The organism is Arthrobacter sp. TJ-265, from assembly GCF_058269135.1.
In genome coordinates this window covers 1-55,068 of record NZ_JBZCND010000006.1, presented here as the reverse complement: position 1 = coordinate 55,068, position 55,068 = coordinate 1, and the positions used below count along the sequence as shown (strand labels likewise).

The 55,068-nt window shown below is 66.5% G+C and carries 62 protein-coding genes (1 of these 62 only partly in view); 39 read left to right on the top strand and 23 right to left on the bottom strand.

Annotated elements, in window-relative coordinates; all coding sequences use genetic code 11:
* Together AC4D2E_RS16225 and AC4D2E_RS16220 are read left to right on the top strand one after the other, a co-directional pair.
* Positions 1-1,072, top strand: the 3' portion of a protein-coding gene (locus AC4D2E_RS16225) for an MATE family efflux transporter (protein ID WP_490953278.1). 296 nt of this gene lie to the left of the window's left edge; the window shows 1,072 of its 1,368 coding nt (coding positions 297-1,368); the start codon falls outside the window, past its left edge; the stop codon is at positions 1,070-1,072.
* Between the two features lie 253 nt (positions 1,073-1,325).
* Positions 1,326-2,195, top strand: a complete 870-nt coding sequence (locus AC4D2E_RS16220) for a GAF domain-containing protein (RefSeq protein ID WP_490910430.1) — start codon at positions 1,326-1,328, stop codon at positions 2,193-2,195.
* Between the two features lie 91 nt (positions 2,196-2,286).
* On the opposite strand, the gene AC4D2E_RS16215 is transcribed toward AC4D2E_RS16220, so the two are convergent.
* Together AC4D2E_RS16215 and AC4D2E_RS16210 are read right to left on the bottom strand one after the other, a co-directional pair.
* On the bottom strand, positions 2,287-3,240 hold the full coding sequence (locus tag AC4D2E_RS16215) for a manganese catalase family protein (RefSeq protein ID WP_490910429.1): 954 nt from the start codon (positions 3,238-3,240) through the stop codon (positions 2,287-2,289).
* 188 nt (positions 3,241-3,428) lie between these two features.
* Positions 3,429-4,103 carry an ANTAR domain-containing protein gene (locus AC4D2E_RS16210; RefSeq protein ID WP_490953277.1) on the bottom strand — a complete coding sequence of 225 codons (675 nt, stop codon included), beginning with the start codon at positions 4,101-4,103 and terminating at the stop codon, positions 3,429-3,431.
* A 459-nt stretch (positions 4,104-4,562) separates the two neighbouring features.
* On the opposite strand from AC4D2E_RS16210, the gene AC4D2E_RS16205 reads away from it, so the two are divergent.
* From AC4D2E_RS16205 to AC4D2E_RS16195, 3 genes are read left to right on the top strand one after another with little or no spacing between them, the layout of a single operon-like run.
* A complete protein-coding gene (locus AC4D2E_RS16205) occupies positions 4,563-5,174 on the top strand; it encodes a hypothetical protein (RefSeq protein WP_490953276.1) in 612 nt (203 codons plus the stop codon).
* A gap of 46 nt (positions 5,175-5,220) precedes the next feature.
* Positions 5,221-5,643 carry a hypothetical protein gene (locus AC4D2E_RS16200; protein ID WP_490910426.1) on the top strand — a complete coding sequence of 141 codons (423 nt, stop codon included), beginning with the start codon at positions 5,221-5,223 and terminating at the stop codon, positions 5,641-5,643.
* A 47-nt stretch (positions 5,644-5,690) separates the two neighbouring features.
* Positions 5,691-7,244: an AAA family ATPase gene (locus AC4D2E_RS16195; protein WP_490953275.1), complete on the top strand. Its 1,554-nt coding sequence runs from the start codon at positions 5,691-5,693 to the stop codon at positions 7,242-7,244.
* A gap of 28 nt (positions 7,245-7,272) precedes the next feature.
* On the opposite strand, the gene AC4D2E_RS16190 is transcribed toward AC4D2E_RS16195, so the two are convergent.
* Entirely contained in the window at positions 7,273-7,818 is a 546-nt protein-coding gene (locus AC4D2E_RS16190; RefSeq protein ID WP_104167649.1) for a CGNR zinc finger domain-containing protein, read from the bottom strand.
* A gap of 88 nt (positions 7,819-7,906) precedes the next feature.
* On the opposite strand from AC4D2E_RS16190, the gene AC4D2E_RS16185 reads away from it, so the two are divergent.
* The 3 genes from AC4D2E_RS16185 to AC4D2E_RS16175 all read left to right on the top strand — a co-directional run bounded on the left by AC4D2E_RS16185 (position 7,907) and on the right by AC4D2E_RS16175 (position 11,320).
* A complete protein-coding gene (locus AC4D2E_RS16185) occupies positions 7,907-8,881 on the top strand; it encodes an EamA family transporter (protein WP_490910425.1) in 975 nt (324 codons plus the stop codon).
* Positions 8,882-8,980: 99 nt separating this feature from the next.
* On the top strand, positions 8,981-9,751 hold the full coding sequence (locus AC4D2E_RS16180; RefSeq protein ID WP_490953274.1) for a VldE C-terminal domain-containing protein: 771 nt from the start codon (positions 8,981-8,983) through the stop codon (positions 9,749-9,751).
* Between the two features lie 120 nt (positions 9,752-9,871).
* Positions 9,872-11,320: an MFS transporter gene (locus AC4D2E_RS16175; RefSeq protein WP_490910423.1), complete on the top strand. Its 1,449-nt coding sequence runs from the start codon at positions 9,872-9,874 to the stop codon at positions 11,318-11,320.
* A 37-nt stretch (positions 11,321-11,357) separates the two neighbouring features.
* On the opposite strand, the gene AC4D2E_RS16170 is transcribed toward AC4D2E_RS16175, so the two are convergent.
* From AC4D2E_RS16170 to AC4D2E_RS16160, 3 genes are all read right to left on the bottom strand, one after another.
* Positions 11,358-13,607: a heavy metal translocating P-type ATPase gene (locus AC4D2E_RS16170; protein WP_490910422.1), complete on the bottom strand. Its 2,250-nt coding sequence runs from the start codon at positions 13,605-13,607 to the stop codon at positions 11,358-11,360.
* Between the two features lies 1 nt (position 13,608).
* A complete protein-coding gene (locus AC4D2E_RS16165; protein ID WP_104167652.1) occupies positions 13,609-13,833 on the bottom strand; it encodes a heavy-metal-associated domain-containing protein in 225 nt (74 codons plus the stop codon).
* A gap of 68 nt (positions 13,834-13,901) precedes the next feature.
* Positions 13,902-14,228: a metal-sensitive transcriptional regulator gene (locus tag AC4D2E_RS16160; RefSeq protein WP_104167653.1), complete on the bottom strand. Its 327-nt coding sequence runs from the start codon at positions 14,226-14,228 to the stop codon at positions 13,902-13,904.
* 139 nt (positions 14,229-14,367) lie between these two features.
* Between AC4D2E_RS16160 and AC4D2E_RS16155 the strand changes: the two genes are divergently transcribed.
* The 8 genes from AC4D2E_RS16155 (at position 14,368) to AC4D2E_RS16120 (ending at position 20,542) form a co-directional block, all read left to right on the top strand.
* Positions 14,368-15,027 (top strand): DUF305 domain-containing protein, encoded by a 660-nt coding sequence (locus AC4D2E_RS16155; RefSeq protein ID WP_490953273.1) that lies wholly within the window; start codon positions 14,368-14,370, stop codon positions 15,025-15,027.
* Between the two features lie 129 nt (positions 15,028-15,156).
* Positions 15,157-15,810: a thioredoxin-like domain-containing protein gene (locus AC4D2E_RS16150; RefSeq protein ID WP_104167655.1), complete on the top strand. Its 654-nt coding sequence runs from the start codon at positions 15,157-15,159 to the stop codon at positions 15,808-15,810.
* Between the two features lie 170 nt (positions 15,811-15,980).
* Positions 15,981-16,721: an ANTAR domain-containing protein gene (locus AC4D2E_RS16145; RefSeq protein ID WP_490953272.1), complete on the top strand. Its 741-nt coding sequence runs from the start codon at positions 15,981-15,983 to the stop codon at positions 16,719-16,721.
* A 218-nt stretch (positions 16,722-16,939) separates the two neighbouring features.
* Positions 16,940-17,785, top strand: coding sequence for a class II glutamine amidotransferase (locus AC4D2E_RS16140; protein WP_490910418.1), 846 nt, complete (start codon positions 16,940-16,942; stop codon positions 17,783-17,785).
* A 149-nt stretch (positions 17,786-17,934) separates the two neighbouring features.
* Positions 17,935-18,411: a DUF6325 family protein gene (locus AC4D2E_RS16135; RefSeq protein WP_104167656.1), complete on the top strand. Its 477-nt coding sequence runs from the start codon at positions 17,935-17,937 to the stop codon at positions 18,409-18,411.
* A gap of 1 nt (position 18,412) precedes the next feature.
* Positions 18,413-18,568 (top strand): hypothetical protein, encoded by a 156-nt coding sequence (locus AC4D2E_RS16130; protein WP_156135027.1) that lies wholly within the window; start codon positions 18,413-18,415, stop codon positions 18,566-18,568.
* 82 nt (positions 18,569-18,650) lie between these two features.
* The gene (locus AC4D2E_RS16125) at positions 18,651-19,670 is read left to right on the top strand and encodes a squalene cyclase (RefSeq protein WP_490953271.1); all 1,020 of its coding nucleotides are present in this window, start codon (positions 18,651-18,653) and stop codon (positions 19,668-19,670) included.
* Entirely contained in the window at positions 19,667-20,542 is an 876-nt protein-coding gene (locus AC4D2E_RS16120) for a TPM domain-containing protein (RefSeq protein ID WP_490910416.1), read from the top strand. The genes AC4D2E_RS16125 and AC4D2E_RS16120 overlap by 4 nt, the downstream gene beginning before the upstream one ends.
* Positions 20,543-20,563: 21 nt before the next feature.
* Here the strand turns inward: AC4D2E_RS16120 and AC4D2E_RS16115 are convergent, their stop codons facing one another.
* Positions 20,564-22,177 (bottom strand): peptide chain release factor 3, encoded by a 1,614-nt coding sequence (locus AC4D2E_RS16115; RefSeq protein ID WP_490953270.1) that lies wholly within the window; start codon positions 22,175-22,177, stop codon positions 20,564-20,566.
* 119 nt (positions 22,178-22,296) lie between these two features.
* Positions 22,297-22,869 carry a GNAT family N-acetyltransferase gene (locus tag AC4D2E_RS16110; RefSeq protein WP_490953269.1) on the bottom strand — a complete coding sequence of 191 codons (573 nt, stop codon included), beginning with the start codon at positions 22,867-22,869 and terminating at the stop codon, positions 22,297-22,299.
* Between the two features lie 190 nt (positions 22,870-23,059).
* Here AC4D2E_RS16110 and AC4D2E_RS16105 point away from each other — a divergent pair, with 190 nt between their 5' ends.
* Complete coding sequence (locus AC4D2E_RS16105) at positions 23,060-23,317, top strand: WGxxGxxG family protein (RefSeq protein WP_104167660.1); 258 nt, start codon at positions 23,060-23,062, stop codon at positions 23,315-23,317.
* 95 nt (positions 23,318-23,412) lie between these two features.
* Here AC4D2E_RS16105 and AC4D2E_RS16100 read toward each other — a convergent pair whose 3' ends face one another.
* Positions 23,413-24,981 (bottom strand): MFS transporter, encoded by a 1,569-nt coding sequence (locus AC4D2E_RS16100; RefSeq protein ID WP_490953324.1) that lies wholly within the window; start codon positions 24,979-24,981, stop codon positions 23,413-23,415.
* 67 nt (positions 24,982-25,048) lie between these two features.
* Here AC4D2E_RS16100 and AC4D2E_RS16095 point away from each other — a divergent pair, with 67 nt between their 5' ends.
* Both AC4D2E_RS16095 and mscL read left to right on the top strand, forming a co-directional pair.
* On the top strand, positions 25,049-25,606 hold the full coding sequence (locus AC4D2E_RS16095) for a TetR/AcrR family transcriptional regulator (protein WP_490953268.1): 558 nt from the start codon (positions 25,049-25,051) through the stop codon (positions 25,604-25,606).
* Positions 25,607-25,728: 122 nt separating this feature from the next.
* A complete protein-coding gene (mscL, locus tag AC4D2E_RS16090) occupies positions 25,729-26,148 on the top strand; it encodes a large conductance mechanosensitive channel protein MscL (RefSeq protein ID WP_490910413.1) in 420 nt (139 codons plus the stop codon).
* 76 nt (positions 26,149-26,224) lie between these two features.
* Here mscL and AC4D2E_RS16085 read toward each other — a convergent pair whose 3' ends face one another.
* Positions 26,225-27,718, bottom strand: coding sequence for an FAD-dependent oxidoreductase (locus AC4D2E_RS16085; protein ID WP_490910412.1), 1,494 nt, complete (start codon positions 27,716-27,718; stop codon positions 26,225-26,227).
* A gap of 94 nt (positions 27,719-27,812) precedes the next feature.
* Between AC4D2E_RS16085 and AC4D2E_RS16080 the strand changes: the two genes are divergently transcribed.
* The 6 genes from AC4D2E_RS16080 to AC4D2E_RS16055 all read left to right on the top strand — a co-directional run bounded on the left by AC4D2E_RS16080 (position 27,813) and on the right by AC4D2E_RS16055 (position 34,057).
* Positions 27,813-29,390, top strand: coding sequence for a cryptochrome/photolyase family protein (locus tag AC4D2E_RS16080; protein ID WP_490910411.1), 1,578 nt, complete (start codon positions 27,813-27,815; stop codon positions 29,388-29,390).
* Positions 29,391-29,398: 8 nt separating this feature from the next.
* Positions 29,399-30,382: an aldo/keto reductase gene (locus tag AC4D2E_RS16075; protein ID WP_490953267.1), complete on the top strand. Its 984-nt coding sequence runs from the start codon at positions 29,399-29,401 to the stop codon at positions 30,380-30,382.
* 133 nt (positions 30,383-30,515) lie between these two features.
* Entirely contained in the window at positions 30,516-30,770 is a 255-nt protein-coding gene (locus AC4D2E_RS16070; RefSeq protein ID WP_490953266.1) for a hypothetical protein, read from the top strand.
* A 15-nt stretch (positions 30,771-30,785) separates the two neighbouring features.
* On the top strand, positions 30,786-31,703 hold the full coding sequence (locus tag AC4D2E_RS16065; protein ID WP_490953265.1) for an FHA domain-containing protein: 918 nt from the start codon (positions 30,786-30,788) through the stop codon (positions 31,701-31,703).
* Positions 31,704-31,733: 30 nt separating this feature from the next.
* Complete coding sequence (locus tag AC4D2E_RS16060) at positions 31,734-32,258, top strand: 2'-5' RNA ligase family protein (protein WP_490953264.1); 525 nt, start codon at positions 31,734-31,736, stop codon at positions 32,256-32,258.
* 614 nt (positions 32,259-32,872) lie between these two features.
* Complete coding sequence (locus AC4D2E_RS16055; protein WP_490953263.1) at positions 32,873-34,057, top strand: epoxide hydrolase family protein; 1,185 nt, start codon at positions 32,873-32,875, stop codon at positions 34,055-34,057.
* Between the two features lie 689 nt (positions 34,058-34,746).
* Here the strand turns inward: AC4D2E_RS16055 and AC4D2E_RS16050 are convergent.
* Complete coding sequence (locus AC4D2E_RS16050) at positions 34,747-35,157, bottom strand: PAS domain-containing protein (RefSeq protein WP_490953262.1); 411 nt, start codon at positions 35,155-35,157, stop codon at positions 34,747-34,749.
* 449 nt (positions 35,158-35,606) lie between these two features.
* Here AC4D2E_RS16050 and AC4D2E_RS16045 point away from each other — a divergent pair, with 449 nt between their 5' ends.
* Complete coding sequence (locus AC4D2E_RS16045; RefSeq protein ID WP_490953261.1) at positions 35,607-35,837, top strand: hypothetical protein; 231 nt, start codon at positions 35,607-35,609, stop codon at positions 35,835-35,837.
* Positions 35,838-35,914: 77 nt separating this feature from the next.
* On the opposite strand, the gene AC4D2E_RS16040 is transcribed toward AC4D2E_RS16045, so the two are convergent.
* The 3 genes from AC4D2E_RS16040 to AC4D2E_RS16030 form a co-directional block, all read right to left on the bottom strand.
* Positions 35,915-36,439 (bottom strand): hypothetical protein, encoded by a 525-nt coding sequence (locus AC4D2E_RS16040; RefSeq protein WP_490953260.1) that lies wholly within the window; start codon positions 36,437-36,439, stop codon positions 35,915-35,917.
* Between the two features lie 138 nt (positions 36,440-36,577).
* The gene (locus AC4D2E_RS16035) at positions 36,578-37,003 is read right to left on the bottom strand and encodes a VOC family protein (RefSeq protein WP_490953259.1); all 426 of its coding nucleotides are present in this window, start codon (positions 37,001-37,003) and stop codon (positions 36,578-36,580) included.
* A 51-nt stretch (positions 37,004-37,054) separates the two neighbouring features.
* Positions 37,055-37,264, bottom strand: a complete 210-nt coding sequence (locus AC4D2E_RS16030; protein ID WP_490953258.1) for a DUF4177 domain-containing protein — start codon at positions 37,262-37,264, stop codon at positions 37,055-37,057.
* Positions 37,265-37,465: 201 nt separating this feature from the next.
* Here AC4D2E_RS16030 and AC4D2E_RS16025 point away from each other — a divergent pair, with 201 nt between their 5' ends.
* Positions 37,466-37,996, top strand: coding sequence for a hypothetical protein (locus AC4D2E_RS16025; RefSeq protein ID WP_490953257.1), 531 nt, complete (start codon positions 37,466-37,468; stop codon positions 37,994-37,996).
* Between the two features lie 77 nt (positions 37,997-38,073).
* Here the strand turns inward: AC4D2E_RS16025 and AC4D2E_RS16020 are convergent, their stop codons facing one another.
* On the bottom strand, positions 38,074-38,436 hold the full coding sequence (locus AC4D2E_RS16020) for a DUF2200 domain-containing protein (protein ID WP_490953256.1): 363 nt from the start codon (positions 38,434-38,436) through the stop codon (positions 38,074-38,076).
* Between the two features lie 259 nt (positions 38,437-38,695).
* Positions 38,696-39,049, bottom strand: a complete 354-nt coding sequence (locus tag AC4D2E_RS16015) for a hypothetical protein (protein ID WP_490953255.1) — start codon at positions 39,047-39,049, stop codon at positions 38,696-38,698.
* Positions 39,050-39,661: 612 nt separating this feature from the next.
* On the opposite strand from AC4D2E_RS16015, the gene AC4D2E_RS16010 reads away from it, so the two are divergent.
* Positions 39,662-40,498, top strand: coding sequence for a hypothetical protein (locus AC4D2E_RS16010; RefSeq protein WP_490953254.1), 837 nt, complete (start codon positions 39,662-39,664; stop codon positions 40,496-40,498).
* An 870-nt stretch (positions 40,499-41,368) separates the two neighbouring features.
* On the top strand, positions 41,369-41,818 hold the full coding sequence (locus AC4D2E_RS16005) for a hypothetical protein (protein WP_490953253.1): 450 nt from the start codon (positions 41,369-41,371) through the stop codon (positions 41,816-41,818).
* 146 nt (positions 41,819-41,964) lie between these two features.
* On the opposite strand, the gene AC4D2E_RS16000 is transcribed toward AC4D2E_RS16005, so the two are convergent.
* Positions 41,965-42,720, bottom strand: coding sequence for a hypothetical protein (locus AC4D2E_RS16000; RefSeq protein ID WP_490953252.1), 756 nt, complete (start codon positions 42,718-42,720; stop codon positions 41,965-41,967).
* Between the two features lie 113 nt (positions 42,721-42,833).
* Between AC4D2E_RS16000 and AC4D2E_RS15995 the strand changes: the two genes are divergently transcribed.
* Both AC4D2E_RS15995 and AC4D2E_RS15990 read left to right on the top strand, forming a co-directional pair.
* Entirely contained in the window at positions 42,834-43,127 is a 294-nt protein-coding gene (locus tag AC4D2E_RS15995) for a hypothetical protein (RefSeq protein WP_490953251.1), read from the top strand.
* Positions 43,128-43,226: 99 nt separating this feature from the next.
* Positions 43,227-43,850 carry a hypothetical protein gene (locus AC4D2E_RS15990; protein WP_490953250.1) on the top strand — a complete coding sequence of 208 codons (624 nt, stop codon included), beginning with the start codon at positions 43,227-43,229 and terminating at the stop codon, positions 43,848-43,850.
* 617 nt (positions 43,851-44,467) lie between these two features.
* On the opposite strand, the gene AC4D2E_RS15985 is transcribed toward AC4D2E_RS15990, so the two are convergent.
* Complete coding sequence (locus AC4D2E_RS15985) at positions 44,468-44,905, bottom strand: DUF805 domain-containing protein (RefSeq protein WP_490953323.1); 438 nt, start codon at positions 44,903-44,905, stop codon at positions 44,468-44,470.
* A 96-nt stretch (positions 44,906-45,001) separates the two neighbouring features.
* Positions 45,002-45,460, bottom strand: coding sequence for a hypothetical protein (locus AC4D2E_RS15980; RefSeq protein ID WP_490953249.1), 459 nt, complete (start codon positions 45,458-45,460; stop codon positions 45,002-45,004).
* A gap of 146 nt (positions 45,461-45,606) precedes the next feature.
* Here AC4D2E_RS15980 and AC4D2E_RS15975 point away from each other — a divergent pair, with 146 nt between their 5' ends.
* Complete coding sequence (locus AC4D2E_RS15975) at positions 45,607-45,939, top strand: hypothetical protein (protein ID WP_490953248.1); 333 nt, start codon at positions 45,607-45,609, stop codon at positions 45,937-45,939.
* 177 nt (positions 45,940-46,116) lie between these two features.
* Positions 46,117-46,545, top strand: coding sequence for a hypothetical protein (locus AC4D2E_RS15970; protein ID WP_490953247.1), 429 nt, complete (start codon positions 46,117-46,119; stop codon positions 46,543-46,545).
* A 69-nt stretch (positions 46,546-46,614) separates the two neighbouring features.
* On the opposite strand, the gene AC4D2E_RS15965 is transcribed toward AC4D2E_RS15970, so the two are convergent.
* Positions 46,615-47,058: a hypothetical protein gene (locus AC4D2E_RS15965; protein ID WP_490953246.1), complete on the bottom strand. Its 444-nt coding sequence runs from the start codon at positions 47,056-47,058 to the stop codon at positions 46,615-46,617.
* 391 nt (positions 47,059-47,449) lie between these two features.
* On the opposite strand from AC4D2E_RS15965, the gene AC4D2E_RS15960 reads away from it, so the two are divergent.
* The gene (locus AC4D2E_RS15960; protein WP_490953245.1) at positions 47,450-47,749 is read left to right on the top strand and encodes a hypothetical protein; all 300 of its coding nucleotides are present in this window, start codon (positions 47,450-47,452) and stop codon (positions 47,747-47,749) included.
* Between the two features lie 438 nt (positions 47,750-48,187).
* Here the strand turns inward: AC4D2E_RS15960 and AC4D2E_RS15955 are convergent, their stop codons facing one another.
* The gene (locus AC4D2E_RS15955) at positions 48,188-49,645 is read right to left on the bottom strand and encodes a peptidase M16 family protein (RefSeq protein WP_490953244.1); all 1,458 of its coding nucleotides are present in this window, start codon (positions 49,643-49,645) and stop codon (positions 48,188-48,190) included.
* Positions 49,646-49,819: 174 nt separating this feature from the next.
* Positions 49,820-50,713, bottom strand: coding sequence for a hypothetical protein (locus tag AC4D2E_RS15950; RefSeq protein WP_490953243.1), 894 nt, complete (start codon positions 50,711-50,713; stop codon positions 49,820-49,822).
* Positions 50,714-50,985: 272 nt separating this feature from the next.
* On the opposite strand from AC4D2E_RS15950, the gene AC4D2E_RS15945 reads away from it, so the two are divergent.
* Positions 50,986-51,120, top strand: coding sequence for a hypothetical protein (locus AC4D2E_RS15945; protein ID WP_490953242.1), 135 nt, complete (start codon positions 50,986-50,988; stop codon positions 51,118-51,120).
* 372 nt (positions 51,121-51,492) lie between these two features.
* Here AC4D2E_RS15945 and AC4D2E_RS15940 read toward each other — a convergent pair whose 3' ends face one another.
* The gene (locus AC4D2E_RS15940) at positions 51,493-52,089 is read right to left on the bottom strand and encodes a CGNR zinc finger domain-containing protein (RefSeq protein ID WP_490953241.1); all 597 of its coding nucleotides are present in this window, start codon (positions 52,087-52,089) and stop codon (positions 51,493-51,495) included.
* A 54-nt stretch (positions 52,090-52,143) separates the two neighbouring features.
* Between AC4D2E_RS15940 and AC4D2E_RS15935 the strand changes: the two genes are divergently transcribed.
* From AC4D2E_RS15935 to AC4D2E_RS15920, 4 genes are all read left to right on the top strand, one after another.
* Positions 52,144-53,262 carry an LLM class flavin-dependent oxidoreductase gene (locus tag AC4D2E_RS15935; RefSeq protein WP_490953240.1) on the top strand — a complete coding sequence of 373 codons (1,119 nt, stop codon included), beginning with the start codon at positions 52,144-52,146 and terminating at the stop codon, positions 53,260-53,262.
* Positions 53,263-53,319: 57 nt separating this feature from the next.
* Complete coding sequence (locus tag AC4D2E_RS15930) at positions 53,320-53,949, top strand: cysteine hydrolase family protein (protein WP_490953239.1); 630 nt, start codon at positions 53,320-53,322, stop codon at positions 53,947-53,949.
* A 202-nt stretch (positions 53,950-54,151) separates the two neighbouring features.
* Entirely contained in the window at positions 54,152-54,505 is a 354-nt protein-coding gene (locus tag AC4D2E_RS15925; RefSeq protein ID WP_490953238.1) for a DMT family transporter, read from the top strand.
* Complete coding sequence (locus AC4D2E_RS15920) at positions 54,505-54,822, top strand: DMT family transporter (RefSeq protein WP_490953237.1); 318 nt, start codon at positions 54,505-54,507, stop codon at positions 54,820-54,822. The genes AC4D2E_RS15925 and AC4D2E_RS15920 overlap by 1 nt, the downstream gene beginning before the upstream one ends.
* The last annotated feature ends 246 nt before the right edge of the window (positions 54,823-55,068 follow it).

The following is a 55,068-nucleotide window of genomic DNA, read 5'->3' as shown; positions in this document are numbered from 1 at the left end:
CGTCGTGCTCGGGGTCCTCCTGTCCGTCCTGGGGTGGGCCACCGCTCCGCAGCTGGCGTCGCTGATGGGTGCCGACGGGGCGGTGCACGCCTTCGCGGTGGACTACCTCCGCTGGTCGATGCCGGGGCTGACCGCGATGCTGGTGGTGCTCGCGGCGACCGGCGTGCTGCGCGGGCTGCAGGACACGCGTACGCCGCTGATCGTCGCGGGTGCGGGGTTCGGTGTCAACATCGTGCTCAACTACCTGCTTGTCTACGGCGCCGGGATGTCCGTGGCCGGATCCGCGCTCGGGACGAGCCTCGCCCAGTGCGGCATGGCGGCCGTCTACCTCGTGATGATCGTCCGCGCGTCCAGGGGCCAGCGGGTTCCCCTGAGGCCGTCCCTGCGCGGCATCCGGCGCACGGCCGGCGTCGGCTCCTGGCTCATGCTGCGCACGCTGTCGCTGCGTGTGGCGATCCTCGCGACCGTCTTCGTCGCGACCGCGCAGGGCCCCCTCAGCCTCGCTTCGCACCAGCTCGTCATGACGGTCTTCACGTTCCTCGCCTTCGCCCTCGACGCCCTCGCCATCGCCGCGCAGGCCCTGATCGGCAAGGAACTCGGGTCCGGGAACCGGCCGCTCGCGGCGGCGCTCACACGGCGCATGATCACCTGGGGCGTGGCGTTCGGTGTAGTCACCGGCTGCGTGCTGGCCGCGGTGGCGCCCTTCGTCGGGTGGATCTTCACCCCGGATCCGACGGTCCAGGCGGCGTTCGCGGCCGGCCTGTGGGTCCTGGCCGCGTTCCAGCCGATCTGCGGTCTCGTCTTCGTGCTCGACGGCGTGCTGATCGGGGCGGGCGATGCGCGCTACCTGGCGATCGCCGGCGTGGTGAACCTGGCTGTGTATCTCCCGCTGCTGGGCCTTGTCGGGATGGCTGACCTGACGGGCGGCGAGGGGATCGTCTGGCTGTGGCTGGCTTTCGGCGGCGGTTACATGCTGGCGCGCGCGGCAACTCTGGGGTGGCGGATCCGGGATGATCGGTGGATGGTGACCGGGGCGACGCGCAACGCGGTGGTGCGGGAGGCAGAGCGGTGAGGCTGGATCAGCGCAGCCGCTACAGGGCCGCCGTGGTGCCCGTGGTGCCCGTGGTTCTGGGACTCCGATTCCCGTGGCTGAGGGGTTGACCGAGGGATTCTCCGTCTGCCCATCCCCGACTCTCCCCATTTGTCCATCCCGGGCTGGAGGACGAGCGTTACACGCGGGGGTTGGTTGCACGAGGTAACGTGATTGGTGGGCTGACATCCGTCGGCCGATTCAGGCATCACACGGGTTTCCAGGAAGCGGCATCATGATCAGTCAGGACGTGCAGCAGTGGATGGCCGTCCAGACTCTTCGGATCACGAACTTCGATGCGTCGTCGGTGTGGGCCACGTATGCGAGTCTCGGTGGCTCGTGCGACGACCGCGAGGTCATCACCTACCTCGAGGGTCGGGGCACTCTGCCTGCCCTGGATCGGGATCTGGTCGCGCACGCGCTGAACGAGATGATCGAGGACAGCGGGCTCCCGGTGGACGGCGCCCACTACAGCACCGATGACGTCGCGGACGGATCCGGTTTCGGGGACAACCTCCGCGTCCTGGTCCTGGACCCCGACGGGCACCGCTTCGACCGGCCCGCCGCGACGGCGCCCTACGGGATCGCCGCTGACGGCCAGGAGATCGATGGTGCCACGGAGCAGGAGGAGGACGCCGAGTACAGGCGCTGCCACGCCCTCTACGAGACCGGACTGCTGGACACGGGAGCGGAGGACCGCTTCGACCGCTACACGAAGCGGGCCCGCGAGCGTTTCGGGGTGAGCTCGTCCTCGATCGCCCTGATCACCGAGGACCGGCAGGTCATCAAGTCGGTGGTGGGCCCGATCGGGCAGGACCTCCCCCGTGACACGGCCCTCTGTTCACGCACGATCGAAGCCTCCCGGGTGCTGGTCATCACGGACGCCAGGACCGACCCCGAGTACAGCGACCACCCCCTCGTCGTCGGTGGCCCTCACATCCGTTTCTATGCCGGCTACCCGATCACGACCGCCGACGGATGGCGGATTGGGACGCTGTGCATCATCGATGACCGTCCGCGTTCCTTCAGTGACGCCGACGCGCTGGACCTCCAGCGCATGGCGCTGGATCTCGAAGTCGAGATCTGGGTCGGCGACACCGACTAGGACCACCCGCCTCCCGGCGTACGCGCCACTGTGAGACAGCAAGGGCGCCCGCAGCAGCGGGCGCCCTTGCTGTGCATCCCGGGTGGGGACGCTACTTCCCGACCGGACCGAACATGGCGTCGATATCCGCCATCTCCATGTCAGCGGTCGCCTGGATCAGTTCGAGCAACTCGGGATCCAGTCCGGGCGCGAACTCCTCCAGGCGTTCCGGCGCGATCACCGACGGCACGCCCTCGGGGGCCTGCTCACTGGCGTCGAGCGTGGTGCCGTCCTTCGACGGCGACAGCCCCTGGTAGATCTTGCCGGCCTCCGACTGGCCCTTGAGGTCGAAGGTGTACTGCTTGCTCTGCAGCCCGAGGTCGAGGAGCTTCTTGACCTCCGGGAACTGCTCGGCATTGGTCTTCGGGATGGGCAGGAGTGACTTCCAGTTCACCCCGAGGGTCTCGAGGGCCTTGGCGTATCCGTTCTCGTGGGCCTGGTCGCGGACGATCAGGTAGGAGATGGTGGAGCGCGCGGTCTTGTTGTCCGTCATCTCGTACATGCGACACTTCTGCAGGCGGCCCGTGGCTTCGAGCATGAGGTTGTACAGCAGGTCCAGTGGGAGGTTGCCGGAGTTGTAGACATAGCTGCCGCTCCACGGGTTGCCGGCCGAATCGACCGGCATGGCTCCTTGCGCGCCCACGAGGTAGTGGTGGATGTTGCCCTCGGACAGGGCGAGATTGAGGGGGATCGAACCACCGGCGCCGGGGGTGTCCAGCGGATCGTCGACCTTGCCCTGGTAGCGGGGCGAGCCGTCGAGGAGCCGGGAGATGGTGGTGCCGATCAGCTCGACGTGGCTGATCTCCTCGGTGCCGATGCCCTGGATCAGGTCACGGTAGGGCTTGGCGGCCGCGCCTCGGAAGTTCATGCTCTGGAACAGGTACTGCATCATGGTGCGCATCTCGCCGAACTGCCCGCCGAGGCCTTCCTGCAGGGCATTGGCCGCAGCCGGATCCGGCTCGTCGGGAATGATCTCGTTGATGAGTTGCTGGACATGGAAGAACATAAAGCCTCCTAAAGGGGCGGCGACAGGCCACCGCCTCTCACACTTCTCCGGAAAAGCCGTCCGTACAACCCTGCTCGCTCTCCGACGGCAGGAGTTGCCAGAAGCGGATGACTGGGTCTAGGGGACTGACGGGCTCCATCGGCTCGGGCGATGAGCGCCGGAGGCGGGTGGGCCGTGACGTGAGCGGGTCAGAGTCCCCGGAAGAGTTCCTGCAGAGCCCGATCGCGGGTCAGGTCCTGATCGTGTTGGTGGTCCTGGCGGGTGGGTGTCAGGGCCCGGTCGATGATCTCCTGGGAGATGACGACGACCTTGCGGTTGACCCGCTGGCTGTGGGAGCTGAGCTGGGCGAAGGCTTCCGTCGCGGTGAGGCCGGCGCGGCCCATGAGGATCCCTTTGGCCTGCTCGATGACGGCCCGGCGGAGGGCGGATGCGGCGACCGCCTCGTTGGCGAGCTGGTGTCGGTCGATGTGGATGGAGCGGGTGAGGTCCACGACCAGCGCCCACACTCCGACGGGCTCGGTGTCCTCGACGATCAGGTCCGCGGAGATGAGGAGTTTGCGGGTGGTGCCGTGGAGGTTGCGCAGGGACGCGTACACCGAGGACGGTCCACCGGTCGTGGTGACTTTCGTCCAGAACGCCTGGACAGCGGCCCGGTCCGCGGGGTCGAAGTGGGACATCCCGAGTTCCAGGGTGGGGACCACGTCGCCGCGTTCGTAGCCGTGGATCCGGTACACCTCGTCCGACCAGTTGTAGGTGTCGTCGGCGAAGTAGTGCTCCACAGTGCCGGTGGGGCAGTCGATGAAGTACTCGACACTGGACACGGCTTCGGGCAAGGGAACAGCGGGATCAAGGGCGGAGGTCATGGAAGAGCCGTTCGACGCGCTCTGATCCGGGCTGGCGTCTTAACCCGGACCTCAAAGGAGCAGAATAACAAGAGGCGCCGAATCGTCGATCACCACGCGGTCTGCCCCCGGGATCGGGTTCGGGACTGGACTGCCGGTGTCCCTCCGGTGGCCGGCTGCTTGACCGCCGGAGGGACTCCCACGTTCGTGCACGAGGCTCGTCGGTGTATCCGGCTGAGTCCGCGGACGAATCCGGGACATCTTCTGGGGTGGTCTCAGTATGGGCCCCCGACGAGCGGCATGGCCCCGTACACCCCGGAAGATCAGCTGTGTCCATCGCCCGGGGAAACTGGTACGGGCGCCGCCCGGGAGCCCGTGCCGGGGCCCGGCCCCCGTGTGGGACGAGGGCCGGCACCGTGCCGGACTAAACTGGACCTGCCGGAGATCGCCCGGCCGCGCACCCTTCCAGAGAGGCCCTTGATGGCTGCCGCATCGTCTGACCCCGGCGCCGGGCCCGACCTCGCCGAGTTCACGGTGTGGAAGCCGTTCCTGCTCCGCGCCGTCGTCAGCGGCGTCTTCGGCCTCGTCACGATCTTCTGGCGCGAGCCCTCCACCCTCGTGCTGTCCATCGTCGGGGGGCTGTACCTCCTGCTGGTCGGTGCCACGTATCTCTGGACGCACCGCATGACGCACTGGAGCGCCGGGGCGAGGGTGGTCACGGATATCGGTGGTGGCCTGCTGCTCGGGGCCGGCGTCGCAGGCCTCGCCGTCGGGACCGATGCCGCGTTCGCGTTCGCCGGTGCCGTCGCGCTCGTCGTCGCGGGAGCCGCCGAACTGATCCGTGGGTTCGCGGCGCGAGGGCACGTGGCGGCGCGGGACCTCGGCGTCGTCGGCGTCGTCGGCATCGCCACGGGGGCCATCCTGCCGTTCGTCGAGCCGCTCGGCGCCCACGCGCTGCTCGGCGTGACGGGCGGCGGCGCGCTGCTCACCGCCGTCGTGCTCGGCATCGCAGCCCTGAGCTATCGGCATGATTCAGCGCTCAGCGCACCCTGGGGGTCCGGCGCTGCGGGCGATCCGGACCCCGTAAACTAGAGGCTCTACGCCTCGTAGAAGATTCGCATCACCGGAAGGAGTGCCCGTGGCCAAGCGCCAGCCGGGGAAACCCACCCAGGGACGGTTCCGCTACGGCATCAAGGCGCCCCTCGTCTTCTCGGCGGTCCTGGCCGTGGTGGCCGGGGTCGCGACGTCGATCTTCGCGACGGGCGGCGGATCCAGGGTGCTGCGCATCGATCTGGGCCTGACCGCGGCGGGGATCGCCTTCATCGTCTCCCTCGTGATCTGCGCGATGCTCATGATGGCGGAGACGCCGAACGCCGAGCACCTCAGCAAGGGATCCGGCATCAACCGGTCCTCGGCGAAGCCGGACCCGAAGGGACCGGCCGCGCAGGGTTCCACCGCATCGGGTCCGACCGCGCAGGGTCCGTCCGCGCCGTCGCCGACCGCTTCCGAGCACGGCGACCAGCCCCGCTACGGGGAGCGACTCCCGGAGCAGGATTCCTGACGGGTATGCGCCCCTCGCCTCCTTGACGGCGCTGTTAGCCTGCCCCCATGGGCGACGAGCTACGGGCATTCATCAGGGACTTCGGCACGATGGTGCGCCTCGCGCAGGAAGCGCAGCCGCACTCCGCCCGCGGCAGGGAACTCGTCGAGACCCTTGCAGCGCACCTCGGTGTGGACCCGGGCAGCCTCCCGGTGGTGGTCGAGGACGTCCCGGCCCACCGCTTCGTGGACGCCGACATCCTCCTCGCATCGCTGACCCGGGAGGGACGGTGCGTGGGGGTCGGCGGTGGCGACCAGCGACACCACATGTCCCTCGGCGACATGATCCAGCAGTCGGAGCTGTACCCGAACTTCCCCCTGTCGCAGCCGGACTACGCGAACCTGCCCGTCGGCCCGGACGAGCAGCGGCAGGCGGTCGCGCTCGGCCTCCACCTGTTCCACCGGGACGGCGTCCCCGTCGCCCTCCTGCAGCGCAGGGCCGAGCCGCGCTACGGACGGCAGGTCGCATCCCTCGAGGTCCTGTGCGCGGATGCCGACGCCGTCGCCGGTCTCCTGGCGGAGTTCCGACGGCGGATGCAGCGCGAGAGCGTGATGAAGGGGCAGGTCCTCTCGCTGACCACCGAGGATTTCGGGCCGAGCGCCGCGGGCGTCACCTTCCATCGGCGGCCCATGCTGGAGGCTGCCGACGTCATCCTCCCCGACGGCCTGCTGGAGCGCGTCAGCGAGCACGCGCTCGGCATCGCATCGCACCGGGAGGCGCTCCAGCGGGCCGGCCAGCACCTCAAGCGCGGCATCCTGCTGTACGGCCCGCCGGGTACCGGCAAGACCCACACGGTCCGATACCTGCTGAGTGCGAGCGAGGGCACCACGGCGATCATCCTGTCCGGCGGCACCCTCGCCCACATCGCGGAGGCGGCTCGGATGGCCCGCGCCCTTCAGCCGTCGATCGTCGTCCTCGAGGACTGCGACCTCATCGCCGAGGACCGCAGCTTCGGCCACGGGCCGCAGCCCCTGCTGTTCGAGGTGCTCGATGCGATGGACGGGCTCGACGACGACGCCGACGTCACGTTCGTCCTGACCACCAACCGCGTGGACATGCTGGAACGGGCTCTCGCGCAGCGTCCCGGTCGCGTGGATCTGGCCGTCGAGGTGCCCCTGCCGGCCGAGCACGAACGCGCCGAACTGCTGCGGCTGTACGCGCGGGGCCTGCCGTTCGGCGCGGACGCCCTCGGGACCGCCGCGGGCAGCACCGCCGGCACCACGGCGTCCTTCACGCGGGAGCTGGTCCGGCGGGCCGTCCTCGCCGCCGCGCTGGAGGGCGTCCCGGTGGCGGACGCCCATCTGCTCAGCGCCGCGGACGAGCTGATGGCCGACGACGCGTCCCTGACCCGGAGCCTGCTCGGCAGCAACGGTCCCGAGCCCGCCGACCTCCCGGCGGTACCCGCGGCATCGTTCGGGTGGGGCCCCGGAGCGGTGGCGTACTCCGCCGGCTACTCACCCGCGCAGGGCCCGGGCCCCGGTTTCGCCGACGGTGGCTACTCGGAGGACGGCTTCCCGGAGGACGGCGTGGAGGGAATCGGCGGCGTCGGGGGCCGGCCGTAGCGACGGGAGGCAACACACCGGGTGCCGGTCAGGCGCTCCGGGCCTTCCGGGCACGGTACGCCTTCACGTGCGTCCGGTTCGCGCAGTTGCCGGTATCGCAGAAGCGCTTCGAGCGGTTGCGGGTGAGGTCGAGCACCACCCCGTCGCAGTCGTCGGCCGCGCAGGAGCGGAGGCGGTCCAGCTCATGTCCACGGATGACGTCGGCGAGGGCCATGGCCGCCTCCGTGGCCATCCGTTCCCCGAGCGGAGCCTCGGGTGCGGTGGCGTGGAAGTGCCAGTCCCACTCGTCATGGCGGACCAGTTGTGGGAGTGCGTTCGCGCGGCGGAGGATCGCATTGACGAGCCCGACGGCGGTGTCCTCCTCCGCGAACCAGATGCACTCCAGTTCGGTGCGTAACGCGCGCACGGATCGTAGCTCGGCGTCGGTGCGGGTGCGGGAGCCGCTGAACCGCTGCTCCTCGAGGAAGCGGTCGAGCCCCTCCGGCGTCGTCAGGGGGTCCAGGTCATCCTTCGCGGTGTTGATCAGCGCTGCCACGGTCGAGAGTGCCACCTCTGTGTCATAGGTGAAAGACATGTTGACTCCTGACATCGCGCCGGTCTAGTGTCACGACCATAACCATTTGTCACCCCTGACACCAAGCATCGATCCGAAGGGAGAGGTCGTGTCCCTGCGCCCCACCGCCGGCCTCTGGATAGCGCTCGTCTCCGCCGCGACGTTCGGCGTCTCCGGCCCGTTCGCGAAGTCCCTGCTCGAGATCGGCTGGAGCCCCGGCGCCGCCGTGGGGCTGCGGATCGGGGGCGCCGCCGTCGTCCTGCTCGTCCCGGCGCTGATCGCCCTCCGCGGCCGCTGGTCCACCCTGCGCGGCAACGCGCTGACCATCGTGATCTACGGGACGACGGCGATCGCGCTCTGCCAGCTCTTCTACTTCAACGCTGTGCAGCGCATGTCCGTGGGGGTGTCGTTGCTGCTCGAATACCTGGCGCCCGTGCTGCTCGTGGGATTCCTCTGGCTGCGCTCGCGCACTGCCCCGCACACGCTGACGATCATCGGGTCCGTCACGGCGATCCTCGGGCTCCTGCTGGTCCTGGACCTGACGGGTGACGCCCGGCTCGATCCCGTCGGCGTGCTGTTCGGTCTCGCGGCCGCCGTCTGCCTCGTGGTCTTCTTCCTCATGTCCGCGCGGGTGGACGAGACCCTGCCGCCGATCGTCATGGCCGGCGGGGGCATGGTGGTGGCGGCGGTGACCATCTCGGTCCTCGGTCTGACGAACATCATGCCGTTCCGGTTCGTGTTCTCGGACGTCCGCCTGGCCGGGGGCACCTACAGCTGGATCGTCCCGGTGGCCGTCCTCGTGCTGGTCGCGACGGTCGCCGCCTACGTGACGGGCATCCTCGCCGCGCAGCGCCTCGGCTCGAAGGTGGCGAGTTTCGTGGCCCTCACCGAGGTGATGTTCGCCGTGCTCGCGGCGTGGCTGATCCTCGGCGAGTTGCCAGGTCCCGTGCAGCTGCTCGGCGGGCTGCTGATCGTGGCCGGCGTGGTGTGCGTCCGGGTGGACGAACTGCGGTCCACGCCCGACGGCGACCTCGAGGCGGCGCTCGACCAGCCCAACCCCGTGGAGCCGCTGCCACGTCCCTGAGGTCGGCGACGGGAACTCCCACCCCGCCGTGATCGGTTGAACCTTCAGCAGCGTCGTCTCTTCCGGGCCCTGCCACCCCGACAGGAAGGCACGCGAACCATGGACAGCATCACCGGGCACTTGCGAGGACGCCCGGGCCGGCGTCGTCGTCTGCTCCTGGGTCTGCTCGTGATCGGCATGCTCGCGTCCGTGCTCGTGCTCCTCGGAGCCGGCCTGCTGAGTAGCTTGCGGACCGCAGGTGGTCCGGTGCTCGGGGGTGCGGAGTGCACCGTCCGGACCTCCGAGGGGGAGATCGGACTCACCCGGAGCGAGGCGAAGCAGGCCACGACGGCGGTGGCGCTCACGGCCCGCGGGGTACCGGCTCCGGACACCGCCGGGATCGACGACGCGGTCCTGCAGCGGCTCGCGGAGGGACCGGCCGATGATGCCGGTCCCGGCCTGGCCTGCCGTGGTTCTGCGGCCGACGGCCTCCCGGTGGAGGACCTGACGGCCACCGGCCTGACCCCGCGCGCCGAGCAGGTCCGCCTGGCGATGGCAGAGGTGTTCGGCGACCAGAGCCTGGGCGGGTTCGCTCCGGGCGGAGTAGGGCAGGGACACGGTGCGGAGTCCACGCACTACGACGGTCGGGGCATCGATGTCTTCTTCCGCCCCGTGACGGAGGAGAACCGACGCGCCGGGTGGCTGGTGGCCCACTGGCTCGTCGCGCACGCCGAGGACCTCGACGTCCAGTACGTCATCTTCGACGACCGTTTCTGGAGCGCCCACTCCTCTAGGGCGCAGTGGGGCGACTACGAGGCGCCCGAGCCGGCCAACGAGATCCTGCGCCACCTCGATCACGTGCACGTCGACGTGCTGCGCGGAGGCACCTGACGGAGTGCGCGGGCGCCCTGCAGTGGTCTGTCAACCCCGTCACGAAGGGTCAGGCAGTCCCGCGGGACGCGGGCCGGCCACCCCTTCAGGCGGGCGCCGACCCCCATTACACTGGTGCGCATGACCGGGCAGGATCCGGCCCCACCCGGGGCCGTCACGGCTCCCCAGGGCGGCGCACTTCCCTCCGGGGACCCGGCCGGCCGCTCGCCGCAGGCAACCTCCTTCCGCACCCCGGCCGAGCGGAACCGCACCTTCCTCGGCATCCTCGTGAACACCGGGCTTGCGAACATCACCACCAGCTACCTCTGGTTCGCCCTGACCTTCTGGGCCTACCTGCAGACGCGCAACGTGATCGCCACCGGCGTGATCGGGGGCGCGTACATGCTGTTGATCGCCCTCTCCAGCATCAGCTTCGGCACGTTCGTGGACCGTTACCGCAAGCTCTCCGTCATGCGCTTCGCGGCCGGTTTCACGCTGGTGATGTTCGTGCTGGCCGGGGTCATGTTCCTGGTGACGCCCGCCGCCGGTCTCCTCGATCTGCAGCAGCCGTGGTTCTGGGTCTTCACCCTGATCATCCTGATCGGTGCCGTCGTGGAGAACATGCGGAACATCGCGCTGTCCACCACCGTGACCATCCTCATCGAGCCGGACCGGAGAGCCAATGCCAACGGGCTGGTCGGCATGGTGCAGGGACTGATGTTCATCATCACGTCGGTGCTCTCCGGGCTGTCGATCGGGTTGATCGGCATGGGCTGGACGATCGTCGTCGCCCTGGTGCTGACGGCGCTCGCCTTCGCGCACCTGCTGACGCTGCGCATGCCCGAGGAGGTGCGCGCAGCGGCAACCGATGCGCAGGGCGGGTTCGACCTGCGCGGTTCCGTCGCCGCGGTCCTCGCGATCTCCGGGCTGTTCGCGCTCATCCTGTTCTCCACGTTCAACAACTTCGTGGGCGGCGTCTACATGGCGCTGATGGACCCCTACGGCCTCGAGCTGTTCCCGGTGGAACTGTGGGGGACCTACTTCGCCCTCGGCGCCAGCGGGTTCATCGTCGGCGGCGCCCTGATCGGCAAATTCGGCCTCGGCCCGAATCCCCTCCGTACCATGCTCATCGCGGTGATCATGATGGGGGTCGTCGGCGCGGCATTCACCCTCCGGGAATGGGGGTGGCTGTACGTCCTCGGTATCTGGCTCTACCTGGTCCTGGTGCCGTTCGTCGAGGCCGCCGAGCAGACCGTCATCCAGCGGGTGGTCCCCTTGCCCCGGCAGGGGCGTGTCTTCGGCTTCGCCATGGCGTTCGAGTCCGCGGCCGCGCCGATCACCGCGTTCCTCATCGCGCCGATCGCGCAGTTCTGGATCATCCCGTACGCGCGCTCGGTGGAGGGCGCGGCCCAGCTGGCCCCGCTGCTGGGGGAGGGCACCTCCCGTGGCATCGCCCTCGTGTTCCTGGTGGCGGGCATCGTCATCATCGTGGCCGCCGTCCTGGCCTTCCTGACGCCCGTCTATCGCCGGGTCTCGGCGTCCTATGCCCGCGCGGCTGCGGAGGAAGCGCCGGCGGCCGAAGCACCGTGACCGGCAGTCCCTGCCGAGCCGCGACCGGCCCGGAGGGTCACCGCCCGAAGCGCCGCAGGCGCAGCGAGTTCGCGACGACGAGCACCGAGCTCGCGGCCATCGCCGCCCCCGCCAGCATCGGGTTGAGCAGGCCCAGCGCGGCGACGGGGATGCCGACGGCGTTGTAGAAGAACGCCCAGAACAGGTTCCCCTTGATGGTGCCGAGCGTGCGGCGGGACAGCTCGATGGCCTGCGCCACCTGCTCCAGGCTGTTGCCCATCACGGTGAGGTCCGCTGCCTCGATGGCGACGTCAGTGCCGGAACCCATGGCGATCCCGAGGTCCGCCTGCGCGAGCGCCGCGGCGTCGTTGACGCCGTCGCCCGCCATGGCGACGGTCGCCCCGGCGGCCTGCAGCTCCCGGATGGCATCCACCTTGCCCTCGGGTGTGACCCCGGCGCGCACATCGGCGGCGTCGATCCCGACGACGGCGGCCACCTGCAGGGCGACGGCCCGGTTGTCGCCGGTGAGCAGGACGGGCCGCAGCCCGAGGCCGCGCAGCCGCCGGACGGCGGCCGCCGAGCCGTCCTTGACGGTGTCGGAGAGCGTGACGAGGCCTGCGACGTCGTCCCCGATCGCCACCCAGATGGCCGTCCGCCCGGCGTCCTCGGCCGCCGTGAACGTGGCCGCCTGTCCGTCGGTCGGCCGGATCCCGTGGCGCTCGAGCCAACCGGCCCGCCCCACGGTGACCACGACGCCGTCGACCTCCCCGCGTACGCCGCCCCCGGGCGCGCTCGAGAAGGCGTGCGCCCCGGGCAGCCGGCCGGCAGCGGCGGCGTGCTGCGCGATGGCCTGCGCTATGGGGTGCTCGCTCGCGGCCTCCACGGCTCCGGCGAGGCGCAGCAGGTCGGGTGCCGGAACGGCGGCGAGCGCGACGACGTCGTCCACGGCCATGGTGCCCGTGGTGACGGTGCCGGTCTTGTCCAGCACGATGGTGTCCACGGTGCGGGTGTCCTCGAGGACCTGGGGGCCGCGGATGAGGATGCCCAGCTGGGCGCCGCGGCCGGTGCCGGTCAGGAGTGCGGTGGGCGTGGCGAGGCCGAGCGCGCACGGGCAGGCGATCACCAGCACCGTCACGGATGCCGTGAAGGCCGCGTCGAGGTCGCCCGTCAGCACGAGCCACAGCACGAACGTCAGGATCGCGAGCACGAGGACCACCGGGACGAAGACGGCGCTGATGCGGTCGGCGAGCCGAGCGATGCGCGCCTTCCCGCTCTGCGCCTGGCTGACGAGGCGGCCCATCTGGGACAGTACGGTGTCCGACCCGACGCGGGTGGCCTGCACCACGAGGCGGCCCGACGTGTTGATGGTCGCACCCGTCACGGTGTCGCCGGGGCCCACCTCGACGGGGATGCTCTCGCCCGTGAGCAGGGCGGTGTCCACGGCACTGTGCCCTTCGGTGACCGTGCCGTCGGTCGCGATCTTCTCGCCCGGACGGACGACGAACGCGTCCCCGGGGATCAGCGCATCGGCGGGCAGCGTGACCTCGGTGCGCTCGCCGTCGACGGTGCGCAGCACACGCGCCTCCTTCGCGCCGAGGCTCAGGAGGGACTTCAGGGCGTCGCCGGCGCGCTGTTTCGCGGACGCCTCGAGGAAGCGGCCGAGCAGGAGGAAGGTGACGACGACGGCGGCCACCTCGAAGTAGAGGGAGTGCTCCGTCATGTCCATGCCGGCCATCCCGGCGTGCTGGGTCAGGGCGGGATCGGCGAGGAGCTGCCCGGCCGAGAACAGGAAGGCGGCCGTGACGCCGATGGAGACGAGCGTGTCCATGGTGGAGGACAGGTGGCGTGCATTGATGGCCGCCGCGCGGTGGAACGGCCACGCGGACCATGTCACCACCGGGACGGACAGCGCGAAGACCACCCAGCCCCAGTTCGCGAACTGGAGGCCGGGCACCATCGAGATCAGCAGCACCGGCACGGACAGGACGGCCGCGAGGATGAGGCGCGCCCGGAGGAGCGACGGCGCGTGGTCGTGCCCGCCGTCCTCGGGGTGCTCGGGGTGCACCACATGGGCGCCGTAGCCGGTGGCCACCACGGTGTCGATCAGGTCCTGGTCGCTGACGGTGGCCGGCACCCGGACGACGGCGCTCTCCAGCGGCAGGTTGACGCTCGCCTCGACGCCGTCGAGCTTGCCGAGCTTCCGCTCGACCCGCCCGACGCACGACGCGCAGGTCATGCCCTGGATCGAGAGTTGGACGACGCGGTGCTCCTGCTCGGTCCTCCGGACCGGGACCTGCTGGGTGGCCACGTCAGGACCCGGCGGGCACCACGGTGTAGCCGGCCTCGGCGACGGCGCCGTCGATCGAGGCGGCGTCCAGTGGCGTGGAGGAGGAGATGGTGGCGGTGGAGGTGCCGCCGTTCACGAGTTCGACGTCGACGGTCTCGACGCCGGGAAGTTCCGACAGTTCACTCTTGACCGCGCTGACGCAGTGGCCGCAGGTCATGCCGGTGATGTTGACGGTGGTGGTGCTCATGGTGGTCTCCTCGGTGGATGGATCAGTACGGGGATGGGGGACGGGCTGGGTGCTGACGGGGTCTGCTGCTAGCGCAGGAGGCGGCCGATCGCGGCGGTGGCTTCCTGGACCTTCTCCTGCACGGCATCGCTGTCGCCGGAGGTCTGTGCGTCCTGTGCGGCTCCGACGACGCAGTGCGCGATGTGCTCCTCGAGCAATCCCATCGAGACGGCGTGCAGTGCCTTGTTGACGGCCGCGACCTGCGTCAGGATGTCGATGCAGTACTTGTCCTCCTCGACCATCCGCGCAATGCCGCGGACCTGGCCCTCGACCCGCCGCAGCCGTTTGAGATAGGCGTCCTTGTCCGCCGTGTAGCCGTGCTGCACGGTGGTCTCCGCATTGGTCCCGGTGGTCATGACTTGGCTCCTCGCATACGGTCCACGATACCCTTGGGGGGTATAACCGCCAAGCCCTACGGTTATTCCTGCGTGGAGGGAACACCCAGCGGAATGCCGTACGTTGGCTAACCGGCACACTCTCGACCCAAGGACGTCCATGACCCTCTCGCTGTCGGGCTGGCAGAAGCGAGTCCTCCTGATCCTCGCCGCAATCGCCGTCGTCGCGTTGTTCGCTCTCGCCTTCACCGCCGGCCGAGTCTCCGCCGGTCCCTCCTACCCCGACGCCGGCAGCGCTGATGCGGGGTTCGCCCGGGACATGCAGGTGCACCACAACCAGGCCGTGGAGATGTCCATGATCGTGCGCGACAACGTGGACGACGAGACCCTCCGTACCATCGCGTACGACATCGCACTGACCCAGCAGCAGCAGGCGGGGCAGATGTACGCCTGGCTCGAGGAGTGGGGGCTGCCGCAGAGCGACGCGCAGCCACGCATGGAATGGATGGCGGGCTCGGGTGACCACGCAGGGATGGACATGGGGGCGGGGGCCGATGCCGGGTCCATGCTCATGCCGGACGGGCTCATGCCCGGCATGGCGACCGCAGCGCAGCTCGACGAGCTGCGCGCTGCGCGCGGCGAGGACGCCGAGCGGCTGTACCTGACGCTCATGATCGACCATCATGAGGCGGGCGTGGACATGGCCGCGGCCGGGGCCGAGCTCGCCGAGACGGAGCAGGTCCGCACGCTGTCCACGAAGATCCAGTCCGGCCAGCAGGCCGAGATCACCCTCATGCAGACCATGCTCGACGCCCTGTAGCGCCGCCCTGCCCTGCCGCCGCCCCGCGGGGCGGTTCAGGGACGGACGGCTCCCGCCGGTACATTGGGTTCCGGCGCTAACCGAACCGCGGCGACCGCCGCAGCCACCCCAGCACCGAAGGACACCTCGTTGAACAAGAAACGGTCTCAGGAGAACCAGGACCGCCAAGCGCGCCTGGCCGCCATCCAAGCCCAGCAGCGGGCGGGTGAACGCAAGCGCAACGCCCTCATCTTCGGCGGGATCGGCGCCGTCATCCTGGCGATCATCATCGCGGTGACCCTGGTCATCGTCAGCCAGGTGCAGGACAACCGGGAGCGCGAGGCCCAGGCGTCCCAGCCCATCGAGGGTGTCCAGGAATACCCCGACGTGACGTTCGAGCACGTGGACGGCCCCGTGGAGTACGAGCAGTCGCCGCCCGTCGGGGGCGATCACAACCCCGTCTGGACCAACTGCGGCGTCTACACCGAACCCATCCCGAACGAGAACTCCGTCCACTCGCTGGAGCACGGTGCCGTCTGGATCGCGTACAACCCGGACATCGGCCAGGCGGAGATCGACACGCTGACCGAGCTCGTGGGTGAGCGCTCCTACGTGCTGCTCAGCCCCTACCCGGACCTCGAGTCACCCGTCGCCGCCAGCGCCTGGGGCATCCAGCTCACGGTGGACTCCGCCGACGACCCCCGCCTCGCCACCTTCCTCACCAAGTACATCCAGGGAGAGCAGACCCGCGAACCGGGTGCGGCCTGTTCCGGCGGCATCACGCCCGCGGGCCTCGCCTCCTAGGCGATCCCGACGACGGCGCGGCGGACCCACCCCGGGCTGCCGCGCCGCCGTAATCCACCCGCCGTGGCGCCGTCCCCGGCGCCTCCGTTGTCTCCCCGGATGAACACTTCGGTACCGTGGCTAGTCAGGGCTGCACATTGGCGGCCCCTGATGATCGGAAGGTGCCCGTCGTGACCGACGACCGGATTCTCGGAGAACTGTCCCTTCCCGGGATGCTGCAGGACCTGGTCCTGGACAGCACGGACATCAACGAGTTCCTCGACGGGCTCGCGAGACTGGCCGCGGACACCCTCTCGACCCCGGCCCGGGAAGTGATGTCCGGAGTCACGCTCCTGCGGCGCCGGTCCACGGGGACGGTGGCCAGCAGCAGCGAGCAGGCGAAACTCATGGACGAGGTCCAGTACGCGTTCGACGACGGACCGTGCATCCGGGCTGCCCGGGACGGTCAGGTCTACCACGTGGAGGACTTCCTCGAGGAGAAGCGCTTCGGCGACTACACGGCAGCCATCGTGGAGCACGGGATGCGCTCCGCCGTCGGCGTGCCCATCCCGTTGGACGGCCTCGCGGCGGCCGGCCTGAACCTGTACTCGCCGCAGCCCCGCGCCTTCGACGACGAGTCCATCGCCGAGGCCGTGCAACTGGCCACCGAGGCCTCGAAGTTCCTCCGCCTGGCGGTCCGGGTGGCCCATCTCACCGACACGGGCGAGCACCTGCGGGCCGCGATGAACTCGCGGACCACGATCGACGTGGCGGCGGGCATCATCATGGGTCAGAACCGGTGCAGCCACGAGGCGGCCATCACCATCCTCAAGGCCGCGTCCAGCGGACGGAACATGAAGCTGGCGGACGTCGCCGCCGCCGTGGTCACCTCGATCGGCCAGCAGCTCCCCGAGACGCACTTCGTCCCCTGACCGCGCGGACCCCCATCGTCGCGCTTCCGGGCACCCCGGGCCGATCGGGTGGTTGCTCCCGGCCCGGGGCGCGAGGTCACCCCGCGCGGGTGACGTGTCGCGTATCGCCGGTGCGCAGGATGAGTACGGACGTCTTCAGCATGGCTGAGACGGCCAGGAGGGCCGGCGGACTGGCTCCGGCCCGGTGTGCAGATCCGGCCCGACCCGAAGGAGACGACATGTGTCGTTGGCTAGCGTACTCAGGTTCCCCCGTGCGATTGGACGACCTCCTCTACAGACCCGTCAACTCCCTCGTCATGCAGAGCAAGCACTCACGGATGGGCGTCGAGACCACCAACGGGGACGGGTTCGGCGTCGGGTGGTACGGGACCGGGCCGACCCCCGGGGTCTACCACAGCACGGAGCCTGCCTGGCACGACCGCAACCTGCGCGAGCTCGCAGGGCACGCCTCGGCAGGCCGCGTCTTCGCCCACATCCGTGCCACGACCGGCACAGCCGTCCAGCAGACGAACTGCCACCCGTTCCGTCACGGCCGGTGGCTCTGGATGCACAACGGGGTGCTCCTGGACTTCCCGAAGGTGAAGCGCGATCTGGCCATGGCGGTCGAGCCCAGCCTCTACCCCGAGATCGAAGGGTCGACGGACTCGGAGCTGTTCTTCTACCTCGCCCTGACCTTCGGGCTTGAGCGGAACCCCCGTGCAGCGGTCGCGGAGGCCGTGGGGCTGATCGAGGACACCGGACGGCGCCACGGCATCGACTACCCCATCCAGATGACGGTCGCCACCACCGACGGCGACACCACCTGGGCCTTCCGGTACTCGAGCGAGGGCAACTCGCGATCACTGTTCCACAGCAACGACATCGCGACCCTCCGCGCCCAGTACCCGGACAACCCCCTGATCCACGAACTCTCGGACGATGCGCGGCTGGTGGTCTCCGAGCCATTGGGCGATCTCCGTGGCGCATGGCGGGAAGTGCCGGACGCCACCTGCGTCGTCGTTCACGGAGGCGAGCAGGAACTGTACCCGTTCGCCCCTGCGCTTCCGGTCGCCGCAGCTGTCTGACACATCTCCGGCATCCGTCCGCCGGACGTGATGGCGCCCGCCGGGAGGTCACCCCGGGCGGGTGACGCGCCGCCTGTGACCGGCGCACAGGATGAGACTGCGGTGGCCCGTCGGACCGCCCGTGACACTGAGAAACGGAGGTCTTCAGCATGGCTGAGACATTGGATGAACTAGGGCCGGTGGATTGGCTCGTCGTGGAGTTCCCCGGACCGGACTTCGGTAGAGGCCAGATCGCCCCGTTCCTGGACGACCTGGTCAACCGTGAACTCGTCAGGGTCCTCGACATGGCGTTCCTGCGGAAGAACGCGGATGGCGCCCTCGAGACGGCGGAGATCTCCGACCTCGACGAGACCGAGCTCGGCGGGGTGCGCATGGCCGAGGCAGAGCTCGCCATGGTGCTCTCCGAGCAGGACATCCTGGACCTGGCCGAGACGATCGAGCCCGGCCATTCCGCCGCTGTACTCGTCTGGGAGAACCAGTGGGCGGCCCCGTTCGGTGCGGCCGTCCGGAAGGCCGGCGGCCAGCTCGTGGCCAGCGGCCGGATCCCGACCCAGGCCGTCATCGCCGCCTTCCAGGCCGATGAGGCCGAATCCCGGTCAGCCGAAGGAATGAAGGAAGGAGTCTGACATGCCACTCGCAGCACGACGCAGGCGCAGGACCGCCGCCGCCGTCGGCGGCGCCATCGTCGTCGCCCACGGGATCAACCGTCGCGGAGACCGCAGGGAGGATCGACGGGACGACCGCGGGGACCGGCGCGAGGATCGCCGCGACCGCCGCGACTGACGTCACCGCAGGCGCGTCACAAGTGCATCCCTGACAGGTTCGGGTCTTGTGGCGCGTGCGGAGGCGCCGTACTCTGCGGTCCATGGCGCTGGACGGCTCCCTGATCGATTGGCTCCTGACCTCGGATCCCGCGCTCCGATGGCAGGTGGAGCGGGACCTCGCCGGTGCGCCGGAGGAGGCCTGGATGCACACGCGGGACCTTGTCGCCACGGAGGGTTTCGGCGCACGGCTCCTGGCCCATCAGGACGCCGATGGGCAGTGGGCCGGTGGCGCGTTCTTCCCCGCCGGGTTCGACCTGGAGGGTCTCGAAGCCGCCGCGTCGGACGGCCAGCCCTGGACGGCGACCACCTGGTCCCTGACGAGCTTGCGGCAATGGGGTCTGGACGCCGACGCCCTGAGGGACACCGCGGAGCGGCTCCGGGTCAACAGCCGCTGGGAATACGACGACCTGCCCTACTGGGGTGGCGAGGTGGACGCCTGCATCAACGGTATGACGCTCGCCAACGGAGCGTGGCTCGGCCTGGACATGGGTGCGCTGGCGGAGTGGTTCGTGGAGCACCAGGTCGACGAGGGCGGCTGGAACTGCGCGTGGGTGGAGGGCTCACGGAGGGCGTCCTTCCCGTCCACCCTCAGTGCTCTGGATGGAGTGCTCGATTACGAGATCCTCACCGGCGGGAGCCGACGGCTCACCACCGCCCGGCATGCGGCCGAGGAGTACCTGCTGCGCCGGCGGCTGCTGTACCGGCTGGGCACGGGCGAACCCGTGGCGGCCTGGGTCGGCGCATTCGCTTACCCGTTCCGGTCCTACTACAGCGCACTGCGCGCCCTGGACTACTTCCGTCGTGCAGCGGAGCATGACGGCGCGGCGCCGGATCACCGGCTCGAGGACGCCGTCGAGCTCGTCCGCACGGCCCGGCAGCCGGACGGCACCTGGCTGCAGCAGCGCCGCCACCCCGGCGAGGCCTGGTTCGACGTGGACGTGCCGGCGGGGGTACCGTCCCCCTGGGTGACGTTCCACGCGGCGCGGGTGCTCCACTGGTGGGATTCCGCCCGCGGCCCCGCGGAGAGCGCCGCACCGTCGAGACAGGGGGGAGGATCATGACGAATCGTCGACCGGGCGTCATTGCGGCGACGGCGTCCCTGGTGCTCCTCGTCCTCACGGGCTGCGACGGGACCGGACCCGCCGCCGCGCCGGAACCGCCGGCGGAGGGCAACGTGCTCGACGCCGCCGATGTCCTGACGTCCGCCGAGGAGCAGGAGCTCGACGCGCTCATCGACGGGCACAACGGCCGGACCGACGCCGCGCGCGTGGCCGTCCTGACGGTGGAGGACGCCGGCGGGTCCATCGAGGACTACGCCCGCTCCGTCGCGACCGCCTGGGGCGTGGGGGACGCCGGCGCCGACAACGGCGTGCTCGTCGTCGCGGACACCGGGGAGCGGGAACTGCGTATCGAGACCGCCGACGGCGTACGCGAGGCGTTCTCCGACGACGACGCCGCGCAGGTCATCGGGGACGTCCTCGAACCGGCATTCGCCGACGAGGAGTACGCTGCGGGGCTGACGGAGGCCGTCGGCCGGATCTACACCTACGCGCAGGGCCAGGAGCCGGTGAAGGAGCCGTTCGACTGGGTGCTCCTCGGCTGGGTCGCGGGCGGCCTCGCCGTCCTCCTCGGCGGCATCGTGTGGCTGTTCGCCGCGGACTCCCGCCGCCGTCGTTCCATCGCGAACGAGGAGCTGCGGGCAGCGGAGGACGCCGACCCGGACCTCCGCCTCACCGAGCAGCAGCGCGACGCCTACCGGAAATACCGGTACGGCCACCGGAACGACGACGCCGTGAGCAACCCGGCCGTCTGGCTCCCCCTCTATCTCGCCAACCCTGCGCTCTACTCCGGGGGCAGCGGGGGCGACACCTCGGGGTCCTCCTTCAACGGAGGCGGCGGGTTCAGCGGCGGCGGGGCGTCGGGCAGCTACTGACCGCAGGGGGACGCGCCGGCCCTACTGATCGACGGCTGCGCCGATCGGTTCGAGCACGACATCGGGGAAGTCCTTCCGGAAGTGCCCCACCTTCCACTTGTCCCCGAACACCGCCACGATCTCGCCGTCGGACCGGAAGAGGATCTCGCCGCCGCGGAAGGTCCCCGGGACGCCCTCGCTCTCCGGCGCCACCCGCATCGCGAGCGTGTAGGAGAGATTGTCCAGCGACGTCGGCGCGTTGAACTCGGTGCCGAGCCGCTCGGCGGCGACCTCGAACTGCAGTGCCCCGACGGCGGCGAGCACGGGCGCCTGGTCGCCGCGGAGGTCCGAGCGCAGCACCTGCACCACGCCCTCGTGCTCGAGCTGTTCGATCCCGCGGCGGAACTGCTTGTACCGTCCAGGATCCTTGGCGCGGGCGACGGCGAACAGCTCGGGGGAGAAGCGCGGGATGTCGGGGAACTGCACGGGCTCCTCGGCGAACAGGCTGTCGCCGACGCGGAGGCTCGTCGCGTTCACGAGCCCGACGACGTCGCCCGGCCACGCCGTGTCCACCACCTCGCGGCTGCGTCCGAGGACGCGGTGCGCGTACTTGGTGGCGAAGGGCTTCCCGGTGCGCTGGTTGGTGATGACCATGCCGCGCTCGAACGTGCCGGAGCAGATACGCAGGTAGGCGATGTGGTCGCGGTGGGCGCTGTCCTGGCCGGCCTGCACCTTGAACACGAAGCCGGACATCGGCGCGTCGATGGGGCGCGGCTCGTCCTCCTTGGAGGGCCGCGGGGAGGGGGAGGGGGCCACGTCCACCAGGATGTCGAGGAGCTGGGAGACGCCGAAGTTCTTGGCCGCGGCCGCGAAGAGGACGGGCGTCTGCCGGGCCGCCTCGAACTCCTCGCGGTCGAAGGAGCCGTTCGAGGATTCGACGAGACCCGACTCCTCGCGCGCATCGAGCCAGGCGCCGGCGTCACGCGGATCGAGCGCGTCGATGTCCACCTCGGTCTCCGTGGCGGCCTGGGCGCCGGCCTCCACGGCCGTCAGTGCGATCGCGCGCTCGGCCCGGAGGTCGATGAGTCCCTTGAACTCCCCGGCGATCCCGGCCGGCCAGGTGAGCGGGACCGGGGTCATCCCGGTGCGCTCCCCGACGTCGTCGATCAGGCCGAGGGCGTCGAGGCCCGGCCGGTCCCACTTGTTGATGACGGTGATGATCGGGATGTTCCGGGCCTTGCACACGGCGAGCAGCTTGACGGTCTGCGGTTCGAAGCCCTTGGCGGCGTCGATCAGCATCACCGCGGAGTCGACGGCGGCGAGGACGCGGTAGGTGTCCTCCGAGAAGTCCGCGTGGCCCGGGGTGTCGACGACGTTGAGGATGGTGTCACGGTAGGTCAGCTGGAGGGCCGCGGAGCTGATCGAGATGCCGCGCTCCTGCTCGATGCCCATCCAGTCCGAGACGGTGGCGTGACGGCTCGACTTGCCGTGCGTGACGCCGGCGTCCTGGATGGCCCGGGCGAGGAGCGCCAGCGCCTCCGTGAGGGTCGACTTCCCGGCGTCGGGGTGCGAGATGACGGCGAAGGTACGACGGCGGCCGGCCTCGCGGCGGACGGCGTCGGCGTCGAGGACGGGGGATTCGGTTAGCAGGGCCACCCTTTCATTGTCCCCGATGCCGGCGGGAAGCCCGTCGGAGGAGGCACCTGTTCGCTGTCCGCATGGGTGCGGGCGCCCTGGACGGCCTGTGGCGGCGGATCCCGACGGAGTTCCCGGCGTCAGGGCAGCTCGAGCCGCATGAGGATCCGCGGGAACCCGTTCACCACCGACGCGGTGTCCGCCGCCTTCCTGAAGCCCGCGGCCTCGAAGAGCCGACGCGTGCCCACATAGGCCATGGTGGTGTCCACCTTCCCGCCGGCGTTGTCCACGGGATACCCTTCGACGGCCGGCGCTCCGTGACTGCCCGCGAAGTCCACCGCGCCGGCAAGGAGCCGATGCGAGATCCCCTGGCCGCGATGGCCCGGCCGCACCCGGATGCACCACACCGACCACACGTCGGCGTCGTCGACGCGGGGAATCGTGCGGCTGCGGGCGAATGCCGTGTCGGCGCGCGGGTGGACCGCGGCCCACCCGACGACGTCGTCGCCGTCGTAGGCGAGCACCCCGGGCGGCGGATCCTGATGGCACAGGCGCTGCACGAGGCCGCCGCGATCCTGCCCTGTCAGTGCGGCATTCTGCTTGGCCGGGAGCCGGTAGCTGAGGCACCAGCAGACATTCGCGTCCACGCGTCGGGGTCCCACCATCGTCGCCACATCCTCGAACGTCGTCGCCGGGCGCACCTCGATCACCATGACCCCACTGTTCCACCTGCGCCCCGGCCGGACAACGGCCACGGTGCCGCGGGAGGGTGCCCGCGTACCTCGTGGGTCCCGCGCCTGGCAAGCCCTTTCGAGACTCATTCCAAGGCCACGGGTCGGCAAATGCTAAGTAGGCTGATGAAAGGAGTCCCAAGCAGGGTCCCTTCCCAACCTAAGGAGCGCCATGATTCGCAAGACCGCAGCTACCGCAGCCCTCTCCCTCGCCATCCTGACGGGAATGGCAGCCCCTTCCATCGCCTCTGAAGAGCCGGCGCCCACCACCCAGACCCAGGAGAGCGACGACAGCGGCGACAACGGCCTGTGGGGCCTCCTCGGCCTCCTCGGCCTGGCCGGCCTGCTGAAGAAGAACAAGAAGGAGCACGTCGACCACCGTGCCAACGGCGCCTCGAGCGTCAACGACCCGAACCGCACCGGACACTAGGTTCCGGCACCCGGCCGGCCCGCAGCGTAGGGCCGCCCGATGACATGAGGGCCCATTCCTTCCGGAATGGGCCCTCATGGTGTTCCCGGGGGCGCCTAGTGGTCGACGCGCTCCGCCGTGGTGTTCCGCAGACTCCACGCGGCCAGGACGGACGCCCCGACCATGAGCAGCGCCGCGATGCCGGCTGTCAGGGTGACGCCGCTGTCGAAGGCGTGGAACGCCGAGTCCCGGAGCAGGGCCGCGCTGGTCGGACCGAGCTGGGTCGCCACCTCGACCGCGCCGCCGAGGGTCTCGGTGGACGTCCCCGCCTGGCCGCTGCTGAGTCCCGTGGGGAGCAGCAGGTTCCGCTGGTAGGACGCCAGCAGGATGCTGCCGAGGACGGCGGTCCCCAGGACGGAGCCGACCTCGTAGGCGGTCTCGGACACGGCGGATGCCGCGCCCGCCTTGGCTGCGGGGACGGAGGACAGGATGAGGTCGTTGGAGACGGTCTCGGATGCGCCCACGCCGATCCCGAGGATCACGAAGGCGGCCATGAGGAAGCCCGCGGACCCGCCTTCGCCGAGCAGGGCGATCATCGCGTAGGCGACGGCCGAGAACATCAGGGCGACCGAGACGACGAGGTGCGGCCGACCCCGGCGGGCCAGCGGCACGACGGCGAGGCCGGCGATGATCGTCACGAGGAGGCCCGGCAGCAGGACCAGTCCGGCGTCGAGCGGGCTGAGCCCGAGCACCAGCTGGAGGTGCTGCGAGACGAAGAACAGGAAACCCACGAGCGAGAAGATCGCGAAGAGGTTCACCAGGACGGCGCCGCTGAACGCACGCACCGTGAAGAGGCGGACATCGAGCATGGGGTTGCGGCGTTGCAGCTGGCGGGCGACGAAGACGGTGCCGGCCGCGATGCCGATGAAGGCTGCCGTCACGGAAATGAGCAACGGGCCTCCCTTTGCGAGGTTCTTGATGGCGTAGACCACCGGCAGCATGGTGCCGATCGACAGCACGATGCTCGCGTAGTCCACGAGCCCCGGATGGGAGTCCTTCGATTCGGGCACCAGGACGGGGGTCAGCGCGAGCATGAGCACCAGCACGGGAACCGCCAGGAGGAAGACCGAGCCCCACCAGAAGTGCTCGAGCAGGGCGCCGCCGAGCAGGGGGCCGAGCGCTGCGCCGGCCGAGAAGCCCGCGGCCCAGACCGCGATGGCGATCCGACGCTGGTTCCGGTCAAGGAAGATGTTGCGGATGAGCGAGAGGGTCGAGGGCATGAGCATGGCGCCGAAGACGCCGAGACCCACGCGTGCGGCGACGAGGAACGCCGCCGTCGGGGCGAACGCCGCGACCACCGAGAAGACGGCGAACCCCACCGCGCCGATGATGAGCAGGCGGCGGCGGCCGAAGCGATCGCCGAAGCTGCCCATTGCCACCAGCAGGCCGGCGAGCACCAGGGGATAGCTGTCGACGATCCAGAGCAGTGTGGTCCCGCTCGTCGCGAAGTGGCGGGAGATCTCGGGCAGGGCGAAGCTCAGCACGGTGTTGTCCACCGAGACCAGCAGCACCGGCAGCATCAGCACGGCGAGGGCGAACCATTCGCGGCGGCCGGCCAGGGGATCGGGGGAGTGAACGGCACGCGGGTTCACCCCGAATGCACGTGCGGAGGAGGAAGGTGTCATGGTCATCCACCTAAGCTATACCGTCCAGCCGGTACAGTACAACAATCGTGACCGGTATCATCAGTAGGTGTCCAGTTCCCGCGAGCGCATCCTCGACAGCTTCGAGAACGCCCTGATCCGCGACGGCGAGAGGGCCGCCACCATGGAAGCGGTAGCCGCGGCCGCCGACGTCTCCAAGGGCGGACTGCTCTATCACTTCCCCTCCAAGGAGGCGCTCGTCGACGGCCTGGCCCACCGCCTCCGCGGCCTCGCCGACAAGGACCGCGAGATGATGACGGCGGCACCGGACGGGGCGGCCCGCTACTACGTCCGGACGTCCGTCTTCGAGGACAGCCCGCTCGACCGCGCGCTCGTGTCCATGGCGCGCCTCGCCCAGCAGGGGCACCCGACGGCGAAGGCCTCCCTCGCCGACATCCAGGAACAATGGCTCGACGCGCTCGATGCTCAACTCGGCGACCGCACCACGGCGCACGCCGTCAAGCTCCTCGGCGACGGCCTCTACTACGACGCGGCCTTCTTCGCCTCGGCCGGGACCGGCAGCACCAGTGGCGCGGAGATCGACGAGCTCCTCGGCGTCGTGGATCTCATCGTCAGTCGGAGCGGACGCGGCGCCACCGCGCCCTGACGAGCCCCGTCCCGTCCTCCGGCGCCGGGACGGTTCCGAGGGAGGAAGGCCTCACTGGAGTGAGGCCTGCAGACAGGACCGACCGGGCCGAGCGGCCCGGGCACTCAGCGAGGGGACAGTGGATGATCAAGGGTTTCAGGGACTTCGTTCTGCGCGGCAACGTGATCGAACTGGCGATCGCCGTCGTCATCGGCAGCGCGTTCACCGCCCTCGTCAGCGCCTTCACGGCGAACATCATCAATCCGGTCATCGCCTCCGCCGGCGGGATCGACGCGGCCGGCCTCGGCTTCCGGATCCGGCCGGGCAATGACGCCACCTTCGTCGACGTGGGCGCCGTACTCACGGCCGTCATCACGTTCCTCATCACGGCGGCCGTGGTCTACTTCCTGTTCGTCGTACCCATGAACCGCGCCCGTGAGCGGCTGCGTGCGCTCGCCGCGCCTGAGGACCCCGAAGAGGCGCCGATCCCGGTCGACACCGCACTCCTCACGGAGATGCGCGACCTGCTGAAGGATCTGGCCTCCAGGGAGACCCGGCGGTGACCGGGGCGCCTGCGGGTCTTCGCACTCTCCGCCCGCAGGCCCCGCCGCTCTGCGCGGCCGTCCGGGTGGTGGCGCGCTAGCGCCTCGTCGTGGCGAGGTCCGACGTCGACGGCCCCTCGAGCAGCTTCCCGTCCGCCGTGAAGCGAGACCCGTGGAGCGGGCAGTCCCAGGACCGCTCGGCGTCGTTCCAGGAGAGGATCCCCTTCAGATGCGGGCAGACGGCCGACACGCGGTGCTGCACGCCGTCGACCGTGCACACCCCGATGGGGCGCGCACCCTCGCGGATCACCCGGCCCTCCCCTTCGCCGGGCGTGGAGGACGAGGATCGCGCGAGGCCGCCCAGCCACCCGGTGACCATCTCCATGCCGACGACGGCGTTCGCCTGAGCCGTCTGGAGTGCGTCCGCCGGGCTGACCCGCGTGCGGTACAGCGTCTCGGCCCACGGCATGTTGCCGCCGAGGATCTCGCCCGCGAGGGCCAGTGACGCCGTCACCGCGTTGGTCATGCCCCACTTGTTGTAGCCGGTGGCCGCGTAGAGGTGGCCGCCTCCGGCGGGCACCTTGCCCACGTAGGGGACCGCCGCGGCCGGCGTGTAGTCCTGGGCCGACCAGGCGTAGGCGGGGCGTGCCGTCGGGAAGTACTCCCGTGCCCACCGCGTGAGGCCGTCCACCCTGGCCCGGGTGTTGGAGCTGTGGCCCACCTTGTGGCCGTTGCCCCCGACGATCAGGTACGTGGTGCCCTCGACGACGGCGGTGCGCAGGGACCGGGTGGGGGAGTCCGCGCTGAGGTACATGTCCTCCGGGACGTCGCCGTCCACGGTCAGGGCCACGCAGTACGAGCGCATGGGCTGCAGCACGGCGAAGTAGCCCCCGCGGTCGAGGATGGGGATGCCCGTGGCGAGGACGACGGTCGACGCCGCCACCGGGCCCGCGCTGGTCCTCAGCTCCACGCCGTCCGCCCCCTCGCGAGCCTTCGCGACGCCCTGCACGCGGACGCCCTCGACCAGCGTGCCGCCGTGCCGCCTGAACTCGGCGGCCAGCCCGGCCAGCACCTCCAGCGGATGGAACTGGGCCTGGCCCTCCAGACGCAGCGTCCTCCGCACGGGGAAGGGCAGGGCGGCCGCGCTGCCGAGCTCGGTGGCGAGGCCGGCCGCGACGCACGCCTCGTGCTCGTCCGTCAGCTTCCGTGCTCCGGTGTCCGTGGTGGCGTACTGGACGGCGTCCCGGGTCTGATAGTCGATGCCGTGCTCGTCGCAGAAGCGCAGCAGCCAGCTCTGCCCCTCGCGGTTCCCGAGGACGTAGGCCCGGGCGAGCCCGACGTCGTGGTGCTTCAGGATCGCCGAGATGCTCGTCCCCTGCAGGAGCGAGAGCTTCGCGGTGGTGTTGCCCGTGGTCACTGCTCCGGTGGTCCGGGCCTCCAGGACCGCCACCCGGTGCCCCGCCCGGGACAGCAGGAGCGCCGTCGTCAGCCCTGTCAGTCCTGCCCCGACGACGACGGAGTCGTAGGCGGCGCCGGCCGGCAGGGTGTCCGCCGGGATGTGCGGAGCGGTATCGAGCCAGAGCGATCTCATGGTGGTCCCTTCCGGATCCGGTCGGTGGTCCCCACCGAACCACTAAGCCTGCTTACAGTCAAGGGTCCGGGCCCGTCGGTGGCGGGCGCTAGGGTTGCCCGACGACCGTCCCCTGCAGGAAGGCACCTCCGTGCACGTCCAGCTCGTCCTTCCGCACCAGCTCTTCGAGGAGCATCTCGAGGCATCCCCGGACACGCACTTCGTCCTCCTCGAGGACGACCTGATGTTCCGCAGCCTGCGGTTCCACCAGCAGAAGCTCGTCCTGCACCGTGCGGCCATGACCATCCTGGCGCGGCGGCTCCGGGACGCGGGCTACGGTGTCGACTACGTCGAGACCTCCGCGGAGGCCACCAGCCAGGAGCGGCTGGCGGCCGCGCTCGCGGACCGCGACGCCACGCACGTGACCTACTACGACGTCGTCGACGACTGGCTGGACCGGCGACTCACGCGGACCCTCGCGGATGCCGGCGTGGCGGCGCGGGTCCTCGAGACCCCGCAGTTCCTCACGTCGCGCGACGTCCTCGGGACCTACTTCTCCTCGCACAACTGGCGCATGCAGACCTTCTACGAGTGGCAGCGCAAGCGGCTCGGCATCATGGTGGAGGCCGGCGGCTCCCCGACGGGCGGGAAGTGGAGTTTTGACGCGGACAACCGCAAGAAGCTGCCGAAGAAGATCGACCTGCCGGACCTGCCCCGGTTCGAGCGGCCGCCGGAGGTCGAGGACGCCATCCGCTGGGTGCAGGGCGCGTTCCCGGACAACCCCGGCACCGCGGAGTCCTTCAACTGGCCCGTCACGCACCGGCAGGCCTCCGATGCCCTCGAGGCGTTCCTCACCGAGCGCTTCGAGCTGTTCGGGCCGTACGAGGACTCGATCGCGGAGGGCCAGACCTACCTCTTCCACTCGGCGCTGAGCTCCAGCATGAACACCGGCCTCCTCAGCCCTGCCGAGGTGGTGGACCTCGCCCTGGACTTCGCCGACCGCCACGACACGCCGATCGCCAGCGTCGAGGGCTTCGTTCGCCAGGTCATCGGATGGCGGGAGTACATCCGGGCGTCCTACGTACTCCGCGGGCGGGAGATGCGTACCGGCAACACGCTCGGGTTCACGGCGGACCTCCACGAGGGCTGGTGGACCGGGGACACGGGCCTCGCGCCGGTGGACTCCGTCATCACCCGCGTCCTCGACACCGCCTACGCGCACCACATCGAGCGGCTCATGGTGCTGGGCAACGCGGCCCTGCTGATGCGGGCCAAGCCGGACGCCGTCTACGAGTGGTTCATGGAGATGTTCATCGACGCCTACGACTGGGTGATGGTGCCCAACGTCTACGCGATGAGCCAGTTCGCGGCCGGGACCATGATCACCACCAAGCCGTACGTCAGCGGCAGCAACTACATCAAGAAGATGAGCGACTTCAAGGACGGCCCCTGGCGGTTCAGCTGGGACGCGCTCTACTGGGAGTTCGTCGGCGACCACCGGGAGCTGTTCGCCCGCAACCCGCGGTCCAACATGGTGGTGGTGCTCCTCGACCGCATGGATCCCGAGCGGCGGGCGTCCCTGCGGGAGGAGGCGGCGCGGTGGCTCCCGGGCGACGGGGCGACGACGGCCGTGCCGCCCGCGGACGTGTCACCGGCCGGTGGGGCGACGGCGGCCACGCTTCCCGGCCTATAGTCGGAATCATGGAACAGAGAACCCTTGGAAGAACCGGCCGTCCCGTCTCCGTCGTCGGCCTCGGCACCTGGCAGCTCGGCGCGGACTGGGGCGAGGTGGAGGACAAGGACGCCGTCGCCGTCCTCGAGGCGGCCGTCGACGCCGGCGTGACCTTCTTCGACACCGCGGACGTCTACGGCGACGGGCGCAGCGAATCGACCATCGGGGCCTTCCTCAAGGACAACCCGGGCCTGGACCTCCTCGTCGGCACAAAGATGGGCCGCCGTGTCGATCAGACCCCCGAGAACTACACGCTCGCCAACTTCCGCCAGTGGATCGACAGGTCGCGGACCAACCTCGGCGTCGACGCCCTGGACCTCGTCCAGCTCCACTGCCCGCCGACCGCCGTCTACAGCTCCGACGAGGTCTACGACGCGCTCGACACCCTCGTCAGTGACGGCGTCATCAGGAACTACGGCGTCAGCGTGGAACGCACCGACGAGGCGCTCGAGGCCATCGCGCGAGGCAACACCGCCAGCGTGCAGATCATCCTGAACGCGTTCCGCCTCAAACCGCTCGACGACGTCCTGCCCGCGGCGCAGGCCGCGGGCGTCGGGATCATCGCGCGGGTCCCCCTGGCCTCCGGACTCCTGTCCGGCAAGTACACGAAGGACACCGCCTTCGCCGAGGACGACCACCGCACCTACAACCGGAACGGCGCCGCGTTCGATGTCGGGGAGACCTTCTCGGGCGTCGACTACGCGACCGGCGTCGAGGCCGCCCGCGAGTTCGCGGGGCTGGTGCCCGACGGCGTCACGACCGCCCAGGCGGCCCTCGCCTGGATCATCGCCCAGGAGGGCGTGAGCACCGTCATCCCGGGTGCCCGCAACCCCGAGCAGGCCAGGACCAACGCGGCGGCGGCCGGGTACACGGGCCTCGGCGCGCAGTTGAACACCGCCGTCGTCGACATCTACGACCGCCGTTTCAGGGACGCCGTGCACCCGCGATGGTGATCCGCCGGCCGGGAACCCGCCCGTACCACGGGCGGGTTCCGCGCGGCCGGACGCTCGGCTATGGTGGGCAGTATCACGTCAGGCGGAGTTAGAGGACGTCTGTCATTGTTGAATCACCGACGAAGGAATCGACATGACTGAAAACACCTCAGGCGCCAGCGCGGGCGAGTCGCACACCATCCGTGACTGGACGGACCTCGCGGAAGAGATGTGGTCCTATCTGACGGGCCGCGGTGCCGCGATCAACTACACGCTGCAGGACATGACCATCGAGGTCCCGCGCGATATCGGCCCCGACGCCCCGCGCGCCACCTGGAAGTTCGACGGCACCCTGCGGATCACGACCAGCGACAACGCAGCCGGCGGCTCCGACCCGCACACCACCTGATCCGCCGCACGCATCATGGCGTCATCACTCAGGTTCGACATCGACATCGATTTCTCGCTGGGGGAGCCGGCCCTCGACGGCAAGCCGGAAGCACGGCTGTCCGGCACCGTGAAGGCGGCCGGCTCCGACGTTGAGATCTTCGTCGACGACCCCGGCTCCTTCCGCGGGAACAACCTCCCCGGCCTCGGGCAGGTGCGGAGCGTCGCCCGGCAGCTGGCGGAGCGCGGACTGTCGGTCTCGGTCTCCGGGCCCAAGGGCCTGCTGGTGAGCATCGGCGCCGTGGAGTCCTCCCTGGCGCAGAGGCTCATCACGCGCTCTCCCCATATCCGCCTCGGCTCGCCGGGTACCCTCGCGCCCCTCCTCGGGATCGGCCGGCGCGCACTCGAGACGGGCGATGCGCCGTCGCTCATCCCACCCTCCACGCCGTTCCCGCTCGTCCCGACGGTCAACCGCCGGATCCGACGGACCATCACGACGACGCACTACCTGCGGGGAGGGGGGCGTCCCCGCCTCATCTTCGTGCAGAACTCCGCTACATGGAACGGCCAGGTGCCGCGCGAGTTCGAGTTGGTCGCCGAGCGCACCACGATCGGCAGCGGCGAGGACACGATGCTCACCCTCACCGGCCTCGACGACCTGCATGCGGAGGTGCTCCACACGGAGGACGACGAGTACGTGCTGGTGCCGCATGGCGTCATCACGGGCAGTGTCAACGGCAGGGAACCGTCCGCGCTCCGCACCGGGGCGCGCATCCAGTTCGGGGAGTGGGCGCTCGCGTTCTTCCGCGAGGAGTACGCGGACCACGGGCGGCCGTTCGGCGGCCGCAGCGGTGGCGAACTCGCCTACCAGCGCCCGCAGCGCAATCCGCGGACCGGTGTCACCGAGGTGGACGGCTCCGCCGGCGTCGGCGACTTCCGACGGCGGCCGCGCTGACCCGGCTACCAGCAGGAAGGCGCGTGCGGCGTGGCCGATGACGTCGAACTCCTGTTGGCACCGGCGTCGGAGGCGTTCCTGCTCGAGGACTGGGCTGCGCTGGAGGCTGCAGGCCTGCCCAACCAGTCGCAGCACCAGTCCTTCAGCAACGCCCCGCACATCACGCTCGCGGCTGCGGCGCGCATCGACGACCGCTACGACGTCGACCTCGCGTCCGCCGTGCAGGGGGACGCGCTGGAGCTGGTGACGGCGGGCTTCCTCGTATTCCCGACGCGGCGGAAGTTCGTGCTCGCCCGCCAGGTGGTGGCCGACGCCGCCCTGACGGACCTTCACCTCCGCATCTGGCATGCCCTCGACGGCGTACCGGACGCCGTGCCCACCACCGTGCCCGGTGCGTGGACGCCGCACATCACGCTCGGCCACGGCCTCACCGCGGACCAGCTGGCGTCCGCGCTCGACCTCCTGCGGCACCGACCGCCGGAGCGGCTCGATGCGGGGATCGTCCGGCGCTGGGACGCGAAGGAAAAGCGCCTCGTGCTGCTCGGCGGCGGATAGTCCGGGATTCAGCGGGTCTCGATCGGCCCGTCGCGTCCTACCGCCGCGCGGAGGGCAGCTGAGGTTGTTTATCGGGGGCTGAATGCTCACCCGCAGGCGGACGGCTTGAGCTCTACCCGTCGACAGGTGGATGCCCCTACGAACTCATGTGTGTCCAAGGCCCAACTAGTCCCAGCTATATGCACGCGTTCGGTTCCGTCAGGACCTGGTGGTCGTGGTACTGGTGCACCGCACGAAGCCGAGTTGCCCTCACGGGGGCGTGAGACGTTCTCTCGGTGAGACTCGTAGGTGAGAAATTGATGTCTTTATCGCGACGCAGAACCGGGGCGATTACCTGGAGGGCGTCGTGGCATCTCAGGAACCGTAAGGTTCTTGAGACGCACTGAGATGGGCCCGAGTCGGGGTCGAGGTACGTAGGTGGCACCTGTGCGTGCAACTTCATCGCGGGGGAGACGTACACTGCCCGACGAGGAGCGACCGTTGCGACGTAGGCTTAGGTGCGGCTCATGGTTCCTTTTTCGGGTGAACGCTTAGACGTACTCATCGCAGTAGGGCTGCGAGCCCTTTGCGCCCCGCGGTACAAGCCGCTTCCCCACGAAATGCGAAGAGCCCCATTGACAATCGAATCACGCGAACAAGCCCTCTCTGTCAAAGCAGGCTCAATTCATCCGTTCAGCTTGCCGGTAACACCAGAAGACGTCCTCACCCTTCTCAAGAGGCTCGAAGAGGCGCGACTCCCTGAACCATCTCCGACCGAACGCGCTGGGTCGGACGTCTGGGGGCAAGGCGTCCCAGTCAATGTGATGCAGGACCTTATCCATTATTGGCGCACCGACTACGACTGGTCCCGCCTCGAGCGTGAGCTGGGGGGCCTCGGCCAATATACGGCGGTCGTGGACGGAGTAACCCTCCACTTCCTGCACGTGCGCTCCCCACGGCCTGATGCAAAGCCCTTGCTGCTGTGCCATGGCTGGCCCGGAAGTATCGTGGAGTTCTTGGACGTAGCTCGGGACCTTGCCGAACCGGCTGACGACCAGCAGCCCGCTTTCCACCTCGTAATACCATCGCTGCCAGGCTACGGCTTCAGCAGCAAACCCACCGAGGAGGGCATAGGAGTCGAGCGAATCGCGGATCTCCTGGCAGCGCTGATGAGTGGCCTCGGATACGAACGCTACTTCGCCCAAGGCGGAGATTGGGGTGGGGTGATCCTCACCGAACTCGCAGTTCAGCACCCCACACAGCTGGTCGCTCTCCACACGACGCTTCCGCAAGCTTCCGAACCACAGTGGTGGAACACTGAGGAGGAGCAAAAACTCTCACCCCGAGAGAGGCAATGGCTTATGGACTCAAGGCAGTTCGCCGGCGCCGCCTCTGCCTATGCTCATCAACAAGCCACCCGCCCGCAAACAATCGGCTATGCGTTGGTCGACTCACCTATCGGTCTCGCAGCGTGGATCTTGGACAAGTTCGAGTCATGGCGGGACCCAGCGCTTGCTCCGATGTCCCGCGACCGATTGCTCGATAACATTTGTCTGTACTGGTTCAGTGGCTCTGGAGCCTCTGCTGCCCGACTCTACTGGGAGTCGTATCAGCGATCCCGGGAACTTCGACCGGTTCTGGTACCCACGGCTGTCTCCGTCTACCCGAAGGACATTGAGAAGCTTCCTGCCTCCTGGGTCCGGGAACGATACCGGGATCTGTATCGCTGGGAGACCCGCGAAGCAGGGGGCCATTTCCCCACCCTCGAGGTCAAGAACGACTATGTAGATATGGTTCGTACCGCATTCATCACCTTCTAAGCCTCCACCGAGGCGAGGATGCAAGGGTGTCCGTCTCGTAAGGGGTTTGTCCCCGCCGACCTGAAGGTGCACCGGTGATGTGATCGTGGGGGGACGCGACCAGGGGTGAGCCTTGTAACTTGAGAAGCCATCCAAGCGCAGCTCCATCACCACTTCAATGACAGTGCTACGAGACCGGTGCCAACTATCTATTCCAGACGGAGGGGCCTAGGCTTCGAGAGACTCAGGGTTCAGAAAGCGGCCTCGGGTAGCGCTCATGTTAGGCCCCCATGAAAACTTCCGATCTTCACCCCGTCGCGTCCAGTGCCGGTCTCACCGCAGAGCCCCCTGAGATGCATGCCGGTCCGCAGCGTCAACTCCCCGACCCAAGCCGCGCGGTTGCGGTGGTGGTCTCCGATCGTAGGCTCGAAGCGCTCGAGCAGGTATGGGAGTTGGAGGAGCCGAGGTTCACCGCGGCTGAGTGTTCCACCATGTCCACCCAGCGGTTGCGCCGATTGTGTGATGAGGTGTTCACCGCGCTCGACTCTGCTTCCCCGGCATGGGGTGCCCGAGACGAGTATGAGATTCTGTGCGCGGAACTCACGGCTCGCGCACAGGCTCACCAGAACCGGTCGATGTCCGCCCACGACTGAGGGCTCATCGGCTGTGATTGGGCCCGATCATGGGCGCCTGCTCGAGAGCCGGGGTGATCAGGGGGCCCGGAGGAGTTCCTGCAGAGCCCGATCGCGGGCCAGGTCCTGATTCTGTTGGTGGTCCTGGCTGGTGGGCGTCAGGGCCCGGTCGATGTGGATGGAGCGGGTGAGGTCCACGACCAGCGCCCAGACCCCGACGGGCTCGGTGTCCTCGACGATCAGGTCCGCGGAGATGAGGAGTTTGCGGGTGGTGCCGTGGAGGTCGCGGAGGGACGCGTACACCGAGGATGGTCCGCCGGTCGTGGTGACATTCGTCCAGAACGCCTGGACGGCGTCCCGGTCCGCGGGGTCGACGTGGGACATGCCGAGTTCCAGGGTGGGGACCACGTCGCCGCGTTCGTAGCCGTGGATCCGGTACACCTCGTCCAACCAGATGTAAGGGGGTGGATCGAGCTGCAGCGGAGGCACATAGCGGTCCGCGCTCGGCGGTATGCCATGCCAACCAGGGCGAGGAGCGGGAGTTACCGGCACACCGTACCGACCTCCCCCCACATCAAAGACTTACGAGGCCCGGTCCGTGTGAATCGCGATCAGGGAAACTCTTCGGGCGCCCTCGAAAGCATCTGAGCTTTCGCGTCCTCATAGGTCACGCCCTCGGCGCTCACCTTGTCCAGCGCCGCGCCTCGAATGACTTCCGTAAGAACCGTCAGGCCAGCCTATCGGCGGCACCGTCCGCGGCTTCCTCGGCGCCGACCTCAACCGGATGACTACCGACGTCACCAAGCCTGCCTGGGGTCCCAGCAGCAGCCAGTGATCGCCGCCGTGATGACGATTCTCACCGCGGGAGCACCCCGCTCAACTGTCACCGGCGACGAATAGCCTATGGACGGAATCATCACCAGCAAGAGAAGCCAGCCATGATCACCCACCCCGGCGAATACCACGACGCAGACTCGAAGACACCCGTCCCGCAGTGCCGGCGGACCCTCGAGCTCATTGAGCGGGGCCGGCTGATGCCGCCCCTGCCGATCCAGGTAGCCCTGCGTGAGCGCCGTTCCGCCCCGGTCCTGATGCTGCCCTCACTGCCGCCGGGCATCGACGTCGAGGGGGCCCGGGAGCTCAGGAGCATCCCCGTTCGGGCGGCATAGTCGCACGTGTGTAAGGCGTGGACTGGGCATATGGGCTTGCAGGAGACCATGCCTACATGTGCCCAGTCAGGGATCCTTTACCGAACAAGCGACGTCGGACGCTGTTCCTGTCGGGTCTTCAAGAAAGCGATGAGCCCAACGAGAAGAAAAGTGGGGATGCCGATCGCGCTGACCAGAAGAAGCGCATTGACCAGCCAGGACGACTGTCCTGCATCTGCCAGTGCAATTCCTCGAGCGAATGCTCCCATGAGCATCATGCTCAGCAGGCCCACAAGCCCGAGCGACGCTACGGTGACCCAGGCCGCTATCGGGTGGTCGCTTCCTCGACTCCACGCCTGACCGAAGAGGACGACGGTCCCCGCGTAGGCGATGAACCCCAGGAGCAGGAGAGCGGAGACGATCACTTGGGGAGCCATGAAGATGCTCGCGCCAACCGCTGCTGCAAGGAAACCGATTGAGAGGCCAGCGATCATCCATGCGCGGGAGAAGCTGGGGTGCGTGGTTCTCAGTCGTGCTGCCAGAACCCAGGAACCAGCGATCACCGCAGGTATGACCAGGAAAGGGACCACCGCGACAGCGAGCAGTCCCACTCCTACGAACACGACGGCGGTCGTGCGATTTCCGACACTTGTCATCGCAGTCCCCCAACGTCAACGTCCGACCGACTGTACCCGCGGTATGTTCGCCTATGAATGGGCCACGCGCACAGCCCGTACCGGGATCGGGTATCGCACCTATGTCTAAGGGCCCGCCGTTGTCGGGTCTGCGAGTTCGACGGTTTGGCCCATGGGGTCCCTGACCACGTAGCTCCAGTAGCCGACCCAGAAGGGTTCAGCTCGCAAGGCGTCCACTCCTGCGTCTTGCAGCCGCGCTACGGTGCTTCGGAACGCCCCGGGGGACAGCGGGATACTCCATGAAGCGCGTGCGCTGCGAGGTCTGGGTTCAATGCCGAGCCCGAACGCCCAACCCGGCTGGAAGGCCCATTCGTCACTGATGGCTGCGTTGGAGTCGTAGCTGATGGAGAACTGGATCCCGCCGTCGATCCTGTAAGCAATTTCATCGGCCTCATCCCAGATCTGATCGAGACCGATCAAATCTGAGTAGAACTGGCGTGACGCAGCAACGTTGTTACTGCCTGTGTACAGGAAGAACGTGCTGCACGACATCCAGCGAGTCTAGATGCCTTGGACGGCCAGTAAAGGATCGGCTAGAGGGCTTTACGCGAGGCTCTCGAACACCATCGTTGCCTGGATGCGGTCACCGCCGCCGATTCCTTTGCTCCCGCTGCTCGAGGTGGTGATGGTGTGGAGGCGATAGCCCTTCGAAGCCTGATCGTTAATGGCCTTCTCCAGCGAGGTCAGGTTGCCCGAACCAGTTTCCAGCAATTTTTCTTTAAGGATCACCTGTACGACGACGTAGTGCGGCATTGACTAAATCCTTCCGTTGCTGGTCAATAGGGGCCATGGTACGCGATGCGGCGGCCTTTCCCTTGGTGCAGAGTGATAGCACGACGAGGTTTTAGTCCGTCCGCAAGTCGATCGGTCTAGGGGCACTTAGTTCACCTTGTTCTGGGTTGGCCTACTCTGATTTCAGCCGATCTCCTGCCCCATTTGAAAGGATTCGATCTTTTGACTGTCTCCAGAACCTTTGCAGCTTTCGCCTGCTTTGGGCTGCTCCTTTCGCAGACTGCCTGTTCCGAGAATAATCTCAAGCGGAACGGTCCCCTCGTAGCTGCTGGGGATGCGTCCGAGGTGTGCATGGTGCAACCGGCTCGAGGAGCGGCCGCTACCGGCGGTGTCGTCTCTAACGAGGGGAATGGGCCGGTCATCCTCGAGGACATCGCCCTCGTCGAGGCCAACGACCTGGAGTTGCTGGGTCGCTACATCTTCCCTATGGACGGGAAGGATGACTTCGTCCTCGGGGCGGGTTCAACGGAACCTGACGACCCGCAACAGAACGCGATATGGACGACTGCGCAACGGCCCGGCGCGTACCAGCTGCCATCCGGCGCTACAGCGAATGTAGTAGTTGCCGTTGACAACACGACCGCCGGACACGGAACAGCGGAAGCTATTCGAGTGACCTACTCGGTTGACGGCAAGCAGTACACAGTTGACACGACCACAACCATCGAGCTTGCTGAGACTTCCTGCTTCTAGGAAAGTCCGATTCAGACGAAACGCGCGTGACTCGGCGCGACCGAGGATCCTTCAGCGGGCGAGCGAAAACGCAAGGGTCAGGATCGCAAGATCTTCTCAATGGTCTTGCCTCGGGCCAGTTCATCGACCAGCTTGTCGAGAAAGCGGACCTTCTGCATCACAGGGTCTTCGATGTCTTCGACCCGCACTCCGCACACGACGCCGGTAATCAGTGGGGCGTTAGAGTTCAGGCGTGCGTCGGCGAAAAATGCCTCGAACGAGGTCTCCTGCGTTAAGTGACGCTCGAGGTCGGTGTCACTGAAGCCGGTCAGCCACGTGATGACCTGGTGCAGCTCGGCTTTCGTACGGCCCTTTCTCTCCACTTTCGTGACGTAGTGGGGATACACCGCAGAGAACGGCATGCGGTAGACCCGGGCCAGGGTCTTCTCGTCCGTCTTCATGCCGCAACCTTACCGTTGGATGGCGAATCAGGTCCGGCATGCTCATACAGCGCGGCCTTGAAGACACGGATCGTGTTCGCGATCTCAGGTTCGCACGAGCATCTGACTGAACAGCCATTCCTCTCGCGTCCTGCTGGCATGACAGACGCCCGCAAGCCGGTGGCACACCGGCCCACAGCAGGAGGCCGCAGCGTGCCGCAGAGCCCTTCCTCCCGCGGAATCCATCGGAAGTCGAGGCACCAGGGCTCGTGACGAGGCTTTAGCCCCAGTAGCCGATGGGGTTCTCGCGTGCTTTGGTGTCGTGGGGGTTGGTGGGACGGTCTTCTGCTGTCAGGGTGTGATCTTCGTGCTGGTCTGCGTAGGTCCGAGGCCGGTTCATGTCCGCGGCATGGCGACGGCGGCCGACAGCAAGGAGGGCGCCACCAGCGAGGAAGGCCACAGCGCCGAAGCCGATCAGCAGGTACGCGCCAAAGCCAGAATCACCGGATTCCCTGTAGGTGACGGCGTTGAGCGCGTCGATGCCGACGACGAGAAGAACGGCAGAGGCGACGAGAACGATTCCTCCGACCACGCTGAGCACCAGTCCTGGCCGAGCTGTCTTCTTGCTGGTCATGAATACCCCTGTGTGATGTTGCGGCTGAACGGATCGCTTAGGTCGAACCTACGCGCAGCATCCGCATGCTGAACAGAGTCAGGGCCGCGGCGGAACGTTACTGCGGCCGATTCGCGATGCCCATGCTCGAACCATTCGAGTGAGTGAATCCAAGCTGACGGTCTCACAGGGAAAAGGATCCTTTTGCAAGCAGCCCCGCAGGTATCTAGCTCACCACGGCTTTAGCTCACGATCGCGCGGCTGGTCTTGATCCGTAGGTCCTCCTGTAGTTGATGATCAGAAGCGCTGCCACGATGCTGCAGACTATTCCGGTGATCATGGCACCCCATTCGGACCGCTGACGGAGGGAAAAAAGAAGGAAGCCGAGACCGCCGACGGCGTTAATGAGAAGAAGAGCGATGGCCGCTAACCACGTGTTTTTCGGCATGCAGACCACCGTAGTACTGCAGCACGGTCACGCCGGGTAACCCATCGGCATCAGGGCATGTGTGCGTCTCTTATGGGGGCGGGGTCCCTAAATGACGCAGTCTAGGGTAGGACTTTCGTAGCACTGGGTATGAGAGAGAAGAGATGATTCGAGCCTCGCACGGACGAGCTCCTGAAGGTGAGTTAGTGACCCTTCACCCGTTACTGGTCACCCGTATCGCCGCGTTGCTCACCGTCGGATTCTCTTCGGGCCTGTTCCTGTATGGATTCCTCGAAGTAACCGCTGGAAATGAAACCATCCCAGCGGTCTCAACCCTCACCCCGATGTGGAGTGCTCTGACTCTCCCACTCATCGCAGTTCTCCTGTACCTGACCTGGCGAGCCTGGCGGCACGGTGTCAGGCTCACCGCCACGTCTGTGATCATCCGGGGCTTGCTCTATGACCGGAAGATCCCGCTCACCTCCATCAGCGACGTCTCCTCCGGGTTCGTCATGTGGGACGACGCCAAAGGACGGATGCGTTCAAGCGTCACCATCGCCTTCGCCGAGCTTGGGCCCACCCTCGACTTCATCAGCGCCCACAATCAACGCAGCCTCGAACGCATCTGCCGGCACGCCTTTGGAACCTCGGACAGCCCCGACAACCAATGGAACGATGCCTCAACAGAACTGCTGGAAGACCGGGCATATGACCGGCCCGAGGTGCGCCGGCCACGACGCAGCGACAGCGGGAAACGCGCGGGCCAAAGGAACCGGGTATCGGACGCTTGGTTGTCACTGGTTCTTTTGGCTGCCCTGATTCTTGGAAGCGTGTTGGGGATTTGTCTCACGGTCGGCCCAACCCTATGGCTGTACGACTTCGCGGCCACCCCGGGATCTATACGCCTGGCCTACAGCAGCGATCCCTACAACTTCGATGAAACGTGGGACCTTGTCGCACTACTCGGCCCCCTGACGATCATCCTCACCGGGTCAGCCGCACGTCTGGCGTACCTCATGTTCCGCCCGCCATCGCGAACATGACGCACACCTATCAAACATTGTCCCGCTGAGGGATCCGCTTGCGCGCCTCAGTAGTCTGACTAGATGGAGGACATCCGAAGGGTGCCGCGTGTGGGGTGGGAGAAGGCTGGCTTTTGGCTGCTGGCGTTTCCCATCTTCCCTGCGCTGATCCTCAACGAGATTTTTCGCGCCCTCGGACTTTCCTTCTGGGGAAGCATGATCATCATCCTTGCGTTGTTGGGCGTCGTGACTTACCTGCTTTCACTGCCGATCAGAGCCGAGCGGTCCCGTCGGCTCGCGAGAGATTCGGCACGTGGCATCTTTGACTGTGCCATCCGTTTTCCACATTCGACGCCAGGGTCGCTCCGCGATCTGTGGGAGTTCGGAGCCGGCCAGTTACAAGGCACGACTCTCCGCTTCCAAACCCGTGTGGAGGATGAGCAAGGATCCCCAGCGGGTCGCGTCAAGACCTTTTCGAACGCCGTCATAGCTTCTGCAGCTGAACCACCGCCGCGCAGACCGCAGGGCTGGGTCCGCGACTGGAGATACGTGCACCTCCAAACCGACGGGGGCCTCCTTCAGATAGCTGGATCAGCGCTGACCTGCGCATTTATCAAAGGAGCTCTCCCTACTAGCCGCGGAGCGAACAGTGCGACCGGAAACGGCGAGGATGCTGGCCAAAGCCCGCTTTGAATATTACCGAACTGCTAGATCAACGAACTTTCCACTGAGGGATCGGGTTACGCACTCCGACAGTTCGCAAGGTGTGGCATGCCGAGCTCTAAGCGCAGGCACGTCTGATCCGCCATAGTCGGGCTCATCGGTAATATCCGAAGAATGATGATCTCGTATGGGCACTGGATCCGGTTTAGCAGCCGGACACTGGGCCTCGTGTGGCAGACCGACGACGGAACCGGCGAACTCGACGAGGACACCGACTGCGTCCTTACCGACGGTGACAGGGTAGTGACTGTGTCCCCGGCGGACGGGTTCAAAGCGGTGGCAGACCGGTATGGTCTGGCCTTGGAGAAGGGCGATGAGGAGCCGCAAAACCTGGATGGACTGGACCAGCTGCTCGAACTACCGGCCTCGGAGGCCGTCTGCGCGCAGATCCTCAACGCGTGGAACCTGTTCAACGACATAGCCCGTAGCCTCGGAGCGTCCCTGGATGACCGGGGGCCGAAAGTCTCTGCCTGCTATGACAAGCTTTTCTACGGCAACAATCTCGAAAGCATCACCCCGGCCGGGGAACACTACAGCCCAGACTTCACCCGCCAGGAACGGCTGACCATCATGGAAGTCCTCAATCGCGGACGCACCATTCTCACGGCTCACCTCTAAACCAGCACACCACCGCCGCACGAGACCCGCCCACTGGAGGATCCTTCTCCGGGAACGACCGGTGGCCGCTAGCCAGACCTTCACCACCTATATGCGATTTGGCTACACGGTCGGTGCTGGAGGTCAAGGACGGCCATCAGTCAGGGTTAGTGCGTCCGGTAGGGCAGGAACTCCACGGTCTGAGTGTGACGCGTCCGCACTCCCCACCGATGGGGTCCACTGACACTGGTGCCGTCTGAGTCGAGGAGTTCGGAGCTGCGTCGCGTGCGATGGACAGTCCCTCCGCGAAGGACCAAATGTTCGACCACCCTGAAGGCTTCGTTAGCGCCGTCGTCGTCGTACTCCCCTCCAAAGGTCCACCACCCGAGGTCAGGAGACTCGAGGACGACCACGAAGCTGGTGGTCACGTTAAGGTTGAACGGCACCGCGCCTTCCCGGTGGGGTCGGACGGAGATGATGTGGGAGAACTCCGCCTGGACCATCGATACGGTGACCTTGCCGGCATCACCCACCAGTGCGATGACCCGGGCGGTGAGGACATCTCCGGGAGTTGGGGCGAGCAGCTGTCGGGCCTGGTATGCCTTGAGTACCGCGATCGCTTCCGCAACACCGGTCTCCCAATCGAGCTCCAGCCGGCGAGGGTACAGCCGGTTGTTGTGCTTATGGGTGTCGACCACGATCCATTGCTCACCAATGACGGACAGGGCGCCTACACGGAGGACAGGTAGGCGGCCGGTGCCCACCACGATGGAGTCGGTTTCGACAGCGGTGCCGAAGAGTTGCCGCGCACAGTCCACAATCTGGCTGAACGCCGCATGATGAGACTCCGGTATCCCGGGCCCACGAAAAGGTTCAGCGACAACTTCGTTCGACTGCTGGCGCCGAAAGAACTTGAACTTCACCTCGCCCCCCTCATGGCTAGCCTCCAACTTACCGCCGGGCTGACGCAGTTCAGGACTGCCAACGTCCCGGCGAGCGATCGTTGAGCGGGGCACCGCTGGTGCATCCTGTGGAGATGCGATCGGGCACGCGAAAATGGAAAGATGCGGTCACGTCAGTGCTGGCGTTGCTCAATGACGTGGATCCCTATGGGCTGCAACCCGGCACAGCGGAGGGTGCACCCCAGGATGAGCATGAGCTCGAGGCAGCCCCCATCGTGAGTCTGCTGCTCAAGAACGGGTCAGTCCGTAGCAGCGAAGTGGACGCTATCTGGGTGACATGGTTCCAAGAACCCTTGAGCGAGGTCATCGGTGCTGAGGAGATGAGCAGCTTCTGCGCGAGCTTGAACTCTCTGAACATCGAGGCGTGACGCCTGGACAATGTCCTCATACCGATCTCCCTCCGGACACCGTTGGATCGTGCTGCGGTCGTTATTCCGTGGACGGGGCTCGGCGCGTAGGTTGGTGGGATGCGCGCGATTGACGTGGACGAGCGAGATTCGACCTGGGAGCGGGATGATGCTCGCTATCGCGTGTACGTATTCGAGGGAGCCGGTAACGCAGTCACTACTGTCGACATTTTAGACGCGACGGTTGAACAGGCGTTGGAGACCGCCACCGCTATGTCGAATGATGATGAACAGTTGTGGGCGCTGGCGCTGGTCGAAGACAATTCCCGTGGGATGCGTGGTCTGATCTGGCTGTCGGGCATGGACTACAACGACACCCCCCGCTCGCCCCGCGAGTGGATGCGGCGCGGGCAGATGCAGGACCGGTACTTGAGGTCGAGACACAATCATGGATTGCCGGCGCTGCTGCCGAGCGGACTCAGAGTCATTCGCGTGTTTCCGGAGTGGGTATCCGGATGGCCGCTCTGGGAGAACTTTTCGGAAGAGTACCGCTTAACCGGTTCTGATCTCGGACTCTCATCCACGCTCAGCCGTGCACTCTACGAATGGAACCAGATGTGGATGGACCGGGACGTGGATGGTCCGTTGCCCACCGGTTGGGTTACGGCCGGTAAAACGCTCACTCAGCAGCTCCAGGTTGAACTAAGTGATGTCGCCGAGGTCAGGCCCGAGTTTCTGACCTGACAATGACCCACCTCGGCCCCATGCGCAGTCTCACTGCGGGATCCTCGATCCGGCACTGCGGTGCTACTCGCTAAGCCAAGATCCGAGCAACCTACCCTGGTCCTCGGTCAGCCAGAAGGCGATCTGCTGCTCACCCTCCGGTGTGTTGATGACTAGGCTCACGGAGAAACCAACCTCACTGCCAATGGTCGGACTCAGACCAAGGTCCGTCACCCGTAGCTCGTCCGGGAGGTCCTGTCCCACAAGAATCGTGATGTCAACGGAACCAGTCGTATCGCTCAACGCTCCCGTGGCCGTGCCGGGGTTGGCCACCCAGGGGGCGCCGCCGTCCAAGCTCGTCTTATGCTCAGCGCAGACAGGCACCTCGCGGCCCGGGTAGGGCGCCAAAATCACCAAAGCCGACGCTGACTTCAGACAACGCAATACGGAGCAAGCAGTCATACTCGAGAGCGTACTGACCGACGAGGACAGAGGCACCCTCCCGTCCTCGTACCCCGTATCGCAGGACTCGAACAGTTAGCCATCCTCCTGAGGTCTGACTTCAAGGTGTTGCGTCAGCGGCCAATCCCTCGTGCGTTTGCGCAGAATCCGGTTTGCGGGCGCTCAGATCGGCTACCTCATGTGTCGAATCGTGCGCCTGCGGGTTGGGGCCGGCGGATGGCGAGCAGGAGCAGGATGAAGGGACCGGGCGGGATCAGCGCGAGCAGAACCCACCGGCCTGAGAGGTTCGAGTCGTGGAGACGGCGGACTGCAACGGTGAAGCCGGGGACGATCGTGCCGATCAGCCAGAGAGCGGCGATTATGAGAAAGAACGCCGCAACAGGCGAACTGGGCGCGTCGGTCGGGGAGACGCTGATCAACTCGATGTTCGCGAAGAGTGCGGACCCAAACGGACCGACAGACAAGGTCGGTTGCGGTGTCCGATCCGAAACGAGTGCAGGAACGAGTAGCTGCGTCGTAGCTAGGACGAGGGCATTGATGAGCATCCACCACCAGTACTCGCTCCGGCTTGCCCGCCCTCGGAGCTGAAAAGCCCTGCCTGCGAATCTGCCCATCGCCTGTGGAAGTGAACTCCCCGGCAGGGGAGCAGCGTCCACTGCTGTTCCCTGGGTATGCGTCACGGGTGATCCCCTTGCGACCGTCGAGCGTGCTTATCCGCCGGTTACCGAGTACTCCCCGTTCAGTTGTTCCGCGAGTCCTTTGATGTCCCAGGTCGTCGGTTCGCCGGTGGCTACGTCGGTCACGTCGGTTGCATCGACCACCATCCAGTTCCTGCCTCGGGCGAGGCGCACCTCGCCTTGATTCGAGCTAGTCCAAATCTCGAGGGCCTTCTGGAGAGCGTCCTCGTCGGGGTACAGGTCGATCTGCACGTTCTCCGAGCACAGCTTCTGTTCCAATGTTAGCGCGCCTCCGTCGGCTGGCACGATCGGCTCACCTGCCGGCTCGGCGTCGCACCCCAACACCTCGTCCACGGCGGCGTAAGCCTCGTCCATCGAGGTGAACGCCGGTAGGGCTTCGGTGTCCGCGTGCCCTGGGGTAGCGCAGCCGGCGAGTGACCCAACTGTGAGGGCGGTGGCTATTGCAGTACACAGGACACGTCGTTGTTCCATACTTGTTTCCCCCAAGTGACTAGTGAACGCACTCTTCCAGAATCCGGCCGATAGGTGAAGCATCAGGTCGAATTCGGCACGCAAGCCGCGGCATCCCCCGCAGAGTTGTCCTCCACATGGACGTTCAGTGTCACTATTCTGAGCAGGTGAATGAACGCATCATGTACGTCCAACTGAAAACGGGCTACGGAACGGACAGGGGGCCGTCATGGATCTCACGCGTGCGTTTCAGTAAGACCTGGCGTACCGCGTATTTCCATGGACGCACGCTGCACCGTGTCACGGGTACCTCCCGCGCGAACTTCGACTCAAACTTCTACGACGTCGAGTCGGGCGATGAGTACTGGGTGTCCGGACCCAAGCGTGATCGAACTGACGGCCGGTACAGCTCCCAACAGCCCACGGTGGAAGAGGATGCTCGTGAGGCCTATGAGGCATTTTTGGAAGGAGCTTCGCTCCCTGGACGTGAGAACGGGTAGGGCCGAACCAAACCCCCCTTCTGCTTTGCGGGATCCCCTACCGGACAGGTTGGTCGAAGTTAGGCTTCGGATGTGTCGTTGCTGAAAGGGGAGCACTTGTCTGAGTGGGTTCGCATACAGGCCAGATCGAGACGCAATGATGTGTGGCTCACTGTCTGCGGACAAGGTAAGCCGAAGGTGACCGGAGAACCCTGGTACATGCCAGACGGTGTCACCAGTGTCTACCCGTTCATCGTGGACTGGCGTCCTGAAGAACTTCCTTTCCCGGTATGGCTTGCTCCCTGCAACGGAGGCATGACGTTCGGTGACGTGTTGTGGACCGGTGGGGCAGCGTTAAAGATTGCCTCCACTCGTTTCATCGAGGCACTTCGCGCAGCTGAGGTCACCGGTTACCGAACCTTTGACGTCGAGGTTCGAGACCACGCCGGCTCGCCTGTCGAGGGATACGCCGGCTTCGCGACCGATCCGTCCCCGGGGTCTGACATCCAGAACATCTATGGCCAGACGTGTCAGAACTATGTTTTCATCGCCAACCAGCGTGTCTTTGAGGCATTGCGCGATCACGGAGTTGACCAGTTGGACATCAGCCCCTACATCCCCGACTGACTCAGCATTCGGCTCGAAAGCCGATCCGCTTGCGGGCGTTTTCACAACGCACTGGTGCCTGTCGACCAGTTACAGGGGCCAGCGCACGCCGCCGTCCGCACAAAACGTAGTGCTCCTCGCTTTCCCATGGAGACAGGCAGCGTCAACTATTTCCCGATCACCAACTGGTTCTGCCAACGTCACCTCGAACGGCACCGCGTCATTGCCAAGGCAGCTGTAGGCGCCGTCCGGCAGTGCGGCGACGTCGGTCTGGATGACAATCCGATTCGCTTCCAATTGCACCTGCGGATCCAGCACCTCGCCCGTCACGCCGCCCGAGCATTCCAAGCGTGTGACTCCCAACTGCAGCACCGTGGATTGCTGCGTTACCGCGCCCGCTTCGAGAAAAACCCAGGTTGCGGTGGACGACGCGTCCTGATTCGATGCTGCACACCCTCCAAGCATCAGTACGCATACCAGCGCCCCGATGGGTAGAAAGCTCCATCGCGTCGGGTACCTTCGCTGGCCGAACATAGTGGACATTGAAACACGAAGCGAAGCGCACCGCTGGAGATCCGTTTGCGGACCCCGGCGATCAATCGAACTGCACGAAGGCTCTGATGGATCATCTACCGGACGCTTTGTCCAGTACGACAGAGAATTCCTCTACGACTTCGTGGCAGCTATGCGTCCGGTGAGCATGATGATCCCTGCTTGTGAAAGCAACGCTTCCGTATCGTTTCCACATTTGACCATCGATACCAAATGCACTCATGGGCGCTCCTGCTAAATTACGCAAATGACGCTACGACTTTCCCCGATTACAGCAACTGCGGCTCTGCTCACAGTGCTCCTACTCACGGGGTGCACTGCAGCGGATGAGTCGGAAGCTGACAACCAGCCACTGCCCAGCTCCACAGGTGATGTGGCCACAGCAGTCGCGGACCCGGTTTCAGGTATGTACACCGGCACACAGACCATCGAACTCGGCGCTCCGCCCGAGGACGCAACTCACGTTCGCGTCGACATCAAATGCCTTACCACCGGCACTCTCGTTCTGGAGGGCGGCGAGGAAGCGGTCTGTGAGCTCGGTGATGGCGCAAGCGCCATTGTGTTCTCAGGCCCGCTGTCGCCAGAACAAGATTCCTTCACGGTGACAGCCAACGATCCAGAGATCAATTACGAGGCTAAAGCGGTGTACATGAACGGCATGTCTACCCAATAGCGTCAACGCTCCTACTCTCGTGTGGATCGCATCCGGGCGCTTCCTCGGACCACTCATGTCACAGAAGCAGCGCGGTCCGTCCCACTGTCCGTAAGCAGATCCTCTAGCGAGAATCCCCATCGTTGCGGAGGCGCGCCTCACGTTCGTCTTCCCGCACTTTCCGGTTGATGGGGATCGATGCGGCTCCACCTAAAGCCCCTGCCCCAATAAACACTAGGACACCGATCCAACCGAAAAGCTGGTAGGCGAAAAAGCACATGGCGACAAAAAGAGAGTCCAGAAACCGCGCCTTATAAGCTTGCCCATGCTTCATCCTAGGAGCCAGCCCTAGTGACAGCATCGCTGGCCAACCCTAGTACGCGCTGAGCGATCCCCCTGTGGAGTGCAAATGGATCCCCTTCAGAAGCCATGCATCATCTTTTTCCAGCCCAGCAACAGCTAGCTGAGCTGCGTCCGGTAGATGAGGGAAGGATCGACCCGGCTTTCGATGAGTGCGAACGCCTCATGCCCCTTCGCGAACCAGGATGGTTGAAGTTCTACCGACGCGGCATCGACGCCGTGCAGTGCGATTCCGTAGGGCGTGTATTCGAGTCCGCAAACGTCTTCCCACCGAATAGTGGTTACCGCCTGGTCTACGAGACTTACGCCATCGTCACCGACCACGAGGCGAGCTCTCGAAGGGACTCCTTGGAAGGAACCACGCAAGCTGCGCTTGAAGGCGCGTCCGGACACCGGTTCGTGGTCCTCGCTACCGAAACTATTCAGGGTGGGATCCGGCGTACTTGTTCCTTCGGGCATACCCACGATGAGTGTCGAATCGAGCAGAGACAGTGCATCCGTCACCGACTGCGGAGTTACTGCAGCGGTTTCCGTCACCATCTGTTCGGGGCTGATGATCTGCTCGCCCACCAGGCGACGTCGGGCGGCATCAGCGGCGGCAACGACTGCTGAGCGGGGATCTGCGACGAAGTCTGTGATGTCGTCCGTCAGCTGCTGCAACTCCAGCTCCTCAGGCCCATGCAACGCCAGGTCTTGGAGCATCCGTCGCAGCTCACTGCACACCAGTTCAGCATTCTCCTTCCGCGGATCGGCGGTAAAGCACACAAGGCCCCGGCCATCACCACCCTCAAAAAGGTCGAACTCGATGTCATAGATCAACCCGCGCTGCTTTCTCAGATCAGCCAAGGCACGCTGACAGACGATCTGCGCGATCGCGGAGGCGCTCGTTCTCGCCAACTCGGACCCGGACTCGTACTCGAAGGATAGGGCGAGGGGCGGCCCGCCCATCTCGAACCAGAGTGGCAACGGGAGGCTTCTGATCGGCACCGCAGCGGAAGGACGCTGCGCTTCGCCGGGAGGCAGAACGAGGGACAGGCCCGGGGGAGGAGGGCCTGTTAGTGCCAGTGCCGCATTGCCTTTCGTGAGGGAGGTCCTAATGACTTCTTCAACAGCTTCCTGATCAATGCTGGTGAGTGCCGGCTGATCTACCCCTGCGAGCCCGAAAGAGGAAAGGCCGTACCTGCGAAGTAGGTGCTCTGCGACTGCTGGTCCTACGACAAATGACGCTTCCGCAGCCAAGACCTTCTTCTCGACGTCCAAGGAACTGAAATCGGGAGCGCAGATACTTGCACAAACGTCCTTGAGGAACGCGACCACCTGCTCGGGACGACCGGTAGCTTCAAACGACGTGAAACTCAGTTCGACCGCCGCGTTGTGATCGTGCCGAGGCGACGGTACGCCGCTCATCACAACGTGTTCGGCAAGGTGGGTGATGCCCGATGTCACCAAGGACTCGTCTCGAACACCAACACGGAATATGAGCTCGGCACTCAGCGGAGGGGGACCATCGACCCAGAAGACAGGCACCCCGTCGATTTCAACCCTGTTCAGTGTCATTCCTCGATCCTAGGTCGCCACAACGAACTCATTGGGGCGACTCGACGCTGGACGCAATCCACAAGCTTGACACCGACGCTGTCCGCAACACGATCCCCTTTCGGTTGAGCAATGCGCGAGATGGCGCGGGGCGAGGCGACGGGCATAACGGCCAATCGGGATTACCGGTCTCCGCTAAGACTCTGAAGGAGGTCGAGTTGGGTTAGATGGAGACTCGGTCTGCGCGCTGGATCCTTCATCGTCATCCATCCACTCGTCGGCGTCGAATGCCCACAGTTCACTCGGGCCCCAATCGCACTCACATCCGAACAGCTGACCGTTCTCCCTTGGACACTGCTCAACACAACAGCCCGGGCCGTGATACTCGCCAAGAGCTGCGCCGCAGTCACGGCAGAAGGGCAGGGGCGCATAGCCCTGCATGTGCTCCTCGCTCCAGTAGGGCTCGCTGCCCCACTTGATGCGAGCGAAATGAACGCCCTCAAGCTCGAGAAAGGTGGCATTCTGCGCAGCAACCAACTTTCGCGGCCAGCTCCGATGAATCTGCCGACCTCGGAATTCGATAAACTCGCGCTCGAAAGACTCCGCGAGGTCCATGGCCGTCTGAACATGCTGATTCGGGACGTGATCAGACAACGAACCTGAAAAGTTCGCGTCATGAAACTTGTCGAGAAACTCGAAGATTAGAAGATAGTTCTCTCGAACCTCTTCCACGATCAGGTCCACCTCGTAGTGAGTGATGTTGTTCCGCCACTTGATCGCGGTCTGAATGGCCTGCACATCTCCGTCGTGCATCGGTACCTTGGCGGTGATAAGGCGTTGAATCGCTTTCTCCAGCCCGACAGTCAGCTTGCCTGGTCGGTCGACGTCCTGCCAAATCAGCAAGTCATGCTCCAGTACAAGACGCTGTTTCAGGACCAACTCGACCGCGTGGATCAAGTTGAGCACTGCGAATTTCCAGCGTGTTGGGTCAGGGCCAGCCCGCTCCACATACGCCAGCGACTCGGCGAATGAGTCGTAGGCATTCTCGAGCAGCGAGAGTCGAAGAGGTGTGCGCTGAACTTCCAACATTTAATGACCCTACGCTAGGCATGCTTCTCCACCGCCGTCGCTAGCAACTTACGCCGATCGACCGCGTCGAATAAACGATTCCGCTTGCCCGGTGGCGGGTAGTAGCTGCCTCATAATCTAGGCATGGACGACAAGCAACTCAATGCAACCCTAAAAGCCTTCGCTGAAGCTCGGCAACAGTCCTATCGCGGTCTGCGGAGTCACTGAAGGAAGCGGTCCTCTTAGCGGAAGCGCAGGCCGCCATCAAGGTATTGCAGGCCGAAGCTAACCGCGTGCCTGACCCCGGCGGGCCGATTGGTAACTACGGTGGTGCTTTAGATAGTTGGGCAAGCGCCAACCACCCCGACATCGCGCCGATGATCATGGTTCTCTTCGTCACGAACGAACTGCTGTTCAATGCTCGGTAGCCGCTGACCCTCGTGGCTCCGTGTGGGGTCCTTCACCGGGACGCATATAACTCACCCTGCGCCAATCGCCTTGCGCTACGCCGCGCTGGCCCGCGCCATTCCCGTATGACCCGCCCGAGATAATGCCCGGAGAACGCCCCCTATACGGACGCGAGTTGGGAGCGTGAACGCCCGCGGCAGGTCGTATCAAAGGATCCTTTGACTGGACCGGCGGCGAGGCCTGCCACCGGGTTGGCGAACTCCAGCTGTGAGTCGCAGCGGTAAGTGGCGCGAAGGTCGCAATGCTTTATGGCCGATCGCTTGATTCCGCAGAACCGTCCGACACGGTTACGAGCGGGGAACTGGGATGTGGCGGCCGCGTGCCGGGGTGTTTCATACGGTTTGCGCGTTATGGAGTGAGCGTTTGCGTGTGTAGGCGCGTGCGGCGCGGACCCGGTCGCCGCAGCGGGTGGAGCACCATTGCCGTCGTGCGTGGGTGCGGACGAAGAACCGCTGGCAGGGGTCCGCTTCGCAGGGTGCGAGCTGCGGGGCCTGGTCGCCGGTGAGCAGCGAGGCGGCGTCGTCGGCAATCACGGCCATGACGTGTTCCACGACCTGGGTCACGGGATGTTCGGCGCGACGGCTGAAGCCGGACTGTATGTCGAACCGCAGCAGCAGAGCGCCGGGGGCGCAGGTCAGGGCGGCGTTCAGGGCGTGCACTGCGGACGTTGCGGGGGCGGAGCCGGTGGTGTGGGCATCGAAGAGGACGCGCAGATTCGCGCGCAGCGCCAGGAGCCGGCCCTGGCACTGCTCGAGCAGCTCGGCTTCCGGTCCCACGAGATCCCGTGCCATCAGCCACGCCGTCGCGGCCGCCGGAGTGCTCAGCTCGTCGTAGCCCCTGCCGCCTACCAGGTAACCCGCGCTGTTAACCAGAGCGAGACTCGGATGATCCTGAGCGCCCGGCGCGGCGGCCAGTTGTGTTTCAAACATAGTTCTCATGCTATCAGCGTTCTTTATCCATGAGACTGGTGTTAGGCTCGCATCATGTCAAAAATCCTGTTTTCCCATGAGGAGCTGAGTCGACCATCCGGAACGGCGCCATTTGCCTTGTCCGTGCTGTCCGCCGGCGGCACCGGTGTCGGGATGACCGCCGGTGAAGGGTTGGAGAGCACCATCTCGCTCGCGCGGACCGCTGATCAGGGCGGCTTTCACAGGTTCTGGATGTCCGAGCATCACGGCATGGGAGCAACCTCCGTGTCCTCACCGCCACTGATGATCGCCCGCCTGATCGCAGAGACGGTGCGCATCCGTCTCGGGGCTGGTGGGGTGATGCTGCCCAACCATTCCCCTTTGCTGATCGCCGAGCAGTTCGGGATGCTGGAGGCACTCGCCCCGGGCCGGATCGATCTTGGGCTGGGTCGCGCGCCGGGCACCGACGGGGCCACTGCCGCTGCGTTGCGTCGGGGAGCGGACGCCAATGACGGATTCCCGCAGCAGGTCCTGGAACTGCTCGGCTTCCTGGGTGACAAGTTCCCGCCCGGGCATGTTTATCAGCGGGTCCACGCGGTACCGGGGCCTTGGCAGGCGAAGGAGAACCGCGTGAGCGCGCCGTCGACCGCTCCGGAGATCTGGGTGCTGGGCTCCTCGCCGTACTCGGCTCAATTGGCTGGGCAGCTCGGCCGGCCGTACGCGTTCGCGCTGCAGTTCGGCGATGCCGACGTCGACACTGCCGTGCGGCTTTACCGTAAGAGCTTCCAACCCTCCGACGTGCTTGCCGAGCCCCACAGCCTGGTCAGTGTGCCCGTGGCGATCGGCGACGACCCGGTAGAGGTCAGGCGGCAGGCGGCGACGTCGGCCATGGCGATGCTGCGCATGTTCAAGGGCGAGGGATACCTGCTGCTGCCCGCGGACGAGGTGGCGGCCTACCGCCCCACCGTGCAGGAGCGCCACATCATCGACGCCTATACCGACCGCAGTTTTCATGGCACGCCCGAGACGGTCGCCGACCGCCTCGAAGCCCTTAAGGAGCGCACCGGCGTCGACGAGGTGATGCTCGTCATCGGCGGGCACTCCACTTCCCTGGATCTGCAGGGGATCCGGCTGATCGCCGATCACTACACGATGCCCGGTTTCGAGACATCGCTCCCGGCCATGGCGCACTAGACCCCCCATTCCGAATTCACTCCGCTCTACCCACAACCCTCTCTGAAGGAGAAACCCATGTCAGCACCACGCAGAGCCCTCATCGTCATCGACGCCCAGAACGAATACTTCGACGGACTGCTCCCCATTCAGTTCCCGGCACGCGAGGACTCCGTCGCCAACATCCGGACAGCGATCGACGCGGCCCAGCAGGCCGAGATGCCCGTGGTGCTCGTCCAGCACGAACTCCCGGCAGAGGCCCCCGTGTTCGGCGCCGGATCGTCGACCTTCCAGAATCACCCCGAGGTAGCCGTCTACGAGGACGCCGCAGCCAAGCGCGTCAGCAAGCAGTTCGGCAGCGTCTTCGCGAACACGGACCTCGAGGCCTGGTTGCGTGAGCAGAACATCGACACGATCACCCTCGTTGGCTACATGACCAACAACTGCGTGATCGCCTCCGCTGCAGCCGCCGAGCCCCTCGGCTTCGCCGTCGAGGTCCTCTCCGACGCGACCGGGGCAATCGACCTGGCGAACGAGGCAGGTACCGTACCCGCACGCCAGGTCCATGAAACGCTAATGACCCTGCTGCACTCGAACTGGGCGGCCGTCACCGACACCGCGGCCTGGGCAACAGCAGTGCGCACGAGCGCGACGCTGACCAAGAGCGACCTCGTCACCTCCGCCACCCAGGGCCGCGGTACACGCTAGAAACACGCAGCGGTTCTTCCTGTCCCACCCGGGATATTCGGACCATCCACGAGCCCGCTACCAGCCGCGCACAGCACGCCGCGCTGGTAGCGGGCTCGTCGACGGATTGTCGCCGACCCACCCGCGGACCGTGCGGATACGTCCCGACGGTGGCTATCCGCTCGGGTGGGACCCAGGCCATCCATCTACAAGGGATCCATTCATGACCAACCCCAGAGCATGGCTACTCCTGATCCCCGCCGTCCTCGTCGAAGTGACAGCCTCCCTCGCTCTCAAAGGCGCACTCGAGTACCCCGCCCTCTTCGTCGTCGTCGTCATCGGCTACCTCAGCGGGTTCGTCCTGCTCTCCGCGATCCTGCGCACGGGCATGGCCCTCGGCGTCGCCTACGGTATCTGGGGAGCGACCGGCGTCGCCCTCACCGCCGTCGGCTCTCACCTGATCTTCGGAGAGCCGATTACCACCCTCATGGGCATCGGCATCATCGTCATCATCGCCGGCGTGCTCTGCGTGGAACTCGGCGCCCAAGCCGCCCACAAAAAGGCAGCAACCGTCTGATGGCCTACCTCCTCCTCATGGGCGCGATCCTGTTTGAGGTCTCCGGCACCATCAGCCTCCGCCTCGCCCTCGACAACAAGCATTGGTACACGGCAGTCGCAATCGGATACCTGGTGTCCTTCACCCTGCTCGGACTCTCCCTCGCCCAAGGAATGCCCATCGGCATCGCCTGCGGCATCTGGGCCGCAGCAGGCGTCGCACTCACCGCCGTCATCTCAAAATTCATGTTCAAGGATCCCCTCACCTGGCTCATGAGCCTCGACATCACCCTCATCATCGGCGGCGTCCTTCTCATCGAACTCGGCACACCCCACTAACCACACCCACAACCAACCCCCTCGCGAGTGATGAGAGCTGCGGTGGCCTAATCCACAACCTGTGACAAGGCCTCGGTAGCTCTCTTCAGTGACTGCCCTACTCAGCACGCTCCGGATCCGTGGGACTGTCCGATAAACGGTGTGTGGGGTCCGGCGGTTCATCAGTAAGTGGTCTTCTCGAAGCGTCCTGCGAAGGTAATCGCGAACGCGTTGAGCGCTGGCTTCCACCTGATTACCCAGCGTGCT

Excerpts from the sequence above, each read along its gene's own strand:
- mscL (WP_490910413.1), top strand. The coding sequence starts at position 25,729 with ATGATCAAGGGTTTCAGGGACTTCGTTCTGCGCGGCAACGTGATCGAA.
- AC4D2E_RS16130 (WP_156135027.1), top strand. The coding sequence starts at position 18,413 with ATGCCACTCGCAGCACGACGCAGGCGCAGGACCGCCGCCGCCGTCGGC.
- AC4D2E_RS16205 (WP_490953276.1), top strand. The coding sequence starts at position 4,563 with ATGGCTGCCGCATCGTCTGACCCCGGCGCCGGGCCCGACCTCGCCGAG.
- AC4D2E_RS16085 (WP_490910412.1), bottom strand. The coding sequence starts at position 27,718 with ATGAGATCGCTCTGGCTCGATACCGCTCCGCACATCCCGGCGGACACC.
- AC4D2E_RS16140 (WP_490910418.1), top strand. The coding sequence starts at position 16,940 with ATGTGTCGTTGGCTAGCGTACTCAGGTTCCCCCGTGCGATTGGACGAC.
- AC4D2E_RS16190 (WP_104167649.1), bottom strand. The coding sequence starts at position 7,818 with ATGTCTTTCACCTATGACACAGAGGTGGCACTCTCGACCGTGGCAGCG.
- AC4D2E_RS16215 (WP_490910429.1), bottom strand. The coding sequence starts at position 3,240 with ATGTTCTTCCATGTCCAGCAACTCATCAACGAGATCATTCCCGACGAG.
- AC4D2E_RS16180 (WP_490953274.1), top strand. The coding sequence starts at position 8,981 with ATGGACAGCATCACCGGGCACTTGCGAGGACGCCCGGGCCGGCGTCGT.
- AC4D2E_RS16120 (WP_490910416.1), top strand. The coding sequence starts at position 19,667 with ATGACGAATCGTCGACCGGGCGTCATTGCGGCGACGGCGTCCCTGGTG.
- AC4D2E_RS15940 (WP_490953241.1), bottom strand. The coding sequence starts at position 52,089 with ATGTTTGAAACACAACTGGCCGCCGCGCCGGGCGCTCAGGATCATCCG.
- AC4D2E_RS16220 (WP_490910430.1), top strand. The coding sequence starts at position 1,326 with ATGATCAGTCAGGACGTGCAGCAGTGGATGGCCGTCCAGACTCTTCGG.
- AC4D2E_RS16155 (WP_490953273.1), top strand. The coding sequence starts at position 14,368 with ATGACCCTCTCGCTGTCGGGCTGGCAGAAGCGAGTCCTCCTGATCCTC.
- AC4D2E_RS15980 (WP_490953249.1), bottom strand. The coding sequence starts at position 45,460 with ATGGAACAACGACGTGTCCTGTGTACTGCAATAGCCACCGCCCTCACA.
- AC4D2E_RS16065 (WP_490953265.1), top strand. The coding sequence starts at position 30,786 with ATGGCGTCATCACTCAGGTTCGACATCGACATCGATTTCTCGCTGGGG.
- AC4D2E_RS16195 (WP_490953275.1), top strand. The coding sequence starts at position 5,691 with ATGGGCGACGAGCTACGGGCATTCATCAGGGACTTCGGCACGATGGTG.
- AC4D2E_RS15935 (WP_490953240.1), top strand. The coding sequence starts at position 52,144 with ATGTCAAAAATCCTGTTTTCCCATGAGGAGCTGAGTCGACCATCCGGA.
- AC4D2E_RS16105 (WP_104167660.1), top strand. The coding sequence starts at position 23,060 with ATGATTCGCAAGACCGCAGCTACCGCAGCCCTCTCCCTCGCCATCCTG.
- AC4D2E_RS16210 (WP_490953277.1), bottom strand. The coding sequence starts at position 4,103 with ATGACCTCCGCCCTTGATCCCGCTGTTCCCTTGCCCGAAGCCGTGTCC.
- AC4D2E_RS16035 (WP_490953259.1), bottom strand. The coding sequence starts at position 37,003 with ATGTCGTGCAGCACGTTCTTCCTGTACACAGGCAGTAACAACGTTGCT.
- AC4D2E_RS15990 (WP_490953250.1), top strand. The coding sequence starts at position 43,227 with ATGCGCGCGATTGACGTGGACGAGCGAGATTCGACCTGGGAGCGGGAT.
- AC4D2E_RS15930 (WP_490953239.1), top strand. The coding sequence starts at position 53,320 with ATGTCAGCACCACGCAGAGCCCTCATCGTCATCGACGCCCAGAACGAA.
- AC4D2E_RS16015 (WP_490953255.1), bottom strand. The coding sequence starts at position 39,049 with ATGACCAGCAAGAAGACAGCTCGGCCAGGACTGGTGCTCAGCGTGGTC.
- AC4D2E_RS16125 (WP_490953271.1), top strand. The coding sequence starts at position 18,651 with ATGGCGCTGGACGGCTCCCTGATCGATTGGCTCCTGACCTCGGATCCC.
- AC4D2E_RS16030 (WP_490953258.1), bottom strand. The coding sequence starts at position 37,264 with ATGCCGCACTACGTCGTCGTACAGGTGATCCTTAAAGAAAAATTGCTG.
- AC4D2E_RS16075 (WP_490953267.1), top strand. The coding sequence starts at position 29,399 with ATGGAACAGAGAACCCTTGGAAGAACCGGCCGTCCCGTCTCCGTCGTC.
- AC4D2E_RS15955 (WP_490953244.1), bottom strand. The coding sequence starts at position 49,645 with ATGACACTGAACAGGGTTGAAATCGACGGGGTGCCTGTCTTCTGGGTC.
- AC4D2E_RS15920 (WP_490953237.1), top strand. The coding sequence starts at position 54,505 with ATGGCCTACCTCCTCCTCATGGGCGCGATCCTGTTTGAGGTCTCCGGC.
- AC4D2E_RS16160 (WP_104167653.1), bottom strand. The coding sequence starts at position 14,228 with ATGACCACCGGGACCAATGCGGAGACCACCGTGCAGCACGGCTACACG.
- AC4D2E_RS15950 (WP_490953243.1), bottom strand. The coding sequence starts at position 50,713 with ATGTTGGAAGTTCAGCGCACACCTCTTCGACTCTCGCTGCTCGAGAAT.
- AC4D2E_RS16165 (WP_104167652.1), bottom strand. The coding sequence starts at position 13,833 with ATGAGCACCACCACCGTCAACATCACCGGCATGACCTGCGGCCACTGC.
- AC4D2E_RS15925 (WP_490953238.1), top strand. The coding sequence starts at position 54,152 with ATGACCAACCCCAGAGCATGGCTACTCCTGATCCCCGCCGTCCTCGTC.
- AC4D2E_RS16070 (WP_490953266.1), top strand. The coding sequence starts at position 30,516 with ATGACTGAAAACACCTCAGGCGCCAGCGCGGGCGAGTCGCACACCATC.
- AC4D2E_RS15965 (WP_490953246.1), bottom strand. The coding sequence starts at position 47,058 with ATGTTCGGCCAGCGAAGGTACCCGACGCGATGGAGCTTTCTACCCATC.
- AC4D2E_RS16045 (WP_490953261.1), top strand. The coding sequence starts at position 35,607 with ATGATCACCCACCCCGGCGAATACCACGACGCAGACTCGAAGACACCC.
- AC4D2E_RS15995 (WP_490953251.1), top strand. The coding sequence starts at position 42,834 with ATGCGATCGGGCACGCGAAAATGGAAAGATGCGGTCACGTCAGTGCTG.
- AC4D2E_RS16110 (WP_490953269.1), bottom strand. The coding sequence starts at position 22,869 with ATGGTGATCGAGGTGCGCCCGGCGACGACGTTCGAGGATGTGGCGACG.
- AC4D2E_RS16135 (WP_104167656.1), top strand. The coding sequence starts at position 17,935 with ATGGCTGAGACATTGGATGAACTAGGGCCGGTGGATTGGCTCGTCGTG.
- AC4D2E_RS16175 (WP_490910423.1), top strand. The coding sequence starts at position 9,872 with ATGACCGGGCAGGATCCGGCCCCACCCGGGGCCGTCACGGCTCCCCAG.
- AC4D2E_RS16020 (WP_490953256.1), bottom strand. The coding sequence starts at position 38,436 with ATGAAGACGGACGAGAAGACCCTGGCCCGGGTCTACCGCATGCCGTTC.
- AC4D2E_RS16100 (WP_490953324.1), bottom strand. The coding sequence starts at position 24,981 with ATGACACCTTCCTCCTCCGCACGTGCATTCGGGGTGAACCCGCGTGCC.
- AC4D2E_RS15985 (WP_490953323.1), bottom strand. The coding sequence starts at position 44,905 with ATGGGCAGATTCGCAGGCAGGGCTTTTCAGCTCCGAGGGCGGGCAAGC.